The sequence below is a fragment of the Enterococcus hirae ATCC 9790 genome (assembly GCF_000271405.2).
GTDB classification, from domain to species: domain Bacteria; phylum Bacillota; class Bacilli; order Lactobacillales; family Enterococcaceae; genus Enterococcus_B; species Enterococcus_B hirae.
Genome location: NC_018081.1, coordinates 1,358,186 through 1,415,856 on the forward strand (window position 1 = coordinate 1,358,186; position 57,671 = coordinate 1,415,856).

A 57,671-nucleotide genomic window follows, 5' to 3' on the forward strand; every position below is an offset into this window, starting at 1 on the left:
CTTGGCTTTATCCAATGGTTGATAAGAAAAAGATTTTCCAATTGCTTTACCAGGAGTGTGAGGAGATATTCTTGATGTCAAACAGAAATAAATTATGATACACTAATTAAGAGTAGCTGATTTTAGAGGCTTATTCATTTTTCTATTTTCAATATGAATTAGAAAAAAAGAGTGAAAACAATAAAGGAGTGTATGAAATGAGTGAAACGACCCAATTACCAAAACGAGAAGAATTGCCTGAAGAACTGACTTGGGATCTCACCAAAATCTTTTCTAGCGATCAAGAATTTGATGAAAAATACCAAGAATTAACAGAAGAATTAAAAAATTCCGATCAATATAAAGGAACATTAGCAAAGGGTGCGACAGAATTTCTGAATGCGCTTGAATTTGTTTTAGATGTTTACCGAAAAGTGGAACTCATTTATGTCTATGCTCATTTAAAAAATGACCAAGATACAGCAAATACGACTTATCAAGCGTTATATGCGAGAGCAGGAAGTTTATTTTCTAAAGTAAGTGAAGCAGTCTCTTGGTATGAACCAGAAGTCCTTCAACTTTCGGATGAGCAGATTTGGCAGTATTTTGAGCAAGAGCCGAAGTTAGAACTGTATCGTCATTACGTAAAACAAATGGTGGATAATCGTGCGCATATATTATCTGCAGAACAAGAATCATTACTAGCTGGAGCAGGAGAAATTTTTGGCGCTTCCAGTGATACATTTGCTGTTTTAAACAATGCCGATCTAGAGTTTCCTACGATCGTGGGAGAAGATGGGAAAAAAATCCAGCTTTCTCATGGTGTCTATGGTCAATTGATGGAAAGCACAGATCGTACAGTTAGAGAAGCTGCATTCAAAGGGCTTTATCGTGTCTATGATCAATTTAAAAATACGTTTGCTTCAACATTGAGTACCCATATCAAAGGGCACAATTACAAAGCAAAAATTCGCCATTATCATTCTGCTAGAGAAGCTTCTTTGAGCAACAATCATATCCCAGAAAGTGTTTATGATACATTGATTGAAGTAGTCAATAAAAATCTTCCGCTATTGCATCGCTATATGGAATTACGCAAACGTCTTTTAAATGTAGAAAAACTGCATATGTATGATCTATATACACCAGTATTAGGAGAAGCTCCTATCAAGTTCACTTACGAAGAAGCGAAACAGAAAGCTTTGGAAGCTTTGGCACCAATGGGGGAAGAATATCTGTCAGTGGTAGAAAAAGCTTTTGCTGACCGTTGGATCGATGTGATCGAAAATAAAGGGAAACGAAGTGGCGCTTATTCTTCAGGAAGCTATGATACCAATCCTTATATTTTAATGAACTGGCATGATACGTTGGATCAATTATTTACGCTCGTACATGAAATGGGACATAGTGTGCATAGTTACTTTACTCGTTCAAATCAACCGTTTGTTTACGGTGATTATTCCATTTTCTTAGCAGAGATTGCTTCAACAACTAATGAAAATATTTTGACAGAATACTTGCTTGAAACTGAACAAGATCCACGTGTTCGTGCATATGTCTTGAATCATTATCTTGATGGATTCAAAGGAACGATTTTCAGACAAACACAATTTGCAGAATTTGAGCATTTCATGCATGAAGAAGATGCCAAAGGTGTACCTTTGACCAGTGAATATCTAAGCGACAGTTATGGGGAATTGAATGCCAAATATTATGGATCAGCGGTAGAAAAAGATCCGGAAATCAAATATGAATGGTCTCGTATCCCACATTTCTACTATAATTATTATGTTTATCAATATGCAACAGGCTTTTCAGCTGCCTCTGCTTTGGCGCATAAAATTTGGGGTCAAGAGCCAGATGCTCTAGAAAAATACCTTACTTATTTGAAATCAGGAAATAGTGATTACCCAGTTGAAGTCATGAAAAAAGCAGGCGTCGACATGACAAAAGCTGATTATATCGAATCAGCTATGACTAAGTTTGAACAACGATTAAATGAATTAGAGGAACTAGTTGAAAAATTGTCATAAGTGTTCGAGACAAGAATGCGTTGATTATCAAGAGATAGCTTCTGTTTCTTTTATCTGATCTAAATAGCTGAAACCCACAAAAGTCCTATGTGGATTTCTGTGGGTTTTAGTTATTTACCTCATAATTAAAATAAATAAGAGCATTTTATTTTTTTATAGTTGCTTGTTTATATTGACGTAAATTTTATTTTTTCTTATGCTATAGAAAATAATTTGTCTGATAGATGTTGGGGATGCCTATCAATACTTCTAAAAATACATAGATGGTATTCAAGTGTCAACTCTATGAAATAAGCCAAAATTTTTCTTATTTGTCAGAGAAGTTGCACAATATTTTTGTACCATACACATTCAAAAAAGAAATGGAAGGATGAATATGTCTTTTTGGGGATTTGAACAAGAGTCAGATGAAGTAGTGTTAACTTATGTCAATTGTCATGTACGTTGTCTGCGAGAAGCTGCTCGCTTGGAAATGAAGAAAAGAAGAGCAAAGAACGCGAAGAATAAAAAACAGAGCTATAATAGGAAGAAGGTGAGCCAGAAATGATGGAAGTACAAATCACTAGAAAAAGTGAGTTAACAGAAGGTGGTTGTAATGCCTGTGGTATCGTAGATGCTGCGATCTATTCTCTGCAATTAGGAACGAAAACAGCAATCATTGCTGATTTGACTGTGAGTTCGTTAGTTGACAGTCTAGCACTACTAGAAGGATATGAAGGTGAGGACATCTATGAAATGTTAGGAGAAGTTCGCCAGTTGAGTAGAGCGGGCAAGACGATCAATGTTTCTGAAGAATTAGGGAATGTGACTTTTTGTACAGCTGATCAGCAACTGACCGTCAAAAATAGGATGGAGCGTCCAGCTTTATTTGAGCAAGTGAGTCAGATCCTTCAACAGTTTTTTGAATTAGGACCATACAAATTTAAAGAAATAGCCACTGTACCAAAACATGATCCTGAATGGCAAAAACGAATCGAAGATCAAACGGATTATGCGTATTTATTTCAATAATAGTAGATGTTTTATTGAAATGGATAAGGTGAGAAAATTAGCTGCAAAAAGACCGACCGCCAAAAGTTGTTTAAATGAACTTTTGGTGGTCGGTCTTTGTTTTGACACTTCAGGTAGCATTTCATGATTATTTGTTTTTTTTGAAAAGTGACGATCATAATTTTGCTTTATTCTTTTGAAACGTAACGTTGAACTACCTTACATTTCTTTCATTGGATTAAGCTGAAACACTTTCTTCCATAATCTTTGTAGTACCATTGCCGATGTGTGCCACATAAAATTCTGGGGCGTAGCCAACGACGTCTAAGTATTCATCATAGACCTTGTTTTTAAAGTTAGGGATATTTTCTTCTTTGACTAATGCGATCGCACAGCCACCGAAGCCAGCTCCTGTCATACGGGCGCCTAGGACACCTTCTTGTTTTTGAGCTGCATCGACTAATGTATCAAGCTCGATACCAGTTACTTCATAATCATGTCTCAACGAATCGTGTGAAGCATTTAATAATTGACCAAAAGCAGCCAAGTTTCCTTGTACCAGTTCAGCTTTAGCTTCTAATGTTCGTTGGTTTTCAGTAACTGCATGACGAGCACGACGAATCAATGTGTCATCACCAATCAAATCAATGTTTGCTTCAAATGTTTCTTCGTCTAAATCACCTAATGCTTGAATAGCTAATTTTTGTTGGAGACGTTTTAGTGCTTCTTCACATTCACTACGTCGTTCATTATATTTAGAATCAGCTAATTCACGACGTTTATTTGTATTCATGATTACTACTGCATAGCCATCTAATTTTACTGGAACCATTTCATATTTTAACGTATTTGTATCAAGTAGAATAGCTTTGTCTAATTCGCCAAAGCCAATCGCAAATTGGTCCATGATCCCCGAGTTGACACCGATAAATTCATTTTCTACTTTTTTACCAATTTGAACTAATTCAAGTCGATCAATGGATAAATGGAATAAGTCTTCTAAGGCAACACCGACTAACAATTCTAAGGAAGCGCTACTTGAAAGTCCTGCACCGTTCGGGATCGTCCCTTCAACTAAGAGTTCAAAACCATGTTCAATTGGGTAGCCTGCTTCGTTTAGTTTAACGATCATACCTTTGACATAGTTTGCCCATCCTGCTTGTTTGTCGTAATCAAGTTGGTCTAAAGTAAAGCTGATGACACCGTCGTCTTCAAAGTTTGTTGAGTAGACCAATACTTTATTATCCTCACGAGGTGCGGCAACTCCTTGTGTGCCATAAGTGATGGAGGCAGGGAAAACATGACCACCATTATAATCTGTATGTTCACCAATCAAGTTGATTCTGCCTGGAGAAAAATATTGTGTGGTTTTTTTAGGTCCAAAGATTTCTGCGAATTTTGTATTTAAACTGCGTTTGATTTCCATAGTTAGATACCCTCTCTTGTGTCGATTTTAAATTCTGTAGTTGTTTCAAATGGTGTGTGTGCTGCTAAATGAATATTTCCAAAAGCTGGATACTGTTCTGCTCCGGGAGCGATTTGAGTCTCAAACGTGATACCACCGTGGTTGGCTAGTTTCTTTCCATGCATTTCTGGGGTATCTTGCCCAAAGTTAGCAGTGAAGATCACAACACTAGGTGAATCGGTCATGATGCTTACTTTGATTTGTTCATCGGGACTTAATAAATAAGCCGATACATGATTCATACCTGGGTTATTTAAAAAGAAAGGATGATCGATCCCATCAACAAGTTGTTTTTGTTCAAATTGACTAGTAAAGACGGTGGCTAGTTTTTGAGGTGTTTGAAAATCAAAAGCTGTTTGAGCAACACTCGCTTTTTCGCCAGTTGGTATACTATCAGGTCGTAATGGAGCGAAAGACTCACTGTCTAGCCAAAGTGTATGCTGATCAATTGATTCTTCTACATCGCCACTTAAATTGAAATACACGTGGTTGGTCGGATTGAAAAGCGTATCCTGATCACTGATTGCTTGCGTTCTAACACGCCAAATGTTGTCTTCTGTCAAAGTATAACAAACTTCTACGGATAGATTTCCAGGAAAACCATGTTCTCCGTCGGGACTGGTAGTAGTAAATGTGACTGAACTTTCTTTGTCTGTTTCACTTAGTTGATACGTCCATTTTTTCTGTTCAAATCCTGGTGTACCTCCATGAAGTGAATGCCCTGTCTGAGGATCGACACTCAATTGATAGGTTTGATCATTCAAAGAAAATTGGCCTTTTTCAATCCTACCTGCTGTTCGTCCAATCGTTGCTCCGATATAAGCATCTTTTGTCAAATATTCTTGTGCGGAGTCAAACCCTAAAATTAATTCCCGATCATTAGCAGTTAGTTGAACGATCCGTGCACCTAAGTCAGTGACGGCTAATTTAAGTCCGTGAGTATTGGATAATGTGATCAAATGGTACCCCTGACCAAAGTCTTTTTCTGTAATCGTCATAATATAATTCCTTTCTTAATGTTGTGGAATGATAAAGTCATCTTCTAATTCAGATGCGAGTTCTTCATGTGAAGCTAATTTATTTTCTAGTTCTTTGACGATTTGCGCATGTTTTTTCTCTGTCAAAGTGATCTTCCAAGCAAAAATGATGGCAGAAAAGAACATCAATGCTGCAGGAACATAAAATGCATACGCTTTAAAAGTCATGATCCCATGATTGGTAATATCAGCAGCAGAAGCATTTCCAGTCATACCAGCTGCGATTGCGACAAACCCAACGATCCCATTAGATAAAGCACCTGCAATTTTATCGAGCAGTGGGCGAATCGATAAAGTCACAGCTTCGTTACGAATCCCATTTTTCCATTGTCCATATTCTACAGAATCAGTGATCGTCATCAAGGCAGATAAAAAGATCAACTGTTGTGGGAAGTAAAATAAAACAAGTCCAACGATCACGATCGGTAAGCTAGTGCCTGCGATAGAGAAGAAGAAGTAAGAACTGATCATCATCGCAATACCGCCGATATAGACATAGCGTCTAGAAATCAATCGTGTCAAAGCAGGGAATAAAGGCACAGCGACTAGTCCAAGTAAAGCTGCTACTAAACCGACAATCCAGAATTGAGTTGGTTGACCTAAGACATATTTGAAAAAGTAGAATAAAACGGCAGTTGTTGCTACATTGGCAATAGCATAAGCAATGTAAGAAAGTGCTAACCACATTAATTGGTCATTTTGGGCAATTGCTTTAAAGACATCTTTGATGCTTGCTTTTTCATTTTGTTGACGAATCGCCGTGTCGACTTCTTTTGTTCCTAAAGCTGTAATAATTGCAGTTCCTCCAGAGATCACAGCGGTAATCACACCGAACCAGAACCAACCTGAAGCGCCTTCAACATGATGAGCAGTGACTAAATAAGTGAAAAATGTGACGATTGGTACGACGACCAAAGTGGTCCCGTTTGCTCCTAAGGAAGAACCGAATCGAGCAAAAGTCGCGAATTTTTCTCTTTCTTTGGTTTCAGTACTTAAAGCTGGAATCATTGACCAAAAAGCAATATCTTTAAATGAATAAAAACTATCTAATAATACAAAAACAATGGTAAAAAGGATGATAAACAAAGTTGTATTGTGAGTAGCAAGGCCAAAGAAATTAGTAAAAAGAAAAATCAAAAGGAATGAACTAACTAAACCACCAATGACCAGCCATGGTTTAAATTTTCCATATTTTGTTCGAGTATTATCAATAATCCCGCCAATCAATGGATCGAAAACGATTTCAAATAAACGAATACCAACGACTAAACTGGTCACCGTAGCGATCATTCGAGCAGTAGTTGCTTTATCTGTACCTGCAAACATCTCGCTTGTTACAAAAACCATAAAATAAGTGCTGAGAGTAACATAAAAAGTATCATGACCGAATGCGCCTAAAGCATAAGAAACCCGTTGTATCATTTTGTTCTTCATAGTATCTAATCCCTTCTTTGTTAAATATACAATAAAAAGTTAACCGGTTACAATAAATAAATAAAGTTCTTTTTCTACTATTGACTTTATCAAGAAAACGCTTCCTGATGAATATATTTTTGTGACTAATATTTAACTTTTTGTTGCACGTTGTAGAACAAGAAGAGTAAAGTAAAAACAAAGGAGTGAGAGCGATGGAGCAAGCAATATTTTTAAAAAAAGAACGTCAAGAATTAGCTAAAGGGTGTTATTTTGACTTTTGTGGATTTTCAAAAACTTTGCCATATCATTCTTTCGGTCCAGCAATCAGACAAGATTATGTGTTACATGTCGTGATGGAAGGTAAAGGAACTTACCATGTGAAAGAACAGCAATATCAATTGCAAAAAGGGGATCTGTTTTTGATCCGGCCAGGGGATTCTACTTTTTATTTAGCAGATGGTGAAGAGCCTTGGGTCTACTGTTGGTTGTCTTTTGGTGGGCCATTAGCGAAAGAGATCATTGAACGTTCCTTATTCAAAGAAGATCAGTATACAATGGTTTCTGCAGGTATTTCGGCATATATAGATATTATTTTGGACTGTCTTCATTATTCACAAGACGGTTTAGCAGATGAATTAGAATTGACGGCTTTGACTTATCGCTTTTTATCCGTATTACTAAAAGATGGCGGGAAAATCGGTTTGGGAAATCAAAAAGTCTCTTCGCCACTAGCAATCGAAGCGGTGAAGTATATTGAAGAACACTATCCAGAAAATTTAACAGTAGAGGAAATTGCTCGACAACTGTCAGTCAACCGGAGTCATCTATCAAGAGTCTTTAAAAATCAATTAGGAACGAGTATCAAAGAATATTTGATTGGCGTGCGAATCAACCGAGCAGCATTTTTATTATCGTTGACTGATGATTCAGTAGAGAGTATCGCTTATCAAGTTGGTTTTAATAGTTTAGTTGTATTTAGCCGAATGTTCAAAAAGACAACTGGAGAAACAGCAACAAATTATCGGAAACGGATGAAAAATGAAGCGTCCAAAAACCTTTCATTAGGTGCTTTGAAGAAAGAATTAGAAGAACAAGAGATTGTTTCCTGGTCTACTTAACCATAAGGCAGGAGACTAATGACATTTTGTGTTCTGTGCTAAACTAGGAAATAGCAAGAATGAAGAGGAGTCAAGAAATGAGAACTTTGATTATCGTTAGTCATCCTACGATTGAGACATCATTGAACCAACAGTTTTTCAAAGAAGCAACTGAAAATTTAACGGTTACTTGGCATCATTTGGAAAAACATTACCCAGATTGGACGATTGATCGTGATACAGAACTTGAATTATTAAAAACACATGACCGGATCATCTTCCAATTCCCTTTGTATTGGTATAGTGCGCCAGCTCATTTAAAACTATGGGAGGACACTGTATTGGAACACGCTGACGAATTTCTTAAAGGCAAAGAATTAGGGATTGTCGTAACAACTGGCGTTTCTGAAAAAGAATATCAAGCAGGCGGGAAAGAAGAATATACCATTTCTGAATTTTTAAGACCGTATCAGCGGATTGCCCACAAGTTTGAAATGACTTTTTTACCTCCATTTGTGATGGCGCAATTCATGTATCAAACAGAAGAAAAGCGTTGGGAGCGTTTAGTGGCGTATCAACAATACCTGACATTAGTAGGCAAACCGACCTTGATCCAGCGAATAAACTGGTTTATTGAGCGACTAAGCAGCAATCATTCTTTACAACAACTAGATCAGACCAAGCAAGCATTCTTAATCGACTATTTAGAGAATGAAAAAGAAGAGATTGAAGACCTCACATTTATCTTACAAGAATTAAAGGAGCAATAAAATGGTGGAAGAATGGTTTGTACGACAATTGGAAGAATTAAGTACATCGGTAGATTATGAAACAAAAGCTGTGTTGCATGAAACAAAAAAACTTTTACTGGAAATTTCAGAACGAAAAGTCCAATTACAAGGAGAAATCGATGGAGAATCCTGGAATCATCAAAAATGGTGAGTTTTGTTTATAAATAACACAGTTTAAAATGTTCAGAATGATGATTATTTGCTACAATGGGATTAAAGTAGGATTGAGAACGCTATTTTATATACTAATGGGTGGTGAAAGAAATGAACGAAGAAAACGAGCAAAGAGTCAATGTCCGAATGGCTCGTAGACAACAACAGAAAAAAGAAACGCAACGCCGATTGATCAAAATTGGTTCGGCTGTTGCTGTTTGCTTAGTCCTTATAGGTGCTGTTACAGCTCTTTATTTTCATGGAAAGAATAGTTCGAGTGCAGAAAGCTCGGTCGCAAAAACAAGCGAAACTACCACAAAAAAAGCTTCTTCCACAACGAAACCAAAAAATAAAGAAACTGCAAGTTCGACTCAAGAATCGAAAACAGGCACACTGACGGATCAGTTACAAACGATTATGACAGATTATACAAAGAAATTGGAAGAACAAACGCCTCGTTTGATCGAAGAATACCAAGCTGAGATTCAGAACAATCAAAACGGTGTGATGGGGTTGTCTGCGATTGCTAATCAAAAGGCTCGAGCGCTACAAGCTATTTCTGATGAAGGGATCAGCAAACTACAAGCAACGTATCAAGCAGCGCCAACCAAAGAAGGTGTAGATCTTGCAAATTGGATCAACCAACTTTCAGCAGATTATACGGAACAAGTAGCTAAAATTTCTGATATCTATCTCCGAACAAGTGCTTCGGTACAAGCAGAAACGTCAAGCAGTCAAACAACTAGTGAAACGGAAACTAGTGTTTCTCAGACGACTGACTCAACGACACAATCTTCCAGTCAAGCTACCCAAGGAACCGAAGGACAGACAGCAAGCGCTACTTCAAATGAACAAGCTGCTACTACTGTCGTTCAACAAGGAGAAGGTCCCAACCAGATTGCGGAACGTACAGGGATACCAGTTGATAAGCTTTTATCATTGAATGGGATGACGATGGACAGCTATTTCTTCAGTCCTGGAGAAGTATTGAAATTGAATTAAGCCACTGACAAGATGCCTTGATCAGCAAAAATAAGCTAGCGACCAATCAATTGATTGGACACTAGCTTATTTTTTTGAATTGAAATGGTTTATTTACGTATATCGTAGTTTGGAGTAAGCCATTGACACAGAAATCATTGGGAGCATTATTCGATGAGAAATTTTCTTAATTTTAGAAAGTCGTAAACATTGAAAAAAGTCCGTCTAGCGCCTCTTAGTTTTCAAAAAAACGACTAAGTGGTTAGCTATTACAATGAACTTCTATCAATGCGTATATCAATCATTTGTCTTGCTTATTTTAAGTATGTTGAAAATCACTTATCTAATTGCTTCGCTTAAATTTCCTCGAAGTTGAACGTATAGGAAATTTAATGAAAAAAACGGAAAAATTGCTTGATTAGAAAGCTTTCTCGTTATAAAGTAATTTTATAAAAATAACAAGAAGATGATAGTCGTGTTTAAAAAAAGTAATTTTATTTGTTGCATAGCTATTTTGTTGTTGGGATTAACTCCACTAGTTACTTTTGGAACTAATGTTTATGCAAGTGGAATAGTAGATAATAGGTCGGATCCAATCGAGTTTTATAAAGAAAATTCGGATTATTTCGATGTTCAAGTAGAAGAGGACAGCACAATCGTAACGATAACAGACAATAATTTAAAAGCGTTTCTTGAAATGAAAGGATTGGATTCTTCATTTCTTTCTAAAAAGCAGCTCACACCAAGAAGTAATGGTGTCACTAAGATTGTGTGGCATGGACAAGCTAGAAAGGGGAATGTTGATATATATATATTAGTAAAACTTGGTTGAATAATATAAGTAAAGCCGGTATTGGAGCAATTATAGGAGCTCTAGGCAGTTTACTCTCAGGCGCTGGTTGGGGTTCCGCCATAGGTGGGATATCAGGTGTTATAACTGGTGGTAATTTTAAACATGGTAGAGTTTTTGTAGTAAGAGGATTTGTATATCAATACTATTATTTACAATGATATCTGAGTAGATATTATTTTTTAGGAAGTGTTTATGTATGAAGAAAAATCAGCATGAAGTTTTAAATATATTATCAGCTTTTATAGGCTATATAATTGTCGGCACAATAAAGGCATTGATTGATGGAACACTGAATTTTTTATCATTTTTTAATGATATATTTCTTTCAGGTCTACTTTTTATTGTATTTTATTCAATTAGTTATCTTCTAATCATGAGATTAAAAAAATGATTATTAAAAATGGGAGGCAATTAGGATGAAGAGTTTTGGATTAGGAATTCCACTTATTTTTATATTTTGTTTAGTTGGATTAGCTGTTCCAGTTGCAGCAGAACAAAATACAACGACAGATCATTTATTTATATACCTAGATGAAACGGAAAGTGAAATTGCAACAGATGTATATGTAGTTGAGAACAATGATAATATTGTAGAAATTACTAAATCTAATCATTTAGTGAGAGTTAGTCCAATCTTTTCAGCCCAAGTTTGGATGAAAGTAGGATCGACTTGGGGTGGGAAACCTGCACAAAGTAAATATTGGTATGTTGAATATGTAAGTGGTCGAAAGTATCAAGGGTATGTTTATTGGACAGGAGACAAAAGAGTAGCAAATTGGGGACCACCACCACAAATGGAATTTAAATTCCAAGGAACTTTAGATTTAGTATAGAAAAATTTCTATTTGTTTCAAACAATAAAAAACGCTATTTGTGCATTTAACTAAAAAAGAGTAAAAAAGCAGGGTCCCACTTGATGGGAAGCCCTGCTTTTTTGATGAAGATTAGCGACTTTTCAGTCTTCGTTCACGTAGAAAATAATGAATCGTCATGTAGCACAAAAACACGAGACCAATAATCAATGGAATTCTTGTTTCTTGATTGATAAACATAAAAATCAAGACAATGGCTAAAAATAATAAAGTAAGATAATTGGTATAAGGTGATAATGGCATTTTAAATGGATGATCTCTCATTTCTTCTGGGTGTTGTTTTTTAAATTGGATCTCACTAAGTAAGATAACCACCCAAGGAACCATCCCCGGTAAAATACTGGAACTATAGACAAAAACGAAAATATTTTCTGCATGATTCACAAACAAAGGTAACAGGTAATTTAAAACTAGGCCAATCAATATCCCGCTAGAAATCGCTACGACTGGATAAAAAGGTACGCCATGACGGGTTAGTTTTAAAAATTTCCTCGACATTTTTCCATTGATTGCTAAGGTGTAGATCATTCGACTGGCACTGAAAATACCCGAATTACACCCAGATAAGGCAGCCGTCAAGACGACGAAATTGATCAATCCGGCAGCAAATGTGATCCCGATTTTAGAAAATGTTTGAACAAATGGGGAACCTATTGTGCCTAATTGATTCCATGGATAGATACTAACGATAATAAAAATAGCACCAATGTAAAAAATCAAGATTCGTCCAATAGTTGATTGAACAGCTTCAACGATCGTTTTTTTCGGATTTGCAGCTTCTCCAGCGGCCATTCCGATCAGCTCGATTCCTTGATAAGATGCAACAACAATGGATAGCGCAAAAAAGAAACCTTTTACTCCGCCGGTAAAGAAACCGCCGTTTTTCCAAAGATTAGAGATCCCGACTGCTTGGCCTTGATTTCCTAAGCCAAATAAGATGACACCTAGCCCTACCAGAATCATCAAAACGATCGTGCCGACTTTAATCATTGAAAACCAAAATTCTAGTTCACCAAAAGCTTTAACAGAAGCTAAGTTGGCAAGCATCAAAAAGAGGATGACGACAATCCCAGGAATGATTGTTGGCAGATGAGGCCACCAATAATTCATATATTCACCGACTGCAATGACTTCACTGATCCCGACAACAATAAACTGAAAGATGTTACTCCAAGCAGTTAAATAACCAGCGACAGGATGAAGATAATTACTAGCATAATTCGCAAAAGAACCCGTTGAAGGATCGACATAAAGCATTTCGCCAAGTGCTCGCATGATCAAATAAAGAAAGAGACCTGCGACAGCATAGGCAACCATTACTGAGGGACCTGTCCAACGAATGGTTGAGGAAGCACCCATAAACAATCCTACGCCGATCGTTCCTCCTAGTGCAATCATCTGAATGTGACGGGCACTAAGGCTTCGAGTTAATTTTTCTTCTTCCATACTAAAACTCCTTTCATTTTTGAGTAAAACAAGCAAATACGAATAAATGATAGACATTAATAACAAATAAATGATCAATAAAGACAATTTGCTTTTAAAACTCTTGATGTGATTTTACAGAAAGTTCTCACAAATTGCGAGCCTTTCTTGTAAAAAAAATCATGCGGGATACTTGAAAATACTTTCGTCTTTAGTTAAACTATAGTTAAATAAAAAGTTAGGTAAACCTAAAAGGAGTGGAGAATGTGTCAGAAGCGATCATTAATATCCAGCAATTAACCGTTGCTTATCAAGGAAAGTTAGCGTTAAACGAAGTTGATGTAATGATCCAACCCAAAAAAATCACTGGGATCATCGGTCCAAATGGTGCGGGAAAATCAACTTTTATGAAAGCTATACTGGCTTTGATTCCCAAAGTATCTGGAGAAATTTCTTTTGGCGGTTCATTGCTAAAAGAAGCACGTAAAAAAATCGCTTATGTTGAACAACGAAATGAATTGGATCTCTCTTTTCCAATTGATGTGTTAGGTGTGGTCTTATTGGGGACTTATCCATCATTAAGGTTGGGACAACGTCCGGGAAAAAAAGAAAAAGAACGAGCACAGCAAGCATTAGAAAAAGTCGGTATGGCTTCGTATGGGAAGCGACAAATAAGCGAATTGTCGGGTGGACAGTTACAACGTGTTTTTATTGCCCGCGCATTGGCGCAACAAGCAGAATGGATTTTTCTTGATGAGCCATTTGTAGGGATTGATGCCGTAAGTGAGAAAAAAATTTTTTCAATATTGAAAGAATTAAAAGCAGCAGGTAAAACGATCATCATTGTTCATCACGACTTGCACAAAGTAACAGAATATTTTGATGAAGTGATTTTATTGAATCAGCAATTGATCGCTGCCGGACCTGTTGCAACGACATTTACTTCAGAAAATCTGAAGATTGCTTATGGTGAAGTGATCGGGCAATTAGTGAAAGGGGCAAAAGAAAAATGATCCAATCGTTTATTGAAGGAATGATGAACTACCAGTTTTTACAATATGCATTGTTCACATCAATGCTCGTTGGTTTGGCTTCCGGGGTGATCGGATCTTTTATCATCTTACGAGGGATGTCGTTGATGGGAGATGCTATTTCACATGCGGTCTTACCAGGAGTAGCAATTTCCTACATGTTTGGCTTTAGTTATATTTTAGGTGCCACGGTCTTCGGCATGTTGACGGCAGGACTCATTGGTTTTGTTACCCAACGAAGTCGATTAAAGAATGATACAGCAATCGGTATCGTCTTTAGTTCATTCTTTGCATTAGGAGTCATTTTGATTTCTTTTGCCCAAAGTGCTACGGATCTGTACCATATATTATTTGGAAATGTGTTAGCGGTGAGAGAAAGCGACCTGCAGATGACGGCGATCGTTAGCGGTATTGTGTTATTGTTTGTGTTCATTTTCTATAAAGAACTCAAAATTACTTCTTTTGATCCGATGATGGCTAAAGCTTATGGGCTAAATATTACCTTGATCCACTATTTGCTCATGTTTTTCCTGACGTTAGTCGCAGTGGTTAGTTTACAGACAGTAGGGACGATCTTAGTGATTGCGATGTTGATCACACCAGCTGCTACAGCTTATCTATTAACGAATAGTTTAGTGAAAATGATTGCTATCTCATCAACAGTTGGTGTATTAAGTGCAATCTTGGGGGTATTTTTTAGTTATAGCTATAACTGGCCTTCCGGTGCAACCATCGTTTTAGCTTGCGCGCTATTCTTTCTGTTGGCATTTTGCTTTTCACCTTCTAAGGGAATCTTTTTTGCTCATAAACGGCTCATAAAAAGCGAGTAAAAAGAATGATCATGTAAAAAAAATCATTTGAAAAAAGGAGTAATGAGATGAAAACCAATAACTATCGGATTTTTTGGGTAATGTTCGCAAGTTTCTTTTTGTTAGTGGGCTGTGGCAGTCAAGAAAAGCAGGAAGCTAATAAAGAAACGACTAAAGAAACATTGAATGTTGTAGCAACCAACTCTATCTTAGCGGATATGGCAAAAGAAGTAGGAAAGGAACATGTAGCTGTTCATAGTATCGTGCCTGTAGGAACAGATCCTCATGAATATGAAGTGTTACCAGAAGATATCAAAAAAGCGAGTGATGCCGATGTGATTTTATATAATGGGCTAAATCTAGAAACTGGTAATGGCTGGTTTACGAATTTAATGGAAACCACACATAAAAAAGAAGAGAAAGATTATTTTGCAGTGAGTAAAAAAGTAACACCCATTTATTTATCAGGTGGGAGTTCCAAGAGTAAAGCTGACCCTCATGCCTGGTTAGATTTATCGAATGGGATGAAGTATGTAGAAGAAATTACCCGTATTTTTTCAGAAAAAGATGCTGAAAATAAAGCAGTCTATGAAGAAAACGCAAAAAAATATATTGAAAAGTTGAGCGAATTGGATGAAAAAGCTAAAACAAACTTTCAAACAATTCCTGAAGATAAAAGATTATTAGTAACGAGTGAAGGAGCTTTCAAATATTTTTCCAAAGCTTATGGAATCCCAGCAAGTTATATTTGGGAAATCAATACAGAAAGTCAGGGAACACCTGAACAAATGAAACAAATCATCAATCAAGTAAGAGACTCTGCAGTACCCGCTTTGTTTGTCGAAACAAGTGTTGATCCTAGAAGCATGGAACGTGTAGCGAAAGAAACGGGAGTAGCTATCTATGATCGATTATATACAGACTCTATCGATAAGGAAGGCAAACCAGGAGATTCTTATTATAAGATGATGGACTGGAATATCCGAACGATCCATGATGGGTTGACTCAAGAAAAATAAATGGTACAAAATAACTTTCATTCAAAAAAACTAGAAAAGAATGCGTGCTAAATAGCCAGCCGAAGAGATCAAAATCAGTTCGTTAGATTTTGGTTTCTTCGGCTTATTTATGCTAAAAATCAAGATTCAAAAAACAAGAAGCAGGAGGATTCATTTACCCTGATTTATATGGAAAGGAGATCAAGCGAAGGCTCACTTATTTTGCAAGTAAAAAAATAAAAAAACGTCTGCTTTTTGTTAGTTTCGGATACCTTTTTTGTTGTTTTCCGTTATAGTTAAAGATAAGAAAGGAAGGTAAAGCTATGAATTTTACGCGTAAAGATAAACAACTAATCAAAGAAGAAATCCTTAAAGTGATCGAACAACAGGATAGCTCTGATAAAGATCAAGACCTTCAATTTCTTGAAACAGAAATGGCTAAATTATTCATAGCAAGTCCAAGTGAATCGGATGTAGAAGAACGTTATCCGGGGAAATGGCTTTTTGATGAATTTCAGCCATTAGATGAACAGACTGGAATTGGTTATTTTGTCTCGATTTCTTCTGTTGGATTTATTCCAGGAGTATTAGTGAAACAAAATAATGAAATCAATATCAAGGCATGGCCAGCATTATTTTCCACAATGGGGACAGAAGGGGTCATTGAAAAAATTCAATCGGCTTATTATAAAAGTTCGTTTATTGCAAATAGTAAACTAATGAATACATTCTATAATCGTTTGGTTTTGATTGCCCGCCCAGGAGATATTCCACAAACATTTACCTACTCGCAGCAAAAGAATCTCTACGAAGAAACATTATATTCCAGAGATTTATCCACTTTTTCCGCAGTAGAACAGGTTCGATTGCATGAATTGTTGCATACTAAGCCAGTATCGCTCAACTTTTTTCAAGCGCTAGATAACCAAAGAAAATGGTTGTCTCTCAACTATTGGGAAATCTTTGCTACTAGAAAAAGATGGATGGAAGAACGAAAGATCGCAGATCAACAGATCCAATTTGTCCAGCTAAAAAGAGATCGGCTTTATTACGGAATTTATAGTCGCTAGCAATTATTTGAATAGGTGGAAAAGATGACAAAAACCTTAAAAGAAGAAATCATTGAAGAAAGCAAACGTTTAGGTATTGATAAAATCGGATTTACGACGGCAGAACCCTTTGATTATTTAAAAGAGTCTTTAGAAGAACAAAAAGCCGCTGGACATACTTCGGGATTTGAACATCCAGTAATTGAAGAACGTTTATATTTAGAAAAAACTTTTGATCGCCCACAATCGATTATCGCTATTGCTTTAGCTTATCCAACCAAGATCCATGAAGAGGTCCCAAAAGATGAAAAAAGAGGACAATTTGCACGGGCATCTTGGGGAATCGATTACCATGATATTTTACGTGACCGTCTCAATCAATTGATTACTTTTATCCAAAGCAGAGCAAGTGTCTGGCAACAAGAAGAAGCTTGGCGGTTTGCCCCACAAGTGGATACTGGAGAATTAGTAGATGTGGCTGTTGCACAAAGAGCAGGACTAGGATTTATTGGTCGAAATGGGTTGCTGATCACAGAAGAATACGGTTCATTCGTGTATCTTGGAGAAATTGTCACCAATATCGTATTTGAACCTGATGAACCAGGTGTTTTTGGCTGTGGTGATTGTACTCGTTGTGTGACAGCTTGTCCGACAAAAGCTTTGTTAGGCGATGGCAGGATGAATGCACAAAGATGTTTATCTTATCAGACCCAAACCAAAGGGCTAATGCCAAATGAGTATCGGAAAAAAATGCGAAATGTCATTTACGGGTGCGATATCTGTCAGTTAGTCTGTCCTTATAATCAAGGGAAAGATTTCCATTTCCATGAAGAAATGGAACCAAAAGTAGAAGAAGTCTATCCGAAATTAAAACCAATGCTTTCTTTATCAAATAAAGAGTTTAAACAACAGTTTGGGCATTTAGCTGGTTCATGGCGAGGGAAAAAACCATTGCAAAGAAATGCTTTGATTGCTTTAGCAAACCTTGGGGATACTTCGGCTTTACCTGAGATCGAAAGTTGCTTAAGTGATGTTCGACCGGTTATTCGAGCAACCGCTGCTTGGTCGATTGGGCGTTTAGGTAGAAAAGAACCAGAAAAATGGTTGGAAACTTTAGAGCAAATGAAACAACGCGAAGAAGACCAAGAAGTGATCACAGAAATTATAGAAGCGCAAGAAATGTTAGCCAAGAAAACGAAGCGAAAAAAGAGGACATGAAAGAAGCGGTCAGCTCCGAGCGAATAAGAGAAAATTTTATGTACAAGATTCCTTTCACTTCTATAATAAGAAAAAAATAGAGTATTATGCTAAAACAAGCGTAGTACGACAAAGAGACTAGGACAGTTAGTTTGTTCTAGTCTTTTTATTGATTAAAGTAAAATAATGGATCATAACTAAATAATAAAAAGAATCTGTATTAGAAAATTTCAATACTTAGAGTAGTATAATCCACTGAATGTTCGACTTGTTTATAATTGAAGCAGTTCAAAAAATAGAATACTATCGGTTTTTTAGCAAAAAATCTAGAAATACCAGAAATTTCAAAAGTATTAAAAAACTTATCCTAAAATTTTTTAGTAAAGGTTGTAATAATTACTCAATTTTTTGTCGTTTTGACACATAATTACTAAAAAAAAGGATAAATTAAATAAAAAAATCAAAAAAGTTAAAAAAAATACTAGAAATATTACAAAATATAAGATTTTCTAAACTTTATAAGAAAATGTTAAAAAACGGTTTCTTTCTTATGATATAAGGGTTCTAGGACTTTAGTCGTACTTTTTTGTCCAGAGTTATGTTACAAATGTTAAAAATTAGGATATTTTGTCATTAAATGTCATATTTCTTTTACCTATGAAATATTTCTAGATGATAAAGTTAATGACGTTGATAAATACATGGAAAAAAAGGAGATAAACATGAATTCAATTAAGAAGATCGTTTTAGGAACAACTTTTGCTGCTGGTGCAACTGCAATGTTTGTAGGAACAACTGCTCATGCTGACGAAGTCTATACAATTAAATCAGGTGATTCACTATCAAAAATCTCACAAAAATTTGTTGGAGATAACTCATTGATCGATGCAATCGCTGAAAAAAATGGTATCAAAGACATCAACCGCATCTACGTTGGCGAAGAATTAACGATCCCGACTTCAAGTGATGCTTCAGCAAAAACAGTCGAAGCACCAAAAACAACTGAAACAGTAACGGAAGAACATACATATGTTGCTCCAGTTAAAACAGTTGAAGTAACACCTGCTGCTCCAGCTGCTCAAACAGCAACAGCTCCAAGCAATTCAAGTTCTGCAAAAGAATGGATTGCGAATAAAGAATCAGGCGGTTCTTACACAGCAACTAACGGCCGTTACATCGGACGTTACCAATTAGATGCATCATACTTAAATGGTGACTATTCTGCTGCAAACCAAGAACGCGTAGCTGATCAATATGTATCATCACGTTATGGCTCATGGGATGCTGCTCAAGCATTCTGGTTAGCAAACGGCTGGTACTAAGTCGATTATTGAATACTAATAAAAAGACAAAACCAAGAAATCGTGTCATTCGATTTCTTGGTTTTTTTGCTGTTTAGGGATGAGACGGTAATGACGAAAAATAAATGAATGAAATAGTTATCTCTTTGTTCATCTTAGGTTTTCTTGATGTAGTTATGGAGATCTTTTTGATAGTCCGTTCCATGCCACTTACCAGTGTTTATAAATTCAGCTAAGAGATAACCGATATAAGGACCAGTCGTTAAACCAGAAGAACCGAGTCCACTTGCGACGATCAGATTTGGTTCATCGAATAAAGGACCAAAAAACGGAGCAAAATCAGACGTATATGCCCTCGTTCCTACTTGTAACTGATAAGGCTGTGAAAGTAATTTTTCTGGTTGTACAAAAAAAGCTTTTGTCTGTTCAGCCAACTGTAAAAATGCTTCATTAGTAGGAGTCAGATCCCATCCTTGCTCATTTTCATGTGTAGCGCCCAATAAGATTTTTCCGTCATTGAAGGGAATGAGGTCTGCTTCTCCATCTAGCATGGCAACAGGCCATTTTTGGCTTTGGAACTGATGAGTAGTAAAAGCGATCAACTGCCCTTTTTGAGGACGAAGATCGACCTGATAGCCTAATGGTTCCAATAAAGGCTTCAAGGAAGGACCAGGAGTCAAAATGACCCGGTCAAACGGTTCTTCACCAAATTCTCCGAGGATCAGCCAATCATCACTCCTTTTTTGTAGGCGAATCTTATCGTTTATTACTGTTACACCAGCCCTTTTCAAGCGTGCCGTTAAATAATGAAGGTAAGCTTTTCCGTCTAAACGGCCACCACCAGTGATGAATAAAGAGGGGGTCGGTTTTAATAAAGGAAGTAAATCAGCTGTTTGATCCGCTTTTAATAAATGGATTTCTCCGATCTCAGGTGCCTCTTTTTTTCGTTCTTCTGCAAGATCAAGTAATTCTGCTAATTGTTCTTTTTGTCGAAGCAAGAGTGTACCGGAACGAGCATAAATGGTCGGATCAAGTGCGAAATCTTGCACTAATTTTGGGAAAAATGCCGCACCGTCTTTGGCTAAACGATACCATGTTTTATTTCTTCTTTTGGATAACCATGGAGAAATGATTCCCGCACTTGCTTTGGTTGCCTGACCGATTCCATGGTCAAATAAGGTGATGCTGTATTTTGTGGTATCTACATAATTGGCTAATGTCATACCGATGATTCCACCACCGATAATGGCGATTTTTTCCATGTTTGATTCCTCCTTTACTTACAAATTGTATTTTTGCACAAAAAAACGGCAGTTGCAAACGACTGCCGTTTCAATCAATCATGAATGTTTTGTAGTTAAACTATAACGAATAAATAAGATAAAGCTGATAACTAATAGAAGAAGTAATACACCTAAAGCAACTTGTGAACCGAATGTCGTGGCGACTTTATAGCTCAAATCAGCATGCGCTTGAATAAGGTTGATAATGATTGCCACTAATGAAGTAGCAACGGCACCAGAAAATTGTTGTAAGGTATTAAAAACAGCATTGCCATCACTTTGATAGTCATCCGTTAAAGCATTCATCCCAGTGGTCATCATATTGCTATAAGACAAACCAATCCCTATCATATAGATCACGTGGCAAGTAATCAACAATAGCAATGAAACATGTCCTAGAAGAAAGACTAGTGCGGACCAACCAACAAGAGCAAGGAGTAATCCGGCAAAAATCGGTTTTTTGGGACCGTGTTGATCAAGCAGTTTTCCAGAAAACGGCGATAATACAGCGCCAATCGTAGCTCCTGGCAACATGGCGATTCCAGCGATGAAAGGACTGTTTCCTTGAACAATCTGAACAAAATTTGGTAAGACAAAAGAAACGCCTAGCAATAAGAACTGGTAGATTAAAAAGCTAAATAAGAACAAGCGAAATGTTTTATTAGAAAAAATGGTTAGTTGTATCAATGGATAATCGGCTTTTTTTGTTCGTTGGTAAAAAAGGATCCCACCAATAATCGCTATTAGTAACGCAAACCAACTAAGCGGTTGTCCTAGCATACTCAAAAACGTTAAGCTACCGCTAAATAATAAACACAAACTAAATACACTCAACACATCCAAACGTCCACTTTTTTGAACGGGCATTGAAGGAATAGCAACCAAGCCGATGCCAAGAGAAAGAATCAAAATAGGAATCAAGAAAAGAAAGATATGATTCCAAGTGAAATTTGAAGTTAAGATTCCCCCATATGTTGGCCCGATAGCCGGAGCAATTGCTGTGGTCAGTGTTCCCACCCCCATCATCGCGCCGCGGCGGTTCATAGGCGCAAAGGTCAAAATAATATGGAACATTAGTGGTAAAGCAATCCCGGTAGCTGCCCCTTGTAAAAGCCGACCAAGTAATAAAATGAAGAAAGTCGGAGAAAAGAAGTCAACAATGATTCCTGCTAAAAAAAGCAGGTTTGAAAGTAAAAAGAGACTTCTAAGGCTGAAATTTCGTGTTAAATAAGTTGATAATGGTACGATGATCGAGATCATCAGCAGGTAAATCGTTGTCACCCATTGAACTTGTGCAGTCGTTAATTGAAACTGGTTGATCAACGTTGGAAATGTGACGTTCATTGCTGTTTCGATCAACACTCCCGCAAAAGACATCATGCCGGTTGCGATGACTGCAGGTACTAAGAGTAATTGTTTTTGTTTTGTCATGTCCTCACCTCAAAAAATTTCGTAAAAAAAGAGAGTGATTTCTATTATAAAAATAGAAACCGCCTCTCTCTCGACACGTAATATACGTGTTATCTGTACGATTTATTTCCATCGCTTATTCTAGCATAGAGGTAAAAAAAGTGTCAACCAGGTTAGCCAAGTCTTTTGAAAAGAGTTATGATAGTAGAGAATAAATCATCGCAGGAGGAAAAAATGGCTACGATTGATTGGAAAAAAACGGAACCAGGTTATAGTAGTAAAAAAAAGCCACAGATCTTAACGTTATCCCCACAGAATTTTTTTAGCATAAAAGGAGTAGGGGATCCAAATGAAGACGATTTTCAGCGACGAGTGGCAGCTTTATATGCTGTTAGTTATGCGATCCGAATGGCCCCAAAGAAAAATTGGCAGATTCCTAACTATCTTCCCTACACTGTTTATCCATTAGAAGGACATTGGGGATTACAAGAAGCTTATTTGCAAGAAAAAGTAATGAAGAAGAGTCATTTTGCTTATCAGATTATGATCAAACAACCTGGATTTGTGACGAAAGAAGTTGCACATGAGGCTCTACTACGTGTAGCGGACAAAATTCCCAATGATTTGTTCGACCAAGTAGTATTTAGTAGCATGGATGAAGGATTAGTCGCTCAGATGCTTCACGTGGGACCATATGAGGATGAGCCACAAACCTTTGAAAAATTAACAACGTTTATCGAAGAGCAGGGGTATCAACGGATAGCTAAAGAACATAAAGAAATTTATTTAGGGGATCCGCGCAGAGCCAACCCAGAAAAACTGAGAACGATTTTGCGTGTCAAGATTGCGCCAAAAAATCAACTAAAAAAATAAAAGTAAAAAATACCAAAAAAGGCAGAAAAACGATTATTTTTTGCTATAATCAAAGACAAGAGGTGTCCGCTATGAAAAAAATCCAACGACAAGCATTGATTCGTCAAATCATCACAGAAAAACCAATCAGCACACAAGAAGAACTATTGCTTTGTCTTCAAGACGCAGGGGTGACAGCCACTCAAGCAACTATTTCTCGTGATATCCGTGAGCTGAAGTTAGTGAAGTCTACGGATGAAAATAAGCAAGTTCGTTACAATCTGTTCAGTCAGCCTGCTGAAACGTTACATGAAGAACGACTACAAGCAGCTGTTAAAAGAGAAGTTTTGAAAATACAAGTTGTTCAATTTATGATCGTGGTGCTAACAGAAAAAGATGGGGCGGATGTCGTAACCAATTGGTTAGATGAAGTCGCTTATCCAGAAGTTGTTGCAACGATTGCTGGAGTGGATACATTCATTGTGATTTGCCGTTCGGAAGAAGAAGCACAAGATTTTGCAGAAAAATTAGAAAGAATGAGGGAATAAAAGAAGGGAGAATGATTTATGTCTTTGTTGAAAGCGCTACAAAACGGATCTGATATTCGAGGGATTGCCATGACGACGGAAACACATTCAGCTAATTTGACACCAGCTGAAATCCAAAAAATAAGTTGTGGCTTGGTTAATTGGTTAAAAAGGGATCATCCACGCAAATATCAAGAAGGTAAATTAACGGTAGGAGTGGGGCGGGATAGTCGAATCAGTGGTCCAACGTTAGAAAAAGCGCTGATTGACGGATTAATCGAACAAGGCATAAATGTTCTTGATTTTGAGTTAGCTACGACACCGGCGATGTTTATGGCTACTCAGTTTTCTCAATTCCAGTGTGATGCAAGTGTGATGCTAACAGCTAGTCATTTGCCGTTTTACTTTAACGGCATGAAGTTTTTTACAGCTAATGGCGGCGCAGAAAAAGAAGATATCGCATTTATTTTATCAGAAACAACACCAAATAAAACCAATCATAAGGGGACAGTCCAAAAAGCCGATCTGTTAACACCTTATGCAGAAGACTTAGTTCAAAAAATCAAAAATGGTATTAGAAAGAAAGGAATGTCTGACACAAAACCGTTAGCTGGCTGGCGGATCATCGTAGATGCAGGAAATGGCTCCGGTGGTTTTTTTGCTGAAAAAGTACTACAACGATTAGGGGCAGATACGACAGGTTCGCAATTTTTAGACCCCGATGGTCATTTTCCGAACCATATCCCGAATCCAGATAATGCTGAAGCCATGGCAAGTATCAAGCAAGCTGTTTTGGAAAATCAAGCCGATTTAGGAGTGATCTTTGATACGGATGTTGACCGTTCGGCAGTAGTCAGTGCAAGTGGTCAAGTGATCAATCGTAACAATTTGATCGCCTTATTAAGTACGATCGTGTTAAAAGAATACCCTGGAGCGACGATCGTAACTAATTCACCAACGTCTAATCACCTAGAAACGTTTATTGAAGAAAAAGGTGGCAGACAAGATCGTTACATTTCAGGTTATCGTAATGTCATCAATCGTGCAATTGCATGCAATAAAGAAGGGATCGATGTTCCGTTAGCGATTGAAACAAGTGGACATGCAGCATTCAAGGAAAATTATTTTTTAGATGATGGTGCCTATGTCATTGCAAAAATTTTGATGCTTTTGCCAGAACTGAAACAAACAGAACAAACGTTGGAAGAGATTATCCACGACTTAAAACAGCCACAAGAAGTACAAGAAATTAGGTTAAGGCTTAGTGGAGAGGATCCGAAAAAACAAGGGGCAACAATTATTCAAGGGCTAGCGAACGAATTGAACGAAGAGGGACTGGTATTTCATCCGGAAAATGAAGAAGGAATTCGTTACGATCTAAAAGAACCATATGGGAATGGCTGGTTTTTATTACGAGCAAGTTTGCATGAGCCATTACTGGTGCTCCAGATCGAAAATGATGAAGTTGGAAAAAATCAACACGTTTTACAGCTACTTGCGGAACATTTAAAGAAATACTCAAATGTTGAACCACTGATAGTGGATACTAAGGAAGCGAAGGGAAATGAAAAGTAAAAATGGTTGCGAACATAGTAATTTTTTTGACTGTATTAGTTTATGGTGTTAATTTTTTAGTTTTTCTTTATCTTAGAATCAATCATATCAAAAATTGTGTAGAGAAATTAGCTATTTATTTGGGAACAAACATGACTTTATTATTTACGAGTGGTATTTTTCTCTTTTTTGGAAAAATCATTGAAGATGGCATCCTTGTTTTTGAATAAGTAACTTTCATGAGAAAATAAACTAAAATTCTCATGTTAATCAAGAAGTCCTCAATCGTTGCAGTATGAATCTAGGAGCAGAATTTTTGAACAAATTGCTAGATATGCTTACACTGGTAATAGACGAAGTGTCATATCGAAAGGAGCAGTACAATGAAAAAATTATACGAAACAGCGATGATTAATCATGGCGGACGAGAAGGCGAAGTAGCAGCACCAAATGGTTCGATGCAAATGAAGATCACTCCTCCAGGCATCCATGCTGAAGGAACAAATCCGGAACAACTATTTGCTGCGGGCTATGCCTCATGTTTCAATGGTGCACTGCAACATATGATCAAAGAAGCTAATTTGTCCGTAGACTCCACAGTTAAAGCACGGGTTTCACTTTACACACTTGATGAGGGTGGTTATAAAATCGGTGTGGTCTTAGAAGTACATGTTGACGATGTGAGCGAGGAACAAGCCAAGCAATTAGCGGAAGATGCCCATGATTACTGCCCTTATTCAAAAGCGACAAGAGGAAATATTGATGTTGAGGTAGTGACAGTTTAAACGATTTTTCTATCTGAGGAAGAAGTAAGTACCTTTAGATAAGTACTTTTTTATAAAAAACAGGACCGGTAGAATTTTCTATCGGTCCTAAAAATGATGGTGACGAGTCTCAAACTATTCTTGGCTTATAAATGCCAATAGAAGCTAAAAAATGATCGACCAGCAAGCATTTCTACTGTCTTTAGTAGGACAGCAATGGCTTGCAGGTCGATCATTCTTATTTTTATTCTGTTGAGTGGTAAGGACCCAAAGGATGTTGGACATAACCACTTTTGCATGTTTTATTTTTACTTGGCGGTGTTCCATACATTTTTGGTGTAACCCGTTGTAATTTTGGTTTATCACCTTCAATTTTTGGTTCTGCTAACCATTGGTATTCGCCTTCACCATCTAAGGCTTCGCCACTTGCCCAAGAGCCTTTACTACTTTCATCACCTTCTGAGAAATTATAAAAGTCATAGGCGATATCTTTTCGTTCGTTTTCACGATTGAACGTACTTGGTACAAGAATGGAGCCTTCATTTTCTTCCAATTCTTTCACGGCACTTGCCCATAAGTTTTGATGATAACTATCTCTTGCAAGCAAGACTGCCAGTAAATCTTTGACGCCACGGTCATCGATCATTTCATAGATACGAGCAACTTGTAACCGTCCTTGAGATTCAGCATTTAGATTGGCACGGAAATCAGCTAACAAGTTTCCACTTGCAACGATATAACCTCCACTCCAAGGGTTGCCAACACTATCAGCAGGGCGTGGTCCTAAGCCAGCGACAATTGCATGCTGAGGATTCATACCAGAGATGATTGCACCGATCGTAGGATCTTTTTTCATTGCTTCTTCTTGGTCTTCAACTGGCGCATCTTCTAATAATCGTGCGACCATCGTTGCTAACATTTCGACATGTCCAAGTTCTTCTGTTGCGATATCCATTAACATGTCTTTATATTTTTCTTCTCCTCGGCAGCTCCAACCTTGAAACAAGTATTGCATTGCCACACTCATTTCTCCGTATTGTCCACCGATAAGCTCTTGTAAATATTTTGCGATTAACGGATTCGGACGATCTGGTTTTGCTTCAAACTGTAATTCCTTTTGGTGTCTGAACATCAAAAATTCCTCCTAATCTTTTATTAATACATTTACATTCTGCACTTTAAAATGAGAAAATACAAAGGAAATGCTTAGAAAAAATATAGTGGTAGATTTAATCTGATATATGAGTAGACACGCCTAATAAATTGTTATTTTCTGATTAAAATGATATCGTTATATTAAAATGTTATCGGTTGCAAATGACAAAAGATAACCTTTTTATTAAAAAACGGAGGGATAAAATGAAAAAGTTGTTAGTTACTGGGGTGCTGGCAAGTACAGCATTATTTTTGTTGGGAGGTTGTGGTTCAAGTAGTGCAAAGTCAAACGCAGCTAGTTCATCTGAAAAAACAAGTGACGGGAAGAAAACTATTGATTTCTGGTCATTTTGGGGATCAGGAGCACGTAAAGAAGTGATCGAAGAGATCATTGACGAGTACAATCAATCACAAGATAAGATCCAAGTAAATTATAAATACCAACCGTGGGGGGATATTTGGACCAAATCATTGTCAGCGATTACAGCGGGGAATGCACCAGACGTGATTGTTCAAGATATCAATTCAGTTGCTCAAAGAGCTGAAGCGCAACAGGCCACAAACTTATCTAAATATGTAGATGAAGAGACCTCAAAAGATTTTTATCCACAATTATGGGATACAGTGGAGTACAAAGGTGATCCCTATGCGATTCCGTTCAACACAGATACTCAAGTTATTTTTTATAATAAAAAATTATTTAAAGAAGCAGGAATCGCTGAAAAAGATTTACCAACTACATGGGATGAATTAGAAAAAAACGCCCATCAATTGGATAAAAAAGATAAAAAAGAATTCACACGAATTGGATTTTATCCTTTATGGAATTTAGGGGCAGATGTCTGGGCATTAAATGCAGATAATGGGACAAGCTGGTTTGATCAAGACGACAAAATCAAAATCGATACGAAGAATAAAGTTGAAGCATTAGAGTGGATCCAAGATTGGCAAGAATATTATGGGAAAGATACGATCAATAAATTAGAGGCAGAATTTGGCTCAGGTGTTTCTGATCCATTCATCTCAGGTTTAGTCGCAATGCGTGCCCAAAATATCAATTATTATTCGAGCTTGATGGAAAATGCTCCAGAAGATTTTGATTTTGGTGTCATTCCGCTTCCAGAAAAAGAAAAAGGTTCTGGTCATTGGTCATGGGGCGGCGGCTTTGTACTCGAAGTACCTTATGGGGCAAAAGATCCAGAAGCTTCTTATGACTTTATCAAGTACCTTTCTTCACCAGAAGTTCAAGAAAAATTTGGCGAAAAGAGTTTTGATATCATGGCAAGTAAAACAGCCAATGAGAACTTAGTGAAGAATGAACAGCTAAGTGACAAGGGACGAATGATCTATCAAATGGCTGATGAGAATTTCAAAAATACGGTCATTACACCTGTCCCATTAGCAGCACCAGATTATACGACACTAGTGAACGAACAAATCGATCAAATTCTCTTAGGAACAAAAACACCGAAAGAAGGTTTAGCTGATGCTCAAAAAGCGGTGGAGAATCTAGTAAAACAAAATAACTAATCAACTGTTGACTAATTGAAAGAAAAAAGGAGGCAAGAAAATGAAGCGTTTATCAATCCGAAAGAAAAAAGAGGCAAGATGGGCCTATTTATTTATCTCGCCTTTTATTATTGGCTTTGTCGTCTTTATGTTAGGGCCCATGCTTTTTTCTGTTATCGGAAGTTTCACTGATTATAATTTGACTTCTAAAATGAATTTCATTGGATTAGCTAATTTTAGACGGATGTTTCTACACGATGATCTTTTTTGGAAATCATTATACAATACAGTGTATTTCGTCCTATTCAATGTTCCTTTAACCACAATGTTTAGCGTATTTCTAGCAACGATTTTAAACCAAAAGATCAGAGGTATCAGTATTTTCCGAACGATGTTTTATTTACCTGCAGTCCTATCTGGTGTTGCTGTTTATATTTTATGGATGCAGCTGCTTTCACCTTCTGCCGGGTTGATCAATACGTTTCTAGGTTGGTTCAATATTTCTGGACCAGCCTGGTTGTTTGATCCTAACTGGACAAAGCCAGCTTTGATTTTAATGAAAATCTGGAGTTCTGGCGGAGCAATGTTGCTTTATTTAGCGACTTTGCAAAACGTTCCACGCTCTTTATACGAATCAGCAGCGATTGATGGTGCTGGCGTATGGGGGAAATTTAAAAATATCACGTTGCCATTGATCACACCGATTATCTTTTACGATGTGATTACTTCAACGATTGGTTCTTTTCAAATTTTTCAAGAGGCTTATGTGATGACTAAAAATGGAACAGGTGGACCAGCTAACTCTTTACTATTTTATAATCTTCACATGTGGAATAAAGCTTTTGTCGCATTCGACATGGGGTACGCAATGGCGATGTCAATGATCCTATTTTTGATCGTGTTAGTATTGACTTTTATTAATTTGAAACTGGCACCTAGATGGGTCTATTACTCTGGAGGTGATGGCAAATGATGGAATATTTCAAAAGAACAAGTGTTAACCGCCAAACAAAAAAATCGTTAGTTATCTCCTCATGACGGCTATCGGGCTCGTATTGATCACACCATTATTGTGGATGGTATTTACTTCTTTAAAACCAATGGAAGAGATCGTACGTTATCCTCCAACTTTTTTTCCAGAAAAAATTGTTTGGCAAAACTATCTGGATACAATTACTGCTTTCCCCTTCTGGCGTTATGCAAGGAATACTTTATTGATCACAGTCTTAGTGGTATTTGGCAATGTTCTCTCGAATTCCTTCATTGCTTATGGGTTTGCGAAATTAGATTTTCCAGGAAAAAAGCTAATGTTTGCTTTAGTCCTTTCTACGATGATGATTCCAGGTTTTGTGACCATGATCCCCCAATATGTTCTATTCTCAAAAATAGGCTGGGTAGGAACTTATTTACCATTGATCGTTCCATCATTCTTCGGCAATGCATTTAATATATTTTTGATGCGTCAATTTTATTTATCCATCAATGATGAATTAATTGAAGCGGCAGAAATCGATGGAGCAAATCATTTCTATATTTGGAGCCGTCTGATGCTGCCGCTGACTAAACCAGCGTTAATCACGATTGCGATCAATTCATTCAATGCGGCTTGGAACGATTTTTTAGGGCCGTTATTATACATCCAAGATCAAGAGAAGTATACTTTACAGATTGGGTTGCAAGTTTTCCAAAATCAGGCGACGACTCAATGGAATTATTTGATGGCAGGAGCCACACTTGTTTTGATCCCAACGATTTTGATGTTCTTCTTTGCGCAACGTTACTTTATTGAAGGAATGGATTTGACAGGAGGGTCAAAAGGCTAAATGAATAAAATTCATAGTGAAAAAATCAATCAGCATTTTTTGACAGTCATTGAATGGATTCCGTCATTGCTTATTTTGCAATTCTTATGGCTATTAACTAGCTTACCGCTGTTGACAATCGGCAGTGCTAGTCGTACGGTTATGTCTACCATTTATCACTACCACAAAAACGAAGAGAAAAAGATCCATACGTTGTTTTGGCAAGAACTTCGTCATAATTTTTTGACCTATCGTAAGCAAGACCTCATAGTCAGTTTCTATTTATTGCTTTTACTAATTGATAGTCGTATTTTTCTTTACTGGGGCGGAGCATGGGGATTGATATTGATGTATGCTTCGTTAAGTGTCCTTTTTTTAAGTATCGTGATGGTTAGCTACCGTATGTTGCTCCAACTAGAGAGAGCAAACGAAGTCCCTCTTTTTACTGCTTTTATTTTATTTTTTTATCAATGGAAAAACGCTCTCTTACATTTAGGGGGAACACTGCTACTACTGCTTTTTTTATTCTTCCTGGGACCTATTTATGTGGTTTTAGTCGGAGGAAGTTCCTTGCTTTATTTACAAACTTTTTTGTTTTTTGGACGGAAAGAAATAAAGAGCCCTTCAAAAGTTTAAGAATAGTCAAAATATTTGCGATGAAAGAATCAACTACGTGACTAAATATTGAGGAATAAACCCATCGTTTCAGATGTAAGGCGTATGGAGAGGGAAATAGTTGAAAATATGGTTACTTGTCACGTTCGGCCTTCTTTGTTATGGTTATAGCAAGAAAGAAGTAGGAGGACAACAAGATGGCAAAAATTATGGTTGTAGAAGATGAAGAAATCATCCGCCAACTCATCATGGAAGAACTGGAAAAGTGGCAGTTTGAAACGTTCGGTACCTCTGATTTTAATCAAGTATTTGCAGACTTTGAAAAAGAAGAACCTCAACTTGTTTTATTAGATATCAATCTTCCGGTCTTTGATGGCTACTACTGGTGTCAAAAAATTCGAGAAGTCTCCAAAGTGCCGATTATTTTCATCTCCAGTCGAAATACCAATATGGATATGATCATGGCGATGAATATGGGCGCAGATGATTTTGTCACCAAGCCTTTTCAAATTGATGTGCTGATTGCCAAAATCAATGCTTTATTGCGACGTTCATACAATTATGGGGAACTGTCGAGTGAAGTCATGAGTCATAATGGGATCACGTTGAATGTTGATAATGGGAGTATGGAAATCAACGGTGAAATCATCGATTTAAGTAAGAACGAATACCGATTATTATTTATCTTGATGAAGCAACATGGGAAAATCCTTAGCAGAGAAAAGTTATTGAGAGCATTATGGGATGATGAGCGGTTTGTTGATGACAATACATTGACAGTCAATATCAATCGTTTACGTCGGAAAATCGAACAAGCAGGGATCAAAGGATATATCGAAACAAAAGTCGGGCAGGGCTATATTGTTCCCTGAAAGGATGAAAATAAATAATGAATTTCTTTAAATACTTAAAGGATCAATGGTCGTTGCTCTTAGGCTGGCTCTTTTTTGTCTTGCTAACGATTTTTGTCATGTGGTTAGCACCTAATATTTTAGTCGACTGGACGATGGTTGGCTATCTGGCGCTTATTCAAGCCGTATTTTTGTTTTTTTATTTACTTGTCCGTTATTTAAGTAAACGTCATTGGTGGGAAAAACTTGCCGATCTCAAACAAATATCTCCGCTACAAAGTTATTTGAGTGGCGGTCATACAGAAGAAGAAAAATTAGTCGAAGATTATATCAATCAATTGATCCGTGAGCACCAAGAAGTCATGCAAGAGGCGATTAGTAACCAACAGGATCAAAAAGATTACATTGATTCGTGGGTCCATGAAATCAAGGTGCCTTTAGCAGCCTCTGAACTCTTGGTGCGTTCGATTGAATTTGATATTGATGATCAAAAATATACCCTACTAGAAAACGAACTAGCCAAAATCGATGAATATGTAGAACAAGTTCTTTATTATGCACGGTTGGATAGTTTTTCGAGAGATTATTTAATCCAAGAGTATGAATTAAAAAGCATCATTCAGCCAGTGATTCGCAGTCAGGCGAATTACTTTATTCAAAAAAATCTTCGGTATGAGATTATTGGGGAAGATCAAAGAGTTTTAACAGATGCCAAGTGGGTAGCTTTTATATTCAAACAAATTTTGAGCAATGCGATTAAATATACACCTGACCATCGAGAAATCATCATTTCGATCGAAAAGAACCAACAAGGGATCTCTTTAGCCATCAAAGACTCGGGCATCGGTATTCCTAAAGAAGACTTGTCGCGGATTTTTGACAAAGGATTCACAGGTTCTAATGGACGATTGAGTAAAACACATTCTACTGGTTTAGGGCTTTATTTGGCTAAATCCTTAGCTGAAAAACTTGGGATCCAACTACTTGCTGAATCAATTGTAGGAGAGGGAACAACGATGACCCTGTTTTTTCCAATCTTAAATTTCTATAATGAGAAACGTTAGAAAATAGTTAGAATCGAAAAAAACTTCTTGTGTTGTGAACGTTTTCGCTGATAAGTTTCATATCATGTGAAATAAAAGGAGATTAGTTATGGAAATTTTAATAGCATTAATCCCTATGGTAGCATGGGGAAGTATTGGTTTAGTAAGCGGGAAAATTGGTGGCGATGCCAATCAACAGACATTAGGGATGACGATTGGTGCATTTATCTTTTCATTAGTTGTCTTTTTCATCGTTAGCCCAACAATCACACCATGGATTTTCTTGATTGGATTCCTCTCTGGGTTAGCTTGGAGTGTTGGTCAAAACGGACAGTTCCATGGAATGAAATTTATGGGCGTTTCTGTTGGTTTGCCTTTATCGACTGGTTTTCAATTAATTTTGAATACGATTGCGGGAGCCGTTTTCTTTCATGAATGGACACAAACGAAAGATTATGTATACGGTATCCTAGCTTTAGCACTTCTTGTTAGCGGTGCCTATTTAACAGCACGCCAAGATGATGAAGGAAAAGTTGATACTGACAATAAAATGCTTGATTTTGGTAAAGGGTTTAGAGCATTGATCTATTCAACGATTGGTTATGGTGTTTATACGATCATTGTGAACTGGGCTAACTTGGATGCGATGTCAATCATCTTACCTCAAAGTATCGGAATGATCTTAGGTGCAAGTTTCTTTGCCTTTCGTAAAGTGAAAGTGGATCAATTTGTTTGGAAGAACATGATTTGTGGTTTGCTATGGGGAATTGGGAACGTGTGCATGCTCTTAACTGTTAAATCACTTGGTTTAGCTGTTGGATTTTCATTATCACAGATGGGGATTATCATCTCAACTTTAGGTGGTATTTTCATTTTGGGAGAAAAGAAAACGAAAAAAGAACTTGTTTACGTTATTGTCGGTTGCCTTTTAGTCATTTTAGGTGGTATCATTTTAGGGTATATGAAAACGGCTTAATGGCCGTTTTCCAACCTAAAATAGGGAGGTACTGCCATGGATTTGTTTCGTAAGAAAGAAATCAATCTCAACCACACAAGTGGGATGAAGAAAGATCTGAAAACGTCCGATTTAATTATGCTTGGAATTGGCGCAATTATCGGCACAGGAATATTTGTAGTGACAGGGGTTGCGGCCAATCAAAATGCGGGTCCAGCACTGTCACTTTCATTCGTTTTAGCTGCAATCGTTGTCATTTTATCGGGGTTAAGCTTTGCTGAGTTTGCCTCACGTGTGCCAGTCATTGGTGGCCCGTATGCGTATCTTTATGTTGTTTTTGGTGAATTTGCCGCCTGGTTAACAGGTTGGTTGTTGATTGGCGAATTTCTATTAGCAGTTTCGTCGGTTGCTTCCGGCTGGTCTGGTTATGTTCAAGGGTTCTTGGAAGGTTTTGGAGTCCATTTGCCACAAGCCTTGACCAGTGGTTATAATCCTGACAATGGCACCTATGTCGATTTGATCGCAGTGTTCGTTGTCATATTTGTGACATACATCGTTTCTTTAGAAGCCAAAAAAGCATTAAGATTGAATAATATCATGGTTTTTGTGAAATTCGGTATTATTGCATTATTTATCGTTGTAGGGATTTTCTTTGTAAAACCTGAAAACTGGCAACCATTTACACCATTTGGTTTTTCAGGCGTTTTAGATGGAGCATCTCTAGTCTTCTTCGCTTTCTTGGGATTTGATTCAGTTGCAATGGCAGCCGAAGAAGTGAAAGAGCCACAAAAAGACGTTCCTCGAGGGATCATTGGTTCGATCTTGATTGCCACAGCTTTATACATCGTAGTTACCTTGATTTTAACGGGGATTGTTCCGTTTACTGAATTAGGGGTCAGTGACCCAGTTGCCTTTGCGATGCGTTACGTTGGTCATGGAACAATCGGAGCTGTGATTGCAGTCGGTGCCATTTTGACGCTCTTGACCGTAACGATTTCTATGATGTATTCGCTAGCTCGGTTATTGTTTGCTGTAAGTAAAGACGGTCTTTTACCTAAATTTATGACAGAGATCGATGAAAAGCATCGGACGCCTAGAAAGGCGACTTTTGTAGCTGGGGTAGCGGCTTTATTTTTCGCTGGTTTCTTCCCATTGAATATTCTCGCTGAACTAACAAACATCATGGCGTTGACCTATTTGATGTTAGTCAGCTTAGGATTACTTAAACTAAGAAAAATGTTTGGTAAACCAAAAGCCGGTGAATTTAAAGTGCCATTTGTACCGATATTACCGATTATATCTATCGGTACATGCTTGGTATTGATGCTTCGTTTACAACCAGTCACATGGATCGTCTTCGGTATCGTGACGGCGATTGGATTAGTGATTTACTTTGGTTATGGGTACCAACATAGTAAAATGAATCAACAAAATTGATGCTTCGTTCTATTCGATTAACCTAAGCTTAAAATAGTTAAAATATCTTTGATAAGACGAGTGTAAGACATCTTGAGTCCTTCGATGAATTGGTTAGCCAAATTCATTTTGAAGGATTTCGGGGTGTCTTTTCTATCCTTTTAAAGCATAAAAAAGATGTTGGCGAATTTCACCAACATCAAAAATCTAGAGCTTTTTTGATTGATCCATATAGATCATTCTTATTGTGTTAAATCGAGTAATTTTTGTTTCAAGTCGTCTTCCATATGACCAAGTTCGACTTCTGCATGACGACGTTTTTCTTTTCCTTCTTTTTGGATGCGTAATGTTTCTTGGATCGTTTCGATCAAATCATTTTGAGTTGTTTGTAAGGTTTCAATATCAACGATCCCACGTTCATTTTCTTTTGCTGTTTCAATAGCAGAGATTTTCAACATTTCTGAATTTTTCTTCAAAAGGTCATTAGTTGTCTCAGAAACTTGACGTTGGGCAGTTACCGCATCTTTTTGGCGAAGTAACGTCAAGGCGATCACTACTTGATTTTTCCATAGAGGGATCGCTGTTGCGATTGATGCTTGGATTTTTTCTGCTAACGCTTGGTTAGTATTTTGGATTAAACGGATCTGTGGTGCTTGCTGGATAGTGATCTGTCTTGCCAAACGTAAATCATGGGTTCGTTTGTCTAAACGATCTAGAAATTGAGTATAATCATTTGCAATTTGAACATCCATTTGATCGCCTGTTTCTTCGGCTTTTTTCATTGCTTTAGGAATGATCGTTGTTTGAAGTTCTTCCATCTTCAATTCGCCAGCTGCGATATAAATATTCAGTGCATCAAAATAATCTTTGTTTTTTTGATAGAGTTGTTCGAGCATCAAATTATCTTTTAAAAGCCCGTCTTTTTCTTTTTCTAGTTTAACAGAGATTTTATCGATTTGGGCACCGATCTTTTGATATTTTGCAGTCACTTCATAGATCGATTGTTTTACTTTGCCAAACATCCGTTGGAAAATATTGCCTTCGCCAGCTCGCAATTCATCAGGATTTGCTTCTTGCAGACGATACATCAATTCAGTCAATGAATCTCCGACAGGACCAATATCTTGTGCCTGTACATGATTTAACATGGATTGTGAAAATTCACTTAACTTCGTTTGAGCAGCAGAACCGTAGCTGATCACCGACTGTGCATCTGAAACATCGATTTTAGCTGCTAGCTCTTTGGCTTGCTCTTGTCGTTCAGCAGGTAGTTTATCAATCAAGCGTGCAGCGGTTTGTTGTTCTTGCAAAGCATTGATTTCTGACTGTTGTGTTTGGGTTAATTTATCTGTTGGGGTAGAGAACGGATTATTTAACAAATCATCTAACGTGTCATTTACAGGTGTTACCTCTTTAGGTTTATTATCCATTTAAAACTCCTCCTCGTGGTTCAATGTGATGCGATAGGTTCAATGTTATCATTTTTGTAAAAAAACAGTTGTTCATCTTATTCATCTATTATAAAGGATAAACAAAAGAAAGGATAAGCAAAAGAAAGGATAAGCAAAAGGAGTGTCTAAGAAACAAAACACTCCTTTATGATTCTATTAACCGATCATTGAGATTGATTGTTATCATCAGATAGATTCTCTCGTTTTAAGCTTTGTTTCGCAACTGATATTTCTACATCTAGATCATCTAAATCTTCAGAGACAAATTGTTGATAGTCTTGAGCAATCAGATGTGCTAGTTGATCAATGATTTGTGAACTTTCTTCGAGCTTTTCGTAAGTCTGTTTGTTTTTGATTTCATGGTCGTTGATCTCAATATATTTATTGGTCAAATCGACTAAGTTTGGTAAGTGAGTATAAAGAAATTGACTTGCTTCGTGTAATCGGTTGGGCTCTTTCACCAATGCTTTGAAGAGTGCTTTGGCCGCCTTCACTGTATCGTGACGAAGATCGACAGCTTTTAGTTTGGCTGTTTGTTGCATGTTTTGTTGCAATTGTTCAATTTCGACTTTCGTTTGATTCATTGTCTGTCTAAAGAAAGTAATCTCACTAGGTGTCATCCCGCTTTTTGTATAATGTGATTCAAGTTCATCAGATAAATCGGGCATTTCATTTTTTGCTGATTTTTTCTTGCCAGAGCCAAAGATTCCCCAAATCACTAAAGCTGCACCGATAATCAAAATGACTGTTACTAAAGAAAAGTGACCTTGACGAATCAAAAGAAACACCAACAATAGACCTAAGATCCATCGCCAATTTAATTTTCGCATAATAAGCCCTCCATATATATTCCATCCATTTTAAGTAATGAAGCGTTGTTCTCATTTCCACCCTTATTTTAGCACACTCAACCTAAGAAAGAGTATGGGACTAAAGGAGGATTTTGTAGATTTAGAGAATTTCTAAGGTTTAGTTATGGTAAACTAAAAGAAAACTCTAGAAAAATTGAAAAGTAAACGAAAAGCGGGTATTATTACAAAGAAAGTGGGAGAAAGATGCTTGAATATGAGCAATTTGAAGAAAAAACGATCGAACGAAAGGAAATCTATCACGGAGCAATCATCGATGTTGCAGTAGATGACGTCCGCCTGCCAGATGGAAAACTTGCCAAACGTGAATTAGTGTTTCATCCGGGTGGTGTAGGGATCATCGCATTTGATGATCAGAATCGTTTATTATTAGTGAAACAGTTTCGGAAACCATTAGAAAAAGTGATTTTGGAGATCCCTGCTGGGAAAATCGATCCAGAAGAAAGCCAAACACCGGAACGTACCGCTGCAAGAGAACTGGAAGAAGAGACTGGGTATCGGGCAAGAAAGCTCAAACATGTTTCATCTATGTATCTTTCACCAGGATTTGCAAATGAGATCATGCATATTTATCATGCGATTGATTTACAGAAAGTAGAGAATCCGTTGGCTCAAGATGAAGATGAGGTGCTTGAATTATATGCACTGACTTTCGCAGAAGCTAAACAAGCAATAGATGATCAACTGATCTGTGATGCGAAAACCATGTATGCGATCCAATATTGGGAGCTATTGATTAAAGGAAAGTAGAGGGATCGGCTGATGGCCAAAGGACCGCTGATTACGAGAAGTGAATTACGTAAACGACAGCAGGCGCAAGCCCAAGAGTCATTAAAACGGCAAAGAAAAGAAGAGGCTGCTTATCAGCAAGAAGAAAAGAAAATTGCTAGTTTTTATCGAAAGGAACAAAAACGGAACAAACCTATCACAAAAACAAGAATCGGTGAACGTGAAAAAACGACGAAGTGGAATTCATTTTTGATGAAATCCTTGATTATTGTTATTCTATTATTGTGTGTCGTATTTTTTGCGGTCGCATTTATTTAGAAAGAAGGAAAAAGCTATGAAAATCGGTATTATCGGTGCAATGGAAGAAGAAATCAAAATTTTAAGAGAAAAGCTAAGTGAACCCTTGTCATGGGAACGAGCAGGAGCATTGTTCATTTCAGGCTCTTTAGGAAGACATGAAGTAATTGTGGTTCGTTCAGGGATCGGTAAAGTTTTGGCATCAGTCACTACTAGTTTATTGATCCAACAATATGGTGTGAATATGGTCATCAATACAGGTTCAGCGGGTGGTATCGGACAAGGGCTACAAGTAGGCGATATCGTAATCTCTGATAAAGTAGCTTATTTCGATGCAGATGCAACCGGATTTGGCTATAAGCCAGGACAAATACCAGGGATGCCGCTTTATTATGAAGCAAGTACGTATCTTCGCACAGAGATGGCAAGAGCAGCCAAAGCGATAGATCTGAATGTGAAAGAAGGCTTGATCGTTACTGGAGATACGTTTGTTGATTCTTCCGAAAAAGTAGAAGAGATTTTAACAAACTTTCCAGATGCGTTGGCTTGTGAAATGGAAGGAGCGGCTGTTGGACAAACGGCTCGTCAGTTCAATATTCCTTTCTTGATCGTTCGTGCGATGAGTGATACTGCTGATCATGCAGCGACACAAACCTTTGATGAGTTTATTGAAGATGCAGGGAAACGTTCTGCTGAGATGGTAATCGAATTTGTCAAACATCTTGTATAAGGAGCCCATTAATGAAAGCATTGATCTCGATTGATTACACGTATGATTTTGTGGCAGATGACGGGAAATTAACGACAGGTAAAGCTGGTCAAGTGATTGAACAAGCAGTGACGACTCACACGAAAAAGTTTATCGAAGAGGGAGACTTTGTGGTGTTTGCGATTGATGCGCATGACCCATCGGATAACTTCCATCCTGAAAATAAACTATTTCCTCCGCATAACGTGATTGGCACCAATGGTCGTGCCCTTTATGGTTCGCTACAAGCTGTTTACGAAAGAGCTCAAGAACAAGCCAATGTCTATTGGATTGATAAGCGGCATTACTCTGCTTTTAGTGGAACAGATCTAGATATTCGGCTCCGTGAGCGGGGGATCACTGAACTCTATTTGACTGGCGTATGTACGGACATTTGTGTGTTGCACACAGCTATTGATGCATATAATTTAGGCTATCAACTGTTTATTTTTGAAGATGCTGTAGCTAGCTTTGATCCAGTCGGTCATGACTGGGCACTACGTCATTTTGAAACAGTCCTCGGGGCAACGTTGATCAAGTAAATATATAATAAGCTTGTTAATGATTTGTGGGCCTAACTGGTTCATGAAGTAACCAGATCATTCTGTTGTACATTCTGTCGTACGATAGAGTAAGTCAATACGGAAAAATAAACCGAAGGGGGACTGGGACAAAGTTGTCTCAACCTCTTCTTCGGTTTATTTTCTTTCATAATTTTGTAAGATTTTTTAAGTCAATCAATCAGTATCCATTTTAAGCCGATGGTTCGATTCTTTTCCAATCGCTGAAATAGCGGCTTTTATTAGGAGATAAAGAGTTGGTTTGCTAGTTTGTGCTTATGAATGAGTGGCAATAACTTATAGGTAAGCAAACTAGCTACGAACACAAGTAAGATATCGCAACTTAAATCAATCAATGTCGAAACTGCTAGCACACTGTAAAGAACATTCGTTTCTTTAAGGTAAAAGAATAAAATCAAGCATTTATACAACAGACCGATTAAATAGAGATAAAGTAATCCTGAATAGTTAATGATCAGGATTTTTTTTAATGGGAGCCATTTTCTGCGCCAGAACAATTTTGACAGTGTAGCTTGAATCAGTGGGAAAGTTGCAAAAGATAGTAGAAAGCCAAAACTAGGTTTAAAAATATAAAAAATACCTCCGCCACTAGCAAAAATCGGTAATCCAATGAGCCCTAGGATCAAATAACTGAATGTGACAATGAGCCCGTATTTTGTTCCTAATAAAGGATAAATCAGATAAATCGTTATAATTTGTAAAGATAAATAATCGAATAGTGGTAACGGAATCACTAGTTTTGCTGTGATGATCAATAATGCCATCATCATCGCCATCATGGTGATATCTCGCCTATTTGTATACATTTAAATGCCACTCCTTACTAAGTTCTCTTTTTTTTGTTCTCGATTTTAACCAATGAGTTAAATCCTCTAAATAGGGTAATTTGCCAATTTGTGTGATTCCTGTCTTATCTGTCATCCATTGGCTTAAATCTTCCATGTCATTCTTTTCATTTGCTTTACTTGAATTAAAAACCAGACCTGCTATTGGAATGCTTTCGCTTTGTAATAAACTAGTCGTTAGCAACGTATGATTGATTGCACCTAAATAATTATCCGCAACGAGAATAACCGGTAATTGCAAAAGTTTGATCATGTCTAACATGGTTTGCGAGTCATTAATGGGAGAAAGCAGACCACCTGCTAATTCAAAAATCGTGGGTCGATTTTTTTTCAAGACAACATTTGCTTTTTCCTTCAAGACAAGTAGATCGATCCATTGATGTTCTTTTCTGCTAGCGATATGTGGAGAAGCTTCTAATGACATTGAATAGAAATGAACAATATTTTGTTTCTCAATATGGCAGGCTTGATAAAAATCTGTATCAGGAAACGGTCCTGTTTGGATCGGTTTCACGAGTAACGGTTCCTGATTTGTCAGATCACGTAAATATTCATAGAGTAAGACACTGATCACTGATTTTCCACAATCGGTATGAATCCCGCAAATAATATAATTATTCTTCATCACAGACACCAGCCACAACTAAACCTAAACGATCAAGCATTTTTTGATCTTCAGAAATAGGTGCTCCTTTCTCTGTCAAATAGTTGCCTAAAAAAATAGAATCCACGATCAATAAAGCAAATGGTTGGAGTTCTCCTAAATGAAACTCTCTTCCGGCACTTACCCTAAGTTCTGTAGCAGGGAATAGTAACCTCAGCATGGTTAAGATTTTTAAACATTTCATAGGGGTTAATTCATTGTGTTCCTCAAACATTGTTCCAGCAATTGGAAGTAAAAAATTGACTGGAACGGAATAAGGCTCTTGATCTTTTAAGTCAAAAGCCAGATCGACTAATTGTTCATCTGTTTCTCCCATGCCACAAATAAAACCAGAGCAAATATTCATTTCGTGCTGACGAAGTTTGTTTAATGTTTCTAACCGATCATCATAGGAATGGGTTGTTGTGATGTTTGGGTAATTATCTCGACTAGTATTAAGATTATGATTCAACCGATCTACTCCACACGATTTTAAATAATCAATTTGTTCCTCAGTAACTAAGCCAATGGATAAACAAATCTCAATCGACATTATGCTTTTGATCGTTTGAATTGCCTCACCTAAAAGGTGGATTTCTTTTTTTGATGGGCGTGTTCCGCTTAACGCAATGCAAAACACACTGGAATGATTCTTTTTAGCAATCAACGCTTTACGAATGATTTCTTTTTTGGGTAATAATCCATATGTTTCAATCGTTGCAGAACTTTTTTTTGATTGCGCACAATAACCACAATCTTCTCTACACAAGCCGCTCTTAGCATTCAGCAATGTATTCAGACGGATGATATTTTGTGACTTGTTTGTTTTGAGCTGAAGGGCTTGTGCATAATACCCCCATAAATTAGTTTTGTCTTTTAGTATCTCCAGACATGTTGTTTTTGTTAGCGGAACACAAGGTTCGAATAGATTTTCCATAAAAACACCTCTTTACTTTCGTTAACTAATTTTATTACAAAGGTTAACGAAAATAAAGAGGTAAATGAAAAGATGTAGTTTTATGACTATTTATGGTCGGAAAGAGTAGATAACAGTAGAGAACAGTGAAGGAAGATGGAAGAATTTATTTTTCTTTATTAAGTGGAGTTGGTTTGTGGGTAGTCAAAATGAGCTTGGTAGAAAAGTAAAGGATAATATTAAGAGAGGTTGAGAAAAAAGTGTTCAGCATCAAGAAATAAGAAGGAATTTCCGAAAATTGACAAGAAACACAAAAACTCGTTTTTGATGTTGATTGTTACCTACTTGGTGCTTCTCAAATTTTTGGTAAATTTCGGCAAATTTTCCGAAGATGCTACTTTTGTCTCACCGTGAACAAGAGGTCGTGAAAAGAGTGTTTTGACCTGAGCGCTCACCAAGTAAAAACTGCGACGAGTAATCGCAGGAGCATTAAGGATGGAAATCTCGAAACAGCTTCCCATGTTTTGAGATTTTTTGACTTATCGCCGAAGGTCAGCTCTTTGAACACCGTGAATTAGAGGTCGTGAAAACATCGGGTAGCTCTGATGACAATAAGAAAGAATTTTTTGAAACAGCTCCTCATGTTTTGAAAAATTCAGGCTTATTTCAAGGAGCTGATGTTTGAACACCGTTTAGCAAGAGGCTGTGAAAGAAGCGTTTAGCTCCGAGCGAATAAGAGAGGATTTTTTAAAATAGCTCCTCATATTTTAGAAAATCATCGCTTATTGTTGAGGAGTTGCTTCTTGAACGCCGTTTATTCGCTTTTAGAGATACTAGAAAAGACTGAGACAACTTTTGTCTCAGTCCCTCGTAAAGAGAAAATAGTGTTCAAACAACCGCTCCTTGAAATAAGTCAATTTTTTTATATGAGAGGTTGTTTCAAAAAATTTTCTTATTGCCATTGGAGCGTTTTTTAACTGTATTACCAGATATGCACTCGTTTTTCAGGTGGAAGATACATCGCGTCTTTTTCAGTGATCGCAAATGTTTCATAAAATTCCATCAAGTTTTGGGGTTGGATATTGGCACGTAATTTAGCAGGGGCATGAACGTCGATTTGTAACAACAATTGTTGGTATTCTTTTTTTGCTTTTGTCCGCCAAATCGTCGCCCAGCTGACGAAAAAGTCTGCTAGTGAGTGATCTGCTTCGGTTTTTGCTGCTTCTAAAGCACAACTTAGACCGCCCGCATCTGCGATATTTTCTGAAACAGTAAGCTTACCATTAACAGTACCATCAGCAAATGATAAGCCATCAAATTCTTCGATCATTGCTTGGGCTTTTTCTTGGAAGTGCGCTAGATCTTCTTCCGTCCACCAGTTATTTAAATTACCATATTCATCGAATAAGGCACCATTATTATCGAAGGCATGAGAGATTTCATGGGCGATGACAGCGCCGATCCCACCGTAGTTTGCTGAACTTGATTGTTCTAAACTGTAAAATGGTGCTTGTAAAATAGCAGCTGGAAAAACAATGACATTTCTGAAAGGGTGGTAATAGGCGTTGACTGTATCAGCGCTCATTTCCCATTCCGTCCGATCAACAGGTTGATTCCAGCGACCAAAACGTTCTTTCAATTCGATTTTGCTGAAGGCTAAAGCGTTGGAAAGCAGGGTTCCGCCTTCTTCTTGTGTCACTGTGTGGTACTTCGTATATAAAGCAGGGATTTGGTCTGGATAGCCGACCTGAACTCCTAGTTTATCTAATTTGATGATCGCTTTTTTTCGAGTAGTATCGCTTAACCAGTTGTTTTTTTCTAAACGATCTTTATAGACAGAGATCATTTTTTCGATCATATGCTCAACATCTTTTTTGGCCGCTTCACCAAAGTATTTTTTGCCATAATAATCGCCAACGACTTGGTCAAATTGACCTGAAGCTAAGTAATAGGCAGCTTTTTTCTGCGGCATGGCTTCATCTGTGCCTGAGAGTGTCCGTGAGAAGATTCCGCTGATTTGTCTAAAGTCTTCTGATAGATAGCTACTCAACGAACGAATCGTTCGGACGATCATCCAGCTTTTGATCAATTGAAAATGTTCTGTGGTTAGTAGTTCGCCTAACTGTTCAAAATAAACAGGATCCGTCACGATTACTTTATCCGGTGTGGTACCAATCAATCCCACTGTCAACTTTTCTAGATCCAGTTTATCGGTATAGTGGATGAAGGTGTCAAATGACCGGGGATTGTACATTTTGCTGTAATCCGCTTTTTCTTCCGCACTTTTAACATGAGGCGCAACCAATCGATCAAATTGGATAGCTTGTTCAACGATTGCCTCTGCTTGGCTTTTTTCTTTTCCGGTTAATTCAACGAGTTGGACCATCATATCAAAGAAAACGCCTAATAGTTGCGCACCATTTGGATGTTCTGCAGTATAGTAAGTTTTGTCAGGTAAAAATAATGAAGGGGGATAAGCAAATAATGCGTTTGTTTGTGCATTTTTCATATCCGCATCGACATCTAAGCTAAACGGTAAAGGTAAACTATCCAATGTCCAAGTAGGAAATTGTTGGTTCAAGTCTTCAAAAGAATCGATTTTTTCAATTCGTTCAATTAAAGGAAGCAATGGTTTAGCAGCTAACTGATTTCTTCGATCATAATCATTAGCTAATTGATAAAAATGAAGAAAGTGACGCATCATATCTGATTGGACTTTATCAGGTTCAGCCAGCATATGATCAATGTCTGTCATCAAAAGATCATCGATACCGTCAACTAAGTCCTGGAAACCGCCAGTGGCTGGTTTATCAGCGGGGATCTTGGCTGTTTTTAGCCATTCTTCATTCACAGCTTCAAAAAAGTCTTGCTTTATAAGTTCTTTGTTCATTCGGTTATCGCTCCTTTTTATCTAATGTTCCTATTATCATATAAAAACAGCGAATAAACAAATAGAAAGAGGAAAGAAGCACTTGTGGGGTCTTGCCGTAGTCACAGCAGAACTAGTCTATCTGATTTGTTTTTCTCCTTATTTCACTTATAATAAAAAAGACGGAGGTGATTCGTTCTTGAAAACTGTATTTGAACAATCAATCGAATGGAATCTCGATGGTATCAAGAAACGGTTAAGCGCTGTGGAACAGTTGGCGATGAAGGATGAAGAAAAGGGTTACGCTTTAATTTTTGAAGATGGTAGTTATGTCATCCTAGATCAAAACAAACAACCAATAGAATACGGTCCTGCGAGCCACTCCTACCCAGATGCAAGAAAAGCTTATCAACTCGTACCGATGACTGAAGCAGAAGTCACCAATATTTCTCGTTGGCTTGCAGATGATCGTGAAAAAGCTTTGATTGCGCCAAAGGAAAACGGACAAGAACTTTTGGATTGTTGGGTGGGATTGCCTGAACAACGGTTTTTAAACTATAAAAATTGGCGGACACCGTCTGGCTATCTTTGTGGGACCTATGCTGCAACTGTCCTTATTGCTTATTACCAAGATTTTCAAAACGAATTGTTTTTCTCTCCAACGTTACGTGAAAAAGGAACGAAAGACCATGTGCAACTAAGTGAAGCATTACGCCAAGCGATCCAGCCGCTAGGACTTCCGACGGTTCCCGGTCAAGTCAGTCATGGTATCACGAAGTTTTTAAAACATACAGGAAATCGAGTGTCTGCTAGAAGTACGATGCTTGGTTCTTGGCAGCGAGCGACTAAACGGATTCGCCAAGGAAAACCTGTGATCTTAGGGGTGTTGAAAGTATTAGGGAGCACCTATGGCAATCATTGGGTCACTGCATATGCATATTATCAATCCTCTTCTGGAGAACGCTTTTACAAAGTTCATGACAACTGGGGCAACACGGATCAATTGATTCCTGCTAGTTGGTGTAATGGAACTGTTTCGCTGCCTTAAAAATTATTTACAGAAATTACCAGAAAAACTGGAAAAAATATGTTAAACTATCGAAGAAGAGAGAACAATAGGGAGGACAACATGAGTAAAAAGTATCAGGATGACACATTGAAAATCTTTAGCTTGAATGGAAATCGACCACTGGCAGAAAAAATTGCCAAGGTGTTTGGAACGGAGCTAGGAAAAAGTGTCGTAAAACAATTTAGTGATGGAGAGATCTCGATCAATATCGAAGAAAGTATTCGTGGGGATCATGTTTATATCGTGCAATCAACCAATCAGCCAGTTAATGATTATTATATGGAATTATTGATCATGATCGATGCGATGAAACGTGCCAGTGCAAAAACGATCAATGTTGTGTTACCTTATTACGGTTATGCCAGACAAGACCGTACAGCAAAACCACATGAACCGATCACAGCTAAATTGATTGCTAATTTGATCCAAGAAGCTGGCGCAACTCGTGTGCTGACATTGGATTTGCATACAGTTCAAGTCCAAGGATTCTTTGATATCCCTGTAGATAACTTATTCACAATGCCATTGTTTGCTCACTATTACCGAGAACTTGGTTTAACAGGTGACGATATTGTTGTCGTTTCACCAAAAAATAGTGGTGTCCAACGTGCAAGAAGTCTTTCTGAATATTTGAATAGTACATTGGCGATCGTGGATCACGCCGATGATGCAGATGAAAATAGTGGATATGTGATTGGTGATGTCCAAGGAAAAACATGTATCATGGTCGATGACATCTTGAATACTGGTGCAACGCTTGCTCGAGCTGCTAATGTTTTGAAAGAAAACGGAGCAAAAGAGGTTTATGCTTGTGCTTCACACGGCTTGTTGTCTGTTCCTGCAAAACAAATTTTAGATGATGCACCGATTAAAGATATCTGCATCACTGATTCTGTATTTACTCAAGAAGAACGTCATCCTAACAATTTAACGATTGTTACTTGTTCAGAGCTGATGGGAGAAGCGGTTAAACGAATTCATGAAAATACACCAATGAGTCCATTGTTCCGTCTAGAAGAAAAAGTATTTGATTAATCATTTTTTGTTAAGTGATGAAATAAAATTCGTTCGACAATCGTGGTAGCACGAATTGTCGAACGAATTTTTTTCTAAAAGTTGGGAAACTATCCTGGTTTAGTGATTGTTTCTTTGGTAACTTGCTTATTTTATGCTAGAATGTGCCTAGTTCTATTTGGAAGGGATGAAAGAAGTTGGAAAAAATCTATTTGGATCATGCAGCGACGACGCCCATGCATCCCTACGTCATTCAAGAAATGACCACAATGATGCAAGAAACCTTTGGGAATCCTTCGAGTATCCATGGCTTCGGCCGAATTGCTCATGAAAAGTTAGAAACAGCAAGACAACTTATTGCTGATAGTTTACAAGTCAATGATCATGAAATCATTTTTAATAGTGGAGGGACAGAAGGCGATAATACAGCGATCCTTGAAACGGCTTTTTCACGAAAAAAAGACGGGAATCATTTGATCACTACCGCTATCGAACATCCTGCTGTCTTGAATACAATGAAATATCTGGAAACACAAGGCTTTGAAGTCACGTATTTACCAGTAGATGAAAAAGGCAATATCTCACTAACTGACTTTGATGAAGCATTAAGTGATGAAACGATTTTAGTCTCGATCATGTTTGGGAATAATGAAATCGGGAATTTGATGCCAATCAAAGAAATCGGCGAACGGTTGCGGGAACACCCTGCTTATTTTCATACCGATGCGGTTCAAGCTTATGGGAATCAGACGATTCATCCAAGGGAGTTAGGTGTTGATTTACTTAGCATCTCTGCCCATAAAATCAATGGACCAAAAGGCGTAGGATTTTTATATAAAAAAGATGGCATAAATATTCCTTCACTACTTTTAGGTGGAGAACAGGAAGAGAAGCGGCGAGCAGGTACTGAAAATCTCGCAGGTATCTGGGGAATGGCGCAAGCGGTCAAGCTTCTAACCGCTGAAGAACGTGAAGCTCGAAGTGAAAAATATGCTGGATTCCAAGAGTTGATTTTGAATACCTTGGAAAAAGAAGGAATTTCTTATCAAGTCAATGGTGATTTAAACAACAAATTACCACATGTGTTAAACCTTCGATTACCTGGTGTTGCGAATGACTTACTTTTGATGAAGTTGGATCTTAATGGGATTGCGATATCTACTGGGTCAGCATGTACAGCTGGTAATATCGAACCTTCGCATGTGCTGGAGGCAATGTATGGGGAAGAGACACCAATCCTTAAAGAATCCATACGAATCAGTTTTGGTTACGGCAATACCAAAGAAGAAGTCCAACGTTTTCTTGATGTATTGATCCAATCAATCTAAGTTGGAAAAAACCTAGTAAATGATGCAAGAAACTTTTATAATAAAAGTAGAAATCAATTTACCGAGGTGAAAATCATGGCATTTGAAAAAACAGCCACAGTTTTAGGAGCAAAAACAAGTTATCGTTTACATCCAGATGCAAAACGTTACACTTTGAGAGACAATGGGTTTACCGAAACAAATGGCGGCAACTATCAGTTGATTCGTCCGCTAGATGCAACCCCACAAAGCAAAGAAGGGTTTAAACTAAAAATCACTGTTTCAAAGGATATCCAAACACTAAAAATGTCTATTACGACAGCTAACGGATTGAAAGCAGTCAATATTTTTAAAGACGACCGGCAAAAAATGAGTCAAGATAAATTTTATTTTTTGATGGATGGTATGATCAGCCGAGGATTATTTGAAAAAGTCTAAGGAAGTCGAACGTATCTATCATTGTTGCCAGTAAAAAAAGCAAAGAGAACAGCTAGTAAAGCTGATTTCTTTGCTTTTTTACTATCTATTGAAACGGGACAATCGCTAGAGAATAACCATTACTCTATTCTACTTTTGTCCACTCATCTAAGGATTTACCATTTTCATCAATGATTTCTAACCAGCTGTTTGTTCCACCGAAGTAGAGTAACAGACTTGCTTCATTGACGCTTTTGACGATAATATCTTTGCTCGTTTTATTTCCTACAATGCTATCTTTATAATCATCACGTAATTTATCCCCATATTTTGCCGCATAACTGACGGAACCGTCTTTATTTAAAGGAGCTTCCGCTAATAGTATAGCCCCCTTTTTGATCAATAATTCATTTCGACTGATCCAATAAAGCGTTGCCTGACTGTTTCTAAAATTAACGGTAAAAGGGATCTCACTAACTTCCTTTGTCCAACGATGTCTTGCTTTTGCCGGCTTTTTCTTTTGAGGACTGCTTTTTTCTAAAGAGTAACCAAATACTGCCAAGATTTTTGTGATTTCTTCGACTGGTTCCGCTAACTTTTTGACTTGTACTTGAGGGATCGTTTCTTTTGCGGAATCATCGATTTCTACTGTCAATCCCGTTGATTCTGCCTGTTCTTGAAGTAGGTAGCTTAGATGACTGGCTTCAAGATCCCAAGGAAGTTGAACCAATACGATGTGATCCCAACTTTTAGGTACCACGGTTTGACCGATTGCGATACATTGTTTGTTTTTGAAAAATAGATAAAGTGAATGATCAGGTAGAGCTGGTTTTTCTTTTGTGATAGTCATCTTCCCATGTTCATTTGGTAACGTAATCTCGATTGCTGAAGGAGTCAGAGTAGTATGAAAGCTGATAGGCATAATCAATACCTCCTGTTTTTCCTTAAGTTTACCATGATTTACTTGTGATTACTTTTTTCTAGCATTGTACACAATAGGCAATGAGAACAATGAATAACCGCTTTTTAGTTAAACAGACAATCACTTTTGCTAGAAAAAGAGCTAACATTTGTTTAATTCTTTGATGTTGTTTATTCTAAAAGAAAAAGACGTAAGAAGGGGTCAATATGAATTTTTTTATTAGTGATATGCACTTTTTTCATAAAAACTTATTAGGCAAAAATGATTTTGCCCCTCGTTTATTTGCTAGTGTGGAAGAAATGAATCAGCAACTAATCAATAGCTGGAATAAAGTTGTCAAAGAAACCGATCATGTGTATCACTTAGGCGATCTGGCGATGCACCCACAATATGAAAAAGGTAGCCAAGACATACTGGAGTTGGTGCAACAACTCAATGGGACAATCCATTTGATCAAGGGGAACCATGACAGCCGTGCTTTTTTCAGGTATTTAGAAAAACATGATCCAGGAAACAAGGTTGGTTCAAAAAAGTTTTATTTTTATGATGTCGGAACTATCATCAAATTCAATCATCAGCAATACTATTTGACTCATTATCCAATGTTGCTGGGATCAAACGATAGTATCTGTAATCTTCATGGACATATCCATCATTATAGTGTACCGATCGGTAATGATGTGAATGTCGGTGTAGATGCGCCAGAAAGAGAACTGTTGAAAGTGCAACAACCCTTTGGCACACCGTTATCAGAAGATGACATTGAAGAAATTTACGAAGCCAAACAACAAGAATTAGCACGTCTTCAACAAAAATAAGGACGTAAAACATTTCTGCTAGTCTAGAAAAAATAATCCTCTTAAGTTCGCTGTTAAAGCGAACTTAAGAGGATTTTTAATCATATGATGGATAGTGATTTTTTTGTTCAGTCTAGTCCTTATAAAATGCAATAGACATATTGACCATTGTCATTATACCCTTTAGCGACTGTGGCGGTACCTTGATTTAGTTTGCTCACGTCTTGCGCGATATCTTTTGAATAAACGATCAAAGTTTTTTCTGTCGTATGTTGATTCAACCAATCGATCCCGTAATCAACAGTTTGGTTCTTGATGATATTGTTGTAATATTTGCCATATTTTTCTTTAGCTTCTGCGGTCATATGGTAATCATAATTCAGACCGTAGCCATTTCGGTAAGCGACGGCGGTTGAAAAAGAACCATGGAATCGCAAATACGTCGCATAACGATAGGTGCCATTTTCTAGTTTAACTAAGGCGTAAAAATGATTGTAGAAATAATACCAGCCACCCGCCATTTTATTATGAGCAACATCGGCATTTAAAGGATTGGGGTTGCTCAAGTTATATAGTTCATAGATCGACAAGTTCTCCGTATAATCAAATCGTTGTTGAGTAAAAGCCGGTGGCGTATGAATGATTTGATTGACTTGATACCCTTTGATTGGGTGGGCTTTTTTATCGATCTTCGTATAACTCGGATTGTAACTTAAGTGATTGAAATCAGTCGTGATATCTGAAGAATAGACGATCTCGAAGGAACAGTGTGTGTAGGTATTGATCCAGTTCATCACATAGTTTGGGATGTCTTCGGTCGCAATCATTTTTGGAATCACCGGGATTTTGGGATCTGCATATTTTTGTTCGGCTTCTTTAGTTAACTGGAAGTTGGCAAAAGCATTTAATTGCGCCACCACTTTCCCAAAAACATTACGACCTAAAGTTAATTCCGTGCTTCGGTAAGGTTTCTGGGTGTTTTGGTCGATGGCGATGAAGTAATAGTCATTTCTTAGGTTGTATATATTTGAATTGGATCTGAAAGTAAAGTCGGCTACTTTTTCATCGGGTCCTCCGATTGGTGAGCTAATAACATTTTGCAAGTAATATTGATAATCTACAAAGGAAGGGCTGGTTTTTTCAACTTTATCCGAACGTAAGATATCATTTGGTGTTACACCAGGTTCATTAAGTAAATCATCAGTTTCTAAATCAATCCCTTGAAAATTAGGATAATATTCTGGGGTTCTATCATCAATTCTACCATCTGGGGTCGCATTCATGTAAGCAGCCCAAACAAGTGTGGAACAATACCAATTTTCTCTGGAAGATAAACGATTCTTATGTTGAAGAAAATCTATTGATATATGATAAGGCTTGCCTAATTGACTGCGCATAAATTGAATGGCTGCATTTTTTTGCAAAGCAGTAGCTTCCGGGACTCGTAAAATTGTTGCTTCAGTATAATCAAATCGTTGATCATCTAATACTCCATAGACCACTCCACCTGCCTTATCTGGAAGATCATCACTTTTACTAGTCGCTTCGATAGTTCTAATATATCGGGAAGTTTCTGCTTTCCCATTAATCATATGGGTTTCTTCATAAATTCCTTCGACAATCATCACATGATGAAGAAAGTAGGGAGTTGCTGGGACTTCAGCCCGATTTTTCTCAAAAATAATGTCCCCTGGTTGCACGGTATTCAATAAATCATAGGTTCCGTAAGTTGGCTTTTCTTCAAAAGTAATATTGTCTAATGAATTGCCGATATTAAAGGACCACAACGGAGCAATTTTCGCTAAACGTTCTGCTTCTGCTGGTAAATATTGGTCGTTGACGGATTGCAGATACTCTTTTAATTGGTCTTCGTCTGACAAGGTATCTTTCAAGGTGGTTTGCTGATAATAATTAGCGGTGAATTCTTCAAAGGTTTGATCAAAGGAAGCGTATTCATTTTTGAAAAAATCATAGTATTCAGTCAGTTGTTCATCAGTTGTGGTATCGCCATGGGCGTCGGTGACAGGAACAGCAAACAAAAGTGTCCATAAAAAGGTGACAATAAAAAATAATTTAAATTTCACGGGTATTCCTCCTAATTTTTATGATAAAATAATAACATATGAAAAATAATCTAGCATCTATAAAAACTTGTTATTTTTGTTTTTTATTGACGTGAAATACGAAGACATAACAGCTAGAATGGAATAAATTAAAATAAGATTGTAAGCGTTGTTATTTTGTTTTTATGATAAATACAGAGTATTTTTGTTGTTTTTTTAGCTTTTATTTAGGGTTTTATAGAAGGGGGTAATAAAAAAAGTGTAACCTAGTTAATGTGTATAATGATTATTTGTTATTAAATTTTAGGTTTTATTTAATTTAAGATAACATTTTTTAAACAAATAAGTTTAACCTTTTTGCTGAATCTAGATTTTGTAATCGATTATTTCTAGAAAAAATGGTAAAAGGGTAGTTTTTTAATAAATGTTTTTTTCACAGATTATGATAATTCTATTTTACTTTGTTCATTAATATAAAAGGAGAAGATGAGAATGAAGGCTTATCTAGTTGGTTTGGTGCTATCCATGTCAGTGTCTCTTGGGTGTGTGATAGCGCTTTACATGTATTATCTTGTTCTTAAAACTTTGGTTCCGTTCTTTCTTATCATGGTGTCAGGATTGATCGGTCTATTTTTTGCTACATTTTTAAAAAATTAGTTAGGAAAATAAAAAAGGAGTGGTACAAATGCTATCGCTAGACAGTAAAACGTGTATAAAGGTTTCAAGAAATTTCTTAATCGGTAGTTTTTTCTTAATGATGTTGATGATTGTTGGTTTGCTTGGTAAAGTTAATGGATTTATTCCGTTAAGTGATCTTCCAGAAGGAAGTCTGATGATTTTCTATTATCTTAGCTGTTTGCTCAGTGGTCTCAGTTTGATTTTTTCTACAGGTACGCATTCAAAAATTTTAAAACGGACAGCGGCGATTATTCATTTTAGTAGTGTTTATTGGTTTTCTCTCTTTATTTTTGCTTTTCTTTTCCATGTACTTTTTTTAATCGTTCTTTATTTGTTCCTAGCTATCGTTTTACTGACAGCAAGCAAGCAGAAATGGCTAGCGATCACTTTCTTCGGGATACCGATGATTATTTCAATTGGCTTTTTTATCAAGCTCAATTACGAACTAATCCTTTATGGGGGGGAATGGTCATGGGACACCATTGGATACATAGTCATTCTTCATTTATCAGGTTTAAGTGGTCTGATTCTTTCAACGCAACTCGATAAGGGAAAAGCCAAGTGGATACTTTTGGGTATTAATTATTTATTTGCAACTTATTACCATATCTACATCTTTCTTCAGTGAGACGTCTTACATACATATCGAGTACTGGAAAGGGAAGTGGCTTGCTAGAATATAAAAAGGTTTTTTGTTAGAAAGGAGTAGTGTGGATGTTGTCGCTAACAAGTAAGACCTGTACGAAGTATTCCATGATTTTCTTCGTCTGTAGCATTTTTCTAGGTACATTATTAGTAATGAGGGGCTCTGTTGGGATAATTGTGAAATCTTTTCACAATCTTTCAGAAGTAAGTTTAGTGTTAATCTATTGTCTTTGCTTTTTACTCAGTGGACTTAGTTTGTTGTTTTCTACCGGAGTGTATGCCACCCCTTTAAAAAAATGGACAGCTATCGTTCATTTTGGCTGTCTTTATTGGGTTTTATATATTTTTATCGGTTTTATTGGCATTCAAAGATATGATTTAATTGCCTATTTGCTACTAACAATTTGGCTACTGAAAAAAAAGGATGAGAAACGCGAGGCGATCATTTGTTTGGGATTGCCAATGGCTTTGTCAGTCGGACTTTTTATAGAGATCAGTCTTGTGTTCATCTATTATCTTTGTTGTTTACTCAGTGGACTCAGTTTGCTTTTTTCTACTGGTGTACATTCAAAACTTTTAAAAAGATGGGCAGCTTTCATTCATTTTGCTTGTATTTTTGGAGTCGTATTTATTTTTATCGGCTTTGTTAGTATTGCAAGATTTGATTGGCTTATTGCGCTAATTGTTTATTTGCTACTATCTATCTGGTTACTGAAAACAAAAGATCAGAAACGAGTAGCGATCATTTGTTTAGGATTACCAATGATCTTGTCAGCTGGCTTTTTTATCAGGGTCCACTACAGTTATCTTACCTCTGGGGATTATTTGCGTACGCTTGGATTTTTGATTTTACTAAGTTTGTCTGGGGTGGTTGGTCTTATTCTTGCGGCGAACCTCAAGAACGAGAATAGAAAAGTCAAGTGGGTTCTCTTAGGGATCAATTATTTTTTTGCAACCTATTTCCATATCGTCGTTTGGATTTTTGGTCTATAACTATCAGGTATTTGACAAAGGCAAGTGTTTAGGAGAGATGAGTATTCTTATTAAAAATACTAAAAAATGTGTTTGAAGAATGAAAAGGAGAGAAGAAAATGATCCCATTAAAAAGTAAAACCTGTACCATCATTTCATTTGTTTTGTTAGCGTTATCTTTTAGTGTTGCTTATGTTGGCTATATCCAAACAGATGAGCTTAATTTTCTATTGTTAGTGAGGATTACGTGTTGGTTATTAGGTGGCGCTAGCCTTTTCTTTGCTACCAAGATCAAATCTAATTATCTAAAAATAGTAGTGATCCTTCTAAATTTTATCAGTCTCTATAATTGGCTGTATAGCTGGCTTGATAACTGGTTTGATATTTGGCGAAGATTTAATTGAATCGGTTTGGCATTTTTAAAAATTATTGAAGGAGAAAAGATGAAAAAAATAGTTGACCATAAAGGGCTATGTCTTGCTATGATTCTATCGACTAGTTGTTTCCTAACGCTGTACCATATTTATGATTTTTACTTAGATATCGAAGGGTTATTTTTAGAATTATTGATGATTATTCTTGGTATTACAGGAATTTACTTATCAATGAAGATCCGACAGACACGTTGGCGATGGTTCTTATTAGGGATCAATTACTTCTTTGCTACTTATTTTCACGTGGTCTTTCTGCTCTACATAATTTTTGATTTATAAGGATAAATTGACGAATGAAAACGGTTGAAATGGATCAACTGTTTGTATAAAAAGTGAGAAAAATAAATGTAAACGAAAAAAGTCTAGACGATAAAAAAGGAGATGTATGAATGTTTCTAGAAAAAAGTAAAACCTGTATGATTGTTTCGTTAAGTTTATTAGGCATTTGTATTATTTTAATTGCTATGCCCGTCGTTAGAAAAGAACAAGCAATATGGTTGGTCTTATTCTTGTTGCACAACTCGAGGATGGAAAAATCAAGTGTGCATTAGTAGGCATTAGTTACTTCTTTGCTACTTATTTTCACGTGGTTCTTTTGATTAACGAAATTTTTTGGCTATAAGGAATAAGTTAGGAGTGGGGAAAAAGCAAAAAATTAATTGGCTAACAGGTAGTAATTAGTTCTTCACCACCTACTTTAAGCAATTTATTAATAGAAGGCTATATTTTTTAGGAATATTCCTTGGTTTTATTATGCTTATTGTACAAGATACAACGTTGATTTTCTTATGCGATCGATTGTTGCTTGTTGGAGATGGAGTAGAGGGAGCTTGCTTTTTTTGAAAGTATTGCTTCTCAAGGATTAAAAAGATTAGTGATTATACTTAATCTTATTTGTATCTATGGTTGGATTTGGCTTTATTGTCATAGCGGATGAAAGGAGGAAAAAAGTGAATAAAAAATTTTATTTAATATGTCTAGGTTTGTCTATGTTTTGGTCAATTAGTAGCTTAGTATGTGTGCATTTTTATTATGGAGTAAATAGCCCCCAAGGACTGTTTTTAATCATGAGTATGATTATACCTGGAATAATTGGGCTCTACTGCTCCACCAAGGTTAGCCATCAAAAAATAAGAGGGATCTTACTTTTTACCAACTATCTATTTTTTACATATTTCAATTTTATGCAACTTATGGAAATTATAGGTTATTTACTTAACTTTTTACAAAACAAATAAACAAAAAACATCACTTTTATTTCAAAGGAGAAAAAAGATGCCATCATTAAAATTAAAAAAAGCTACAATGCTAACATCGTTTTTGTTACTTAGTCCGATTGTTTTGACTAGTTTGTACTTCATTCCACGTATCAACAACTATCATTACGTCTTTTTTATATTCGTGATGATGAGTTGTTGGATCATCGGAGGGGTTAACTTGTTTTTATCCACAAAAATTGAATCCAAATTCTTAAAAAGAATCATTATTTTCCTTAACCTAATCTGTATTTTGGGCTGGCTTTTTTTGGGGGGTGAAAAAAATGATACAAATTGAAAAGAAGAAAAATCATTTTATTTAACGTATCAGGTATATCTTTTAACAAAGATGGTGCTATTAATCCTCAATTATTTGTTTGCTACTTATATTCTTTCCTTACGCTTATTTTCTTCATGTGGATAGTCTTTAACTATGATCAATCGACTGAACAAAAGCAAATGATAGAAAGACGATTCCAATTTTCTTTTTTTAAAAGTGATTAAAAGGCTATACTGATACTTTGATAAATAAGGGATGAAATTTTCAAGAATATATCGTATAATGTAAAGCACTGAAAAGTTGCGACCTTCAACTCGTAGATGATTTCAGAAAATCTAATTGAAATGATGGTGATACCATGAAAGACAACAGCAAGACACGTGTTGTCGTTGGGATGAGTGGCGGTGTCGACTCATCTGTAACAGCACTTTTACTAAAGGAACAAGGCTACGACGTCATTGGGATCTTTATGAAAAACTGGGATGACACGGATGAAAATGGTGTATGTACAGCTACGGAAGATTATAAGGATGTAGCGAAAGTTGCTTCACAAATCGGGATTCCTTATTATTCTGTCAATTTTGAAAAAGAATATTGGGATCGTGTATTTGAATATTTCTTAGCTGAATACCGAGCAGGACGGACACCTAATCCAG

General features: G+C 37.0%; 58 protein-coding genes (2 of these 58 running past the window's edge). 43 read left to right on the plus strand and 15 right to left on the minus strand.

The window, feature by feature from the left end; genetic code table 11:
* From EHR_RS06460 to EHR_RS06470, 3 genes are all read left to right on the plus strand, one after another.
* Positions 1-75, plus strand: partial view of a competence protein CoiA gene (locus EHR_RS06460; RefSeq protein WP_014834449.1) — the 3' end only. 918 nt of this gene lie to the left of the window's left edge; the window shows 75 of its 993 coding nt (coding positions 919-993); the start codon falls outside the window, past its left edge; it ends in the stop codon at positions 73-75.
* 122 nt (positions 76-197) lie between these two features.
* Positions 198-2,012: an oligoendopeptidase F gene (gene pepF / locus EHR_RS06465; RefSeq protein ID WP_010737099.1), complete on the plus strand. Its 1,815-nt coding sequence runs from the start codon at positions 198-200 to the stop codon at positions 2,010-2,012.
* 543 nt (positions 2,013-2,555) lie between these two features.
* Complete coding sequence (locus tag EHR_RS06470; protein WP_010737101.1) at positions 2,556-3,023, plus strand: DUF4809 family protein; 468 nt, start codon at positions 2,556-2,558, stop codon at positions 3,021-3,023.
* Positions 3,024-3,240: 217 nt separating this feature from the next.
* Here EHR_RS06470 and EHR_RS06475 read toward each other — a convergent pair whose 3' ends face one another.
* Genes EHR_RS06475 through EHR_RS06485 form a run of 3 tightly spaced genes read right to left on the minus strand, consistent with a single transcriptional unit; the run spans position 3,241 to position 6,938 of the window.
* Positions 3,241-4,428: a galactokinase gene (locus tag EHR_RS06475; RefSeq protein ID WP_010720860.1), complete on the minus strand. Its 1,188-nt coding sequence runs from the start codon at positions 4,426-4,428 to the stop codon at positions 3,241-3,243.
* Positions 4,429-4,430: 2 nt separating this feature from the next.
* A complete protein-coding gene (locus tag EHR_RS06480; protein WP_010737102.1) occupies positions 4,431-5,465 on the minus strand; it encodes an aldose epimerase family protein in 1,035 nt (344 codons plus the stop codon).
* A 15-nt stretch (positions 5,466-5,480) separates the two neighbouring features.
* Entirely contained in the window at positions 5,481-6,938 is a 1,458-nt protein-coding gene (locus EHR_RS06485) for a glycoside-pentoside-hexuronide (GPH):cation symporter (protein ID WP_010737103.1), read from the minus strand.
* Positions 6,939-7,132: 194 nt separating this feature from the next.
* Here EHR_RS06485 and EHR_RS06490 point away from each other — a divergent pair, with 194 nt between their 5' ends.
* The 7 genes from EHR_RS06490 to EHR_RS06520 all read left to right on the plus strand — a co-directional run bounded on the left by EHR_RS06490 (position 7,133) and on the right by EHR_RS06520 (position 11,628).
* Entirely contained in the window at positions 7,133-8,038 is a 906-nt protein-coding gene (locus EHR_RS06490; protein ID WP_010737104.1) for an AraC family transcriptional regulator, read from the plus strand.
* A 77-nt stretch (positions 8,039-8,115) separates the two neighbouring features.
* Entirely contained in the window at positions 8,116-8,787 is a 672-nt protein-coding gene (locus EHR_RS06495; RefSeq protein WP_010737105.1) for an NAD(P)H-dependent oxidoreductase, read from the plus strand.
* Between the two features lies 1 nt (position 8,788).
* Entirely contained in the window at positions 8,789-8,959 is a 171-nt protein-coding gene (locus EHR_RS14225; RefSeq protein WP_010737106.1) for a hypothetical protein, read from the plus strand.
* A gap of 113 nt (positions 8,960-9,072) precedes the next feature.
* Positions 9,073-9,963 (plus strand): LysM peptidoglycan-binding domain-containing protein, encoded by an 891-nt coding sequence (locus tag EHR_RS06500; RefSeq protein ID WP_010737107.1) that lies wholly within the window; start codon positions 9,073-9,075, stop codon positions 9,961-9,963.
* Positions 9,964-10,408: 445 nt separating this feature from the next.
* Complete coding sequence (locus EHR_RS14230; RefSeq protein WP_016249914.1) at positions 10,409-10,774, plus strand: hypothetical protein; 366 nt, start codon at positions 10,409-10,411, stop codon at positions 10,772-10,774.
* 217 nt (positions 10,775-10,991) lie between these two features.
* Positions 10,992-11,186, plus strand: a complete 195-nt coding sequence (locus tag EHR_RS06515) for a hypothetical protein (protein WP_010737109.1) — start codon at positions 10,992-10,994, stop codon at positions 11,184-11,186.
* Positions 11,187-11,211: 25 nt separating this feature from the next.
* Positions 11,212-11,628, plus strand: coding sequence for a hypothetical protein (locus EHR_RS06520; protein ID WP_010737110.1), 417 nt, complete (start codon positions 11,212-11,214; stop codon positions 11,626-11,628).
* Positions 11,629-11,739: 111 nt separating this feature from the next.
* Here the strand turns inward: EHR_RS06520 and EHR_RS06525 are convergent, their stop codons facing one another.
* Complete coding sequence (locus EHR_RS06525) at positions 11,740-13,113, minus strand: amino acid permease (RefSeq protein WP_010737111.1); 1,374 nt, start codon at positions 13,111-13,113, stop codon at positions 11,740-11,742.
* Positions 13,114-13,358: 245 nt separating this feature from the next.
* On the opposite strand from EHR_RS06525, the gene EHR_RS06530 reads away from it, so the two are divergent.
* The 6 genes from EHR_RS06530 to apf all read left to right on the plus strand — a co-directional run bounded on the left by EHR_RS06530 (position 13,359) and on the right by apf (position 19,498).
* On the plus strand, positions 13,359-14,105 hold the full coding sequence (locus EHR_RS06530; RefSeq protein ID WP_010737112.1) for a metal ABC transporter ATP-binding protein: 747 nt from the start codon (positions 13,359-13,361) through the stop codon (positions 14,103-14,105).
* Positions 14,102-14,953 carry a metal ABC transporter permease gene (locus EHR_RS06535; RefSeq protein WP_010737113.1) on the plus strand — a complete coding sequence of 284 codons (852 nt, stop codon included), beginning with the start codon at positions 14,102-14,104 and terminating at the stop codon, positions 14,951-14,953. The genes EHR_RS06530 and EHR_RS06535 overlap by 4 nt, the downstream gene beginning before the upstream one ends.
* A 47-nt stretch (positions 14,954-15,000) precedes the next feature.
* Positions 15,001-15,951, plus strand: a complete 951-nt coding sequence (efaA, locus tag EHR_RS06540; RefSeq protein ID WP_010737114.1) for an Mn/Fe ABC transporter substrate-binding lipoprotein EfaA — start codon at positions 15,001-15,003, stop codon at positions 15,949-15,951.
* A 302-nt stretch (positions 15,952-16,253) separates the two neighbouring features.
* Complete coding sequence (locus EHR_RS06545; RefSeq protein WP_010720849.1) at positions 16,254-17,000, plus strand: hypothetical protein; 747 nt, start codon at positions 16,254-16,256, stop codon at positions 16,998-17,000.
* A gap of 24 nt (positions 17,001-17,024) precedes the next feature.
* On the plus strand, positions 17,025-18,197 hold the full coding sequence (queG, locus tag EHR_RS06550; RefSeq protein ID WP_010720848.1) for a tRNA epoxyqueuosine(34) reductase QueG: 1,173 nt from the start codon (positions 17,025-17,027) through the stop codon (positions 18,195-18,197).
* A gap of 701 nt (positions 18,198-18,898) precedes the next feature.
* Positions 18,899-19,498, plus strand: a complete 600-nt coding sequence (gene apf, locus EHR_RS06555; RefSeq protein ID WP_010737115.1) for an aggregation-promoting factor — start codon at positions 18,899-18,901, stop codon at positions 19,496-19,498.
* Positions 19,499-19,632: 134 nt separating this feature from the next.
* On the opposite strand, the gene EHR_RS06560 is transcribed toward apf, so the two are convergent.
* Both EHR_RS06560 and EHR_RS06565 read right to left on the minus strand, forming a co-directional pair.
* On the minus strand, positions 19,633-20,739 hold the full coding sequence (locus EHR_RS06560) for an NAD(P)/FAD-dependent oxidoreductase (protein ID WP_010737116.1): 1,107 nt from the start codon (positions 20,737-20,739) through the stop codon (positions 19,633-19,635).
* A 78-nt stretch (positions 20,740-20,817) separates the two neighbouring features.
* The gene (locus EHR_RS06565) at positions 20,818-22,191 is read right to left on the minus strand and encodes an MFS transporter (RefSeq protein WP_010737117.1); all 1,374 of its coding nucleotides are present in this window, start codon (positions 22,189-22,191) and stop codon (positions 20,818-20,820) included.
* Between the two features lie 213 nt (positions 22,192-22,404).
* Between EHR_RS06565 and EHR_RS06570 the strand changes: the two genes are divergently transcribed.
* The 5 genes from EHR_RS06570 to EHR_RS06590 all read left to right on the plus strand — a co-directional run bounded on the left by EHR_RS06570 (position 22,405) and on the right by EHR_RS06590 (position 25,888).
* Positions 22,405-23,043, plus strand: a complete 639-nt coding sequence (locus EHR_RS06570) for a GyrI-like domain-containing protein (RefSeq protein ID WP_010737118.1) — start codon at positions 22,405-22,407, stop codon at positions 23,041-23,043.
* A gap of 71 nt (positions 23,044-23,114) precedes the next feature.
* Positions 23,115-23,570 carry an arginine repressor gene (locus EHR_RS06575; protein WP_010737119.1) on the plus strand — a complete coding sequence of 152 codons (456 nt, stop codon included), beginning with the start codon at positions 23,115-23,117 and terminating at the stop codon, positions 23,568-23,570.
* An 18-nt stretch (positions 23,571-23,588) separates the two neighbouring features.
* Positions 23,589-25,124 (plus strand): phosphohexomutase domain-containing protein, encoded by a 1,536-nt coding sequence (locus EHR_RS06580; RefSeq protein WP_010737120.1) that lies wholly within the window; start codon positions 23,589-23,591, stop codon positions 25,122-25,124.
* A 2-nt stretch (positions 25,125-25,126) separates the two neighbouring features.
* Positions 25,127-25,333: a hypothetical protein gene (locus EHR_RS06585; RefSeq protein ID WP_010720841.1), complete on the plus strand. Its 207-nt coding sequence runs from the start codon at positions 25,127-25,129 to the stop codon at positions 25,331-25,333.
* Between the two features lie 153 nt (positions 25,334-25,486).
* A complete protein-coding gene (locus EHR_RS06590) occupies positions 25,487-25,888 on the plus strand; it encodes an organic hydroperoxide resistance protein (protein WP_010720840.1) in 402 nt (133 codons plus the stop codon).
* 223 nt (positions 25,889-26,111) lie between these two features.
* Here EHR_RS06590 and EHR_RS06595 read toward each other — a convergent pair whose 3' ends face one another.
* Positions 26,112-26,999 (minus strand): manganese catalase, encoded by an 888-nt coding sequence (locus EHR_RS06595; protein ID WP_014834451.1) that lies wholly within the window; start codon positions 26,997-26,999, stop codon positions 26,112-26,114.
* 227 nt (positions 27,000-27,226) lie between these two features.
* Between EHR_RS06595 and EHR_RS06600 the strand changes: the two genes are divergently transcribed.
* From EHR_RS06600 to EHR_RS06635, 8 genes are all read left to right on the plus strand, one after another.
* On the plus strand, positions 27,227-28,552 hold the full coding sequence (locus tag EHR_RS06600) for an ABC transporter substrate-binding protein (RefSeq protein ID WP_010737121.1): 1,326 nt from the start codon (positions 27,227-27,229) through the stop codon (positions 28,550-28,552).
* Between the two features lie 40 nt (positions 28,553-28,592).
* Positions 28,593-29,504, plus strand: coding sequence for a carbohydrate ABC transporter permease (locus EHR_RS06605; protein ID WP_010737122.1), 912 nt, complete (start codon positions 28,593-28,595; stop codon positions 29,502-29,504).
* A 43-nt stretch (positions 29,505-29,547) separates the two neighbouring features.
* Positions 29,548-30,354 carry a carbohydrate ABC transporter permease gene (locus EHR_RS06610; protein ID WP_052312483.1) on the plus strand — a complete coding sequence of 269 codons (807 nt, stop codon included), beginning with the start codon at positions 29,548-29,550 and terminating at the stop codon, positions 30,352-30,354.
* Entirely contained in the window at positions 30,355-30,969 is a 615-nt protein-coding gene (locus tag EHR_RS06615) for a DUF624 domain-containing protein (protein WP_010737124.1), read from the plus strand.
* Positions 30,970-31,145: 176 nt separating this feature from the next.
* Positions 31,146-31,820: a two-component system response regulator SapR gene (gene sapR, locus EHR_RS06620; RefSeq protein ID WP_010720833.1), complete on the plus strand. Its 675-nt coding sequence runs from the start codon at positions 31,146-31,148 to the stop codon at positions 31,818-31,820.
* Between the two features lie 17 nt (positions 31,821-31,837).
* A complete protein-coding gene (gene sapS / locus EHR_RS06625; protein ID WP_010720832.1) occupies positions 31,838-32,863 on the plus strand; it encodes a two-component system sensor histidine kinase SapS in 1,026 nt (341 codons plus the stop codon).
* A gap of 88 nt (positions 32,864-32,951) precedes the next feature.
* Complete coding sequence (locus EHR_RS06630; RefSeq protein ID WP_010720831.1) at positions 32,952-33,818, plus strand: GRP family sugar transporter; 867 nt, start codon at positions 32,952-32,954, stop codon at positions 33,816-33,818.
* 36 nt (positions 33,819-33,854) lie between these two features.
* Positions 33,855-35,234 (plus strand): APC family permease, encoded by a 1,380-nt coding sequence (locus EHR_RS06635; protein WP_010737125.1) that lies wholly within the window; start codon positions 33,855-33,857, stop codon positions 35,232-35,234.
* 221 nt (positions 35,235-35,455) lie between these two features.
* Here EHR_RS06635 and EHR_RS06640 read toward each other — a convergent pair whose 3' ends face one another.
* Together EHR_RS06640 and EHR_RS06645 are read right to left on the minus strand one after the other, a co-directional pair.
* Positions 35,456-36,643 (minus strand): toxic anion resistance protein, encoded by a 1,188-nt coding sequence (locus EHR_RS06640; RefSeq protein WP_010720829.1) that lies wholly within the window; start codon positions 36,641-36,643, stop codon positions 35,456-35,458.
* Between the two features lie 185 nt (positions 36,644-36,828).
* On the minus strand, positions 36,829-37,494 hold the full coding sequence (locus tag EHR_RS06645; RefSeq protein ID WP_010737126.1) for a 5-bromo-4-chloroindolyl phosphate hydrolysis family protein: 666 nt from the start codon (positions 37,492-37,494) through the stop codon (positions 36,829-36,831).
* A gap of 225 nt (positions 37,495-37,719) precedes the next feature.
* Here EHR_RS06645 and EHR_RS06650 point away from each other — a divergent pair, with 225 nt between their 5' ends.
* The 4 genes from EHR_RS06650 to EHR_RS06665 are packed head-to-tail and all read left to right on the plus strand — an operon-like array spanning position 37,720 to position 39,849.
* Entirely contained in the window at positions 37,720-38,283 is a 564-nt protein-coding gene (locus tag EHR_RS06650) for an NUDIX hydrolase (protein WP_010737127.1), read from the plus strand.
* A 12-nt stretch (positions 38,284-38,295) separates the two neighbouring features.
* Positions 38,296-38,580 (plus strand): cell wall synthase accessory phosphoprotein MacP, encoded by a 285-nt coding sequence (gene macP / locus EHR_RS06655; RefSeq protein ID WP_010720826.1) that lies wholly within the window; start codon positions 38,296-38,298, stop codon positions 38,578-38,580.
* A gap of 16 nt (positions 38,581-38,596) precedes the next feature.
* A complete protein-coding gene (locus tag EHR_RS06660) occupies positions 38,597-39,289 on the plus strand; it encodes a 5'-methylthioadenosine/adenosylhomocysteine nucleosidase (protein ID WP_010737128.1) in 693 nt (230 codons plus the stop codon).
* An 11-nt stretch (positions 39,290-39,300) separates the two neighbouring features.
* A complete protein-coding gene (locus EHR_RS06665) occupies positions 39,301-39,849 on the plus strand; it encodes a cysteine hydrolase family protein (RefSeq protein WP_010737129.1) in 549 nt (182 codons plus the stop codon).
* Positions 39,850-40,109: 260 nt separating this feature from the next.
* On the opposite strand, the gene EHR_RS06670 is transcribed toward EHR_RS06665, so the two are convergent.
* The 4 genes from EHR_RS06670 to EHR_RS06685 all read right to left on the minus strand — a co-directional run bounded on the left by EHR_RS06670 (position 40,110) and on the right by EHR_RS06685 (position 45,182).
* On the minus strand, positions 40,110-40,694 hold the full coding sequence (locus EHR_RS06670; RefSeq protein WP_010737130.1) for a biotin transporter BioY: 585 nt from the start codon (positions 40,692-40,694) through the stop codon (positions 40,110-40,112).
* Entirely contained in the window at positions 40,681-41,358 is a 678-nt protein-coding gene (gene bioD / locus EHR_RS06675; RefSeq protein ID WP_014834453.1) for a dethiobiotin synthase, read from the minus strand. The genes EHR_RS06670 and bioD overlap by 14 nt, the downstream gene beginning before the upstream one ends.
* Complete coding sequence (bioB, locus tag EHR_RS06680) at positions 41,348-42,313, minus strand: biotin synthase BioB (protein ID WP_010737132.1); 966 nt, start codon at positions 42,311-42,313, stop codon at positions 41,348-41,350. The genes bioD and bioB overlap by 11 nt, the downstream gene beginning before the upstream one ends.
* A gap of 961 nt (positions 42,314-43,274) precedes the next feature.
* Positions 43,275-45,182 (minus strand): M13 family metallopeptidase, encoded by a 1,908-nt coding sequence (locus EHR_RS06685; RefSeq protein WP_010737133.1) that lies wholly within the window; start codon positions 45,180-45,182, stop codon positions 43,275-43,277.
* A gap of 121 nt (positions 45,183-45,303) precedes the next feature.
* Here EHR_RS06685 and EHR_RS06690 point away from each other — a divergent pair, with 121 nt between their 5' ends.
* The 4 genes from EHR_RS06690 (at position 45,304) to EHR_RS06705 (ending at position 48,989) form a co-directional block, all read left to right on the plus strand.
* The gene (locus EHR_RS06690; RefSeq protein ID WP_369904290.1) at positions 45,304-46,209 is read left to right on the plus strand and encodes a dihydrolipoamide dehydrogenase; all 906 of its coding nucleotides are present in this window, start codon (positions 45,304-45,306) and stop codon (positions 46,207-46,209) included.
* An 81-nt stretch (positions 46,210-46,290) separates the two neighbouring features.
* The gene (locus tag EHR_RS06695; protein ID WP_010720818.1) at positions 46,291-47,265 is read left to right on the plus strand and encodes a ribose-phosphate diphosphokinase; all 975 of its coding nucleotides are present in this window, start codon (positions 46,291-46,293) and stop codon (positions 47,263-47,265) included.
* Positions 47,266-47,441: 176 nt separating this feature from the next.
* Complete coding sequence (locus EHR_RS06700; RefSeq protein ID WP_010737135.1) at positions 47,442-48,572, plus strand: cysteine desulfurase family protein; 1,131 nt, start codon at positions 47,442-47,444, stop codon at positions 48,570-48,572.
* 75 nt (positions 48,573-48,647) lie between these two features.
* Positions 48,648-48,989, plus strand: coding sequence for a DUF1831 domain-containing protein (locus EHR_RS06705; protein WP_010720816.1), 342 nt, complete (start codon positions 48,648-48,650; stop codon positions 48,987-48,989).
* A 124-nt stretch (positions 48,990-49,113) separates the two neighbouring features.
* Here EHR_RS06705 and EHR_RS06710 read toward each other — a convergent pair whose 3' ends face one another.
* Entirely contained in the window at positions 49,114-49,890 is a 777-nt protein-coding gene (locus EHR_RS06710) for a BAR domain-containing protein (RefSeq protein WP_010720815.1), read from the minus strand.
* A 206-nt stretch (positions 49,891-50,096) separates the two neighbouring features.
* Between EHR_RS06710 and EHR_RS06715 the strand changes: the two genes are divergently transcribed.
* Positions 50,097-50,708 (plus strand): metallophosphoesterase family protein, encoded by a 612-nt coding sequence (locus EHR_RS06715; protein WP_010737136.1) that lies wholly within the window; start codon positions 50,097-50,099, stop codon positions 50,706-50,708.
* A gap of 119 nt (positions 50,709-50,827) precedes the next feature.
* On the opposite strand, the gene EHR_RS06720 is transcribed toward EHR_RS06715, so the two are convergent.
* A complete protein-coding gene (locus tag EHR_RS06720; protein ID WP_010737137.1) occupies positions 50,828-52,771 on the minus strand; it encodes a YiiX/YebB-like N1pC/P60 family cysteine hydrolase in 1,944 nt (647 codons plus the stop codon).
* A 664-nt stretch (positions 52,772-53,435) separates the two neighbouring features.
* Here EHR_RS06720 and EHR_RS06725 point away from each other — a divergent pair.
* From EHR_RS06725 to mnmA, 5 genes are all read left to right on the plus strand, one after another.
* Positions 53,436-54,056: a hypothetical protein gene (locus EHR_RS06725; protein ID WP_010737139.1), complete on the plus strand. Its 621-nt coding sequence runs from the start codon at positions 53,436-53,438 to the stop codon at positions 54,054-54,056.
* 230 nt (positions 54,057-54,286) lie between these two features.
* Positions 54,287-55,066: a hypothetical protein gene (locus EHR_RS06730; RefSeq protein WP_014834456.1), complete on the plus strand. Its 780-nt coding sequence runs from the start codon at positions 54,287-54,289 to the stop codon at positions 55,064-55,066.
* A gap of 98 nt (positions 55,067-55,164) precedes the next feature.
* A complete protein-coding gene (locus EHR_RS06735; RefSeq protein WP_010720808.1) occupies positions 55,165-55,449 on the plus strand; it encodes a hypothetical protein in 285 nt (94 codons plus the stop codon).
* A gap of 39 nt (positions 55,450-55,488) precedes the next feature.
* Positions 55,489-55,758 (plus strand): hypothetical protein, encoded by a 270-nt coding sequence (locus tag EHR_RS06740; protein ID WP_010737141.1) that lies wholly within the window; start codon positions 55,489-55,491, stop codon positions 55,756-55,758.
* Positions 55,759-57,373: 1,615 nt separating this feature from the next.
* Positions 57,374-57,671, plus strand: partial view of a tRNA 2-thiouridine(34) synthase MnmA gene (gene mnmA / locus EHR_RS06755; protein ID WP_010720804.1) — the beginning only. The gene runs 824 nt beyond the window's last position; only the first 298 of its 1,122 coding nucleotides appear in the window; it begins with the start codon at positions 57,374-57,376; the stop codon falls past the right edge of the window.

What these genes read in the sequence shown, in the direction of transcription:
- EHR_RS06645 (WP_010737126.1), bottom strand. Translation starts at nt 37,494, where the DNA reads ATGCGAAAATTAAATTGGCGATGGATCTTAGGTCTATTGTTGGTGTTT.
- EHR_RS06485 (WP_010737103.1), bottom strand. Translation starts at nt 6,938, where the DNA reads ATGAAGAACAAAATGATACAACGGGTTTCTTATGCTTTAGGCGCATTC.
- EHR_RS06480 (WP_010737102.1), bottom strand. Translation starts at nt 5,465, where the DNA reads ATGACGATTACAGAAAAAGACTTTGGTCAGGGGTACCATTTGATCACA.
- EHR_RS06560 (WP_010737116.1), bottom strand. Translation starts at nt 20,739, where the DNA reads ATGGAAAAAATCGCCATTATCGGTGGTGGAATCATCGGTATGACATTA.
- pepF (WP_010737099.1), top strand. Translation starts at nt 198, where the DNA reads ATGAGTGAAACGACCCAATTACCAAAACGAGAAGAATTGCCTGAAGAA.
- bioD (WP_014834453.1), bottom strand. Translation starts at nt 41,358, where the DNA reads ATGAAGAATAATTATATTATTTGCGGGATTCATACCGATTGTGGAAAA.
- sapS (WP_010720832.1), top strand. Translation starts at nt 31,838, where the DNA reads ATGAATTTCTTTAAATACTTAAAGGATCAATGGTCGTTGCTCTTAGGC.
- EHR_RS06665 (WP_010737129.1), top strand. Translation starts at nt 39,301, where the DNA reads ATGAAAGCATTGATCTCGATTGATTACACGTATGATTTTGTGGCAGAT.
- apf (WP_010737115.1), top strand. Translation starts at nt 18,899, where the DNA reads ATGAATTCAATTAAGAAGATCGTTTTAGGAACAACTTTTGCTGCTGGT.
- EHR_RS06525 (WP_010737111.1), bottom strand. Translation starts at nt 13,113, where the DNA reads ATGGAAGAAGAAAAATTAACTCGAAGCCTTAGTGCCCGTCACATTCAG.
- EHR_RS06670 (WP_010737130.1), bottom strand. Translation starts at nt 40,694, where the DNA reads ATGTATACAAATAGGCGAGATATCACCATGATGGCGATGATGATGGCA.
- EHR_RS06595 (WP_014834451.1), bottom strand. Translation starts at nt 26,999, where the DNA reads ATGTTCAGACACCAAAAGGAATTACAGTTTGAAGCAAAACCAGATCGT.
- EHR_RS06515 (WP_010737109.1), top strand. Translation starts at nt 10,992, where the DNA reads ATGAAGAAAAATCAGCATGAAGTTTTAAATATATTATCAGCTTTTATA.
- EHR_RS06725 (WP_010737139.1), top strand. Translation starts at nt 53,436, where the DNA reads ATGCTATCGCTAGACAGTAAAACGTGTATAAAGGTTTCAAGAAATTTC.
- EHR_RS06695 (WP_010720818.1), top strand. Translation starts at nt 46,291, where the DNA reads ATGAGTAAAAAGTATCAGGATGACACATTGAAAATCTTTAGCTTGAAT.
- EHR_RS06520 (WP_010737110.1), top strand. Translation starts at nt 11,212, where the DNA reads ATGAAGAGTTTTGGATTAGGAATTCCACTTATTTTTATATTTTGTTTA.
- EHR_RS06710 (WP_010720815.1), bottom strand. Translation starts at nt 49,890, where the DNA reads ATGCCTATCAGCTTTCATACTACTCTGACTCCTTCAGCAATCGAGATT.
- EHR_RS06545 (WP_010720849.1), top strand. Translation starts at nt 16,254, where the DNA reads ATGAATTTTACGCGTAAAGATAAACAACTAATCAAAGAAGAAATCCTT.
- EHR_RS06640 (WP_010720829.1), bottom strand. Translation starts at nt 36,643, where the DNA reads ATGGATAATAAACCTAAAGAGGTAACACCTGTAAATGACACGTTAGAT.
- EHR_RS06585 (WP_010720841.1), top strand. Translation starts at nt 25,127, where the DNA reads ATGGTTGCGAACATAGTAATTTTTTTGACTGTATTAGTTTATGGTGTT.
- EHR_RS06630 (WP_010720831.1), top strand. Translation starts at nt 32,952, where the DNA reads ATGGAAATTTTAATAGCATTAATCCCTATGGTAGCATGGGGAAGTATT.
- EHR_RS06535 (WP_010737113.1), top strand. Translation starts at nt 14,102, where the DNA reads ATGATCCAATCGTTTATTGAAGGAATGATGAACTACCAGTTTTTACAA.
- EHR_RS06735 (WP_010720808.1), top strand. Translation starts at nt 55,165, where the DNA reads ATGATCCCATTAAAAAGTAAAACCTGTACCATCATTTCATTTGTTTTG.
- EHR_RS06500 (WP_010737107.1), top strand. Translation starts at nt 9,073, where the DNA reads ATGAACGAAGAAAACGAGCAAAGAGTCAATGTCCGAATGGCTCGTAGA.
- macP (WP_010720826.1), top strand. Translation starts at nt 38,296, where the DNA reads ATGGCCAAAGGACCGCTGATTACGAGAAGTGAATTACGTAAACGACAG.
- EHR_RS06475 (WP_010720860.1), bottom strand. Translation starts at nt 4,428, where the DNA reads ATGGAAATCAAACGCAGTTTAAATACAAAATTCGCAGAAATCTTTGGA.
- EHR_RS06705 (WP_010720816.1), top strand. Translation starts at nt 48,648, where the DNA reads ATGGCATTTGAAAAAACAGCCACAGTTTTAGGAGCAAAAACAAGTTAT.
- EHR_RS06565 (WP_010737117.1), bottom strand. Translation starts at nt 22,191, where the DNA reads ATGACAAAACAAAAACAATTACTCTTAGTACCTGCAGTCATCGCAACC.
- EHR_RS06580 (WP_010737120.1), top strand. Translation starts at nt 23,589, where the DNA reads ATGTCTTTGTTGAAAGCGCTACAAAACGGATCTGATATTCGAGGGATT.
- queG (WP_010720848.1), top strand. Translation starts at nt 17,025, where the DNA reads ATGACAAAAACCTTAAAAGAAGAAATCATTGAAGAAAGCAAACGTTTA.
- EHR_RS06740 (WP_010737141.1), top strand. Translation starts at nt 55,489, where the DNA reads ATGAAAAAAATAGTTGACCATAAAGGGCTATGTCTTGCTATGATTCTA.
- sapR (WP_010720833.1), top strand. Translation starts at nt 31,146, where the DNA reads ATGGCAAAAATTATGGTTGTAGAAGATGAAGAAATCATCCGCCAACTC.
- EHR_RS06635 (WP_010737125.1), top strand. Translation starts at nt 33,855, where the DNA reads ATGGATTTGTTTCGTAAGAAAGAAATCAATCTCAACCACACAAGTGGG.
- EHR_RS06600 (WP_010737121.1), top strand. Translation starts at nt 27,227, where the DNA reads ATGAAAAAGTTGTTAGTTACTGGGGTGCTGGCAAGTACAGCATTATTT.
- EHR_RS06715 (WP_010737136.1), top strand. Translation starts at nt 50,097, where the DNA reads ATGAATTTTTTTATTAGTGATATGCACTTTTTTCATAAAAACTTATTA.
- EHR_RS06660 (WP_010737128.1), top strand. Translation starts at nt 38,597, where the DNA reads ATGAAAATCGGTATTATCGGTGCAATGGAAGAAGAAATCAAAATTTTA.
- EHR_RS06605 (WP_010737122.1), top strand. Translation starts at nt 28,593, where the DNA reads ATGAAGCGTTTATCAATCCGAAAGAAAAAAGAGGCAAGATGGGCCTAT.
- EHR_RS06570 (WP_010737118.1), top strand. Translation starts at nt 22,405, where the DNA reads ATGGCTACGATTGATTGGAAAAAAACGGAACCAGGTTATAGTAGTAAA.
- EHR_RS06615 (WP_010737124.1), top strand. Translation starts at nt 30,355, where the DNA reads ATGAATAAAATTCATAGTGAAAAAATCAATCAGCATTTTTTGACAGTC.
- EHR_RS06495 (WP_010737105.1), top strand. Translation starts at nt 8,116, where the DNA reads ATGAGAACTTTGATTATCGTTAGTCATCCTACGATTGAGACATCATTG.
- EHR_RS06490 (WP_010737104.1), top strand. Translation starts at nt 7,133, where the DNA reads ATGGAGCAAGCAATATTTTTAAAAAAAGAACGTCAAGAATTAGCTAAA.
- bioB (WP_010737132.1), bottom strand. Translation starts at nt 42,313, where the DNA reads ATGGAAAATCTATTCGAACCTTGTGTTCCGCTAACAAAAACAACATGT.
- EHR_RS14230 (WP_016249914.1), top strand. Translation starts at nt 10,409, where the DNA reads ATGATAGTCGTGTTTAAAAAAAGTAATTTTATTTGTTGCATAGCTATT.
- EHR_RS06650 (WP_010737127.1), top strand. Translation starts at nt 37,720, where the DNA reads ATGCTTGAATATGAGCAATTTGAAGAAAAAACGATCGAACGAAAGGAA.
- EHR_RS14225 (WP_010737106.1), top strand. Translation starts at nt 8,789, where the DNA reads ATGGTGGAAGAATGGTTTGTACGACAATTGGAAGAATTAAGTACATCG.
- efaA (WP_010737114.1), top strand. Translation starts at nt 15,001, where the DNA reads ATGAAAACCAATAACTATCGGATTTTTTGGGTAATGTTCGCAAGTTTC.
- EHR_RS06590 (WP_010720840.1), top strand. Translation starts at nt 25,487, where the DNA reads ATGAAAAAATTATACGAAACAGCGATGATTAATCATGGCGGACGAGAA.
- EHR_RS06685 (WP_010737133.1), bottom strand. Translation starts at nt 45,182, where the DNA reads ATGAACAAAGAACTTATAAAGCAAGACTTTTTTGAAGCTGTGAATGAA.
- EHR_RS06470 (WP_010737101.1), top strand. Translation starts at nt 2,556, where the DNA reads ATGATGGAAGTACAAATCACTAGAAAAAGTGAGTTAACAGAAGGTGGT.
- EHR_RS06575 (WP_010737119.1), top strand. Translation starts at nt 23,115, where the DNA reads ATGAAAAAAATCCAACGACAAGCATTGATTCGTCAAATCATCACAGAA.